This window comes from Sinomicrobium oceani, from assembly GCF_900119185.1.
Lineage (GTDB): Bacteria > Bacteroidota > Bacteroidia > Flavobacteriales > Flavobacteriaceae > Sinomicrobium > Sinomicrobium oceani.
On the sequence record NZ_FPJE01000001.1, the window covers coordinates 1 to 57,671 of the forward strand.

General features: G+C 44.7%; 51 protein-coding genes and 1 tRNA gene (1 of these 52 running past the window's edge). 38 read left to right on the top strand and 14 right to left on the bottom strand.

Annotated features, from left to right (window positions below):
* The 4 genes from BT112_RS00005 to BT112_RS00025 form a co-directional block, all read left to right on the top strand.
* Positions 1-247: ATP-binding protein (locus tag BT112_RS00005; RefSeq protein WP_175545713.1), on the top strand; the 247-nt coding region annotated here is incomplete at its 5' end.
* A 366-nt stretch (positions 248-613) separates the two neighbouring features.
* A complete protein-coding gene (locus BT112_RS00015; RefSeq protein ID WP_072315254.1) occupies positions 614-1,273 on the top strand; it encodes a LexA family transcriptional regulator in 660 nt (219 codons plus the stop codon).
* A gap of 96 nt (positions 1,274-1,369) precedes the next feature.
* Positions 1,370-1,837: a hypothetical protein gene (locus tag BT112_RS00020; RefSeq protein ID WP_072315255.1), complete on the top strand. Its 468-nt coding sequence runs from the start codon at positions 1,370-1,372 to the stop codon at positions 1,835-1,837.
* 19 nt (positions 1,838-1,856) lie between these two features.
* Entirely contained in the window at positions 1,857-2,336 is a 480-nt protein-coding gene (locus BT112_RS00025) for a hypothetical protein (protein ID WP_072315256.1), read from the top strand.
* Here BT112_RS00025 and BT112_RS00030 read toward each other — a convergent pair.
* A complete protein-coding gene (locus tag BT112_RS00030; RefSeq protein ID WP_072315257.1) occupies positions 2,300-3,613 on the bottom strand; it encodes a phage integrase SAM-like domain-containing protein in 1,314 nt (437 codons plus the stop codon). The genes BT112_RS00025 and BT112_RS00030 overlap by 37 nt on opposite strands.
* Positions 3,614-3,743: 130 nt before the next feature.
* Positions 3,744-3,817 (bottom strand) — tRNA-Pro (locus tag BT112_RS00035).
* 161 nt (positions 3,818-3,978) lie between these two features.
* Here BT112_RS00035 and BT112_RS00040 point away from each other — a divergent pair.
* From BT112_RS00040 to BT112_RS00075, 8 genes are all read left to right on the top strand, one after another.
* Positions 3,979-5,100, top strand: coding sequence for a PQQ-dependent sugar dehydrogenase (locus BT112_RS00040; RefSeq protein ID WP_072315258.1), 1,122 nt, complete (start codon positions 3,979-3,981; stop codon positions 5,098-5,100).
* Positions 5,101-5,272: 172 nt separating this feature from the next.
* Positions 5,273-6,664, top strand: a complete 1,392-nt coding sequence (lpdA, locus tag BT112_RS00045) for a dihydrolipoyl dehydrogenase (protein ID WP_072315259.1) — start codon at positions 5,273-5,275, stop codon at positions 6,662-6,664.
* A gap of 74 nt (positions 6,665-6,738) precedes the next feature.
* Entirely contained in the window at positions 6,739-7,026 is a 288-nt protein-coding gene (locus tag BT112_RS00050) for a DUF3817 domain-containing protein (RefSeq protein ID WP_072315260.1), read from the top strand.
* A 129-nt stretch (positions 7,027-7,155) separates the two neighbouring features.
* Complete coding sequence (locus tag BT112_RS00055; RefSeq protein ID WP_175545714.1) at positions 7,156-7,710, top strand: outer membrane beta-barrel protein; 555 nt, start codon at positions 7,156-7,158, stop codon at positions 7,708-7,710.
* 51 nt (positions 7,711-7,761) lie between these two features.
* A complete protein-coding gene (gene purB / locus BT112_RS00060; RefSeq protein WP_072315262.1) occupies positions 7,762-9,105 on the top strand; it encodes an adenylosuccinate lyase in 1,344 nt (447 codons plus the stop codon).
* A 257-nt stretch (positions 9,106-9,362) separates the two neighbouring features.
* The gene (locus BT112_RS00065) at positions 9,363-9,737 is read left to right on the top strand and encodes a T9SS type A sorting domain-containing protein (protein ID WP_072315263.1); all 375 of its coding nucleotides are present in this window, start codon (positions 9,363-9,365) and stop codon (positions 9,735-9,737) included.
* A 256-nt stretch (positions 9,738-9,993) separates the two neighbouring features.
* Positions 9,994-10,479: a DUF6265 family protein gene (locus BT112_RS00070; RefSeq protein WP_072315264.1), complete on the top strand. Its 486-nt coding sequence runs from the start codon at positions 9,994-9,996 to the stop codon at positions 10,477-10,479.
* Entirely contained in the window at positions 10,479-10,826 is a 348-nt protein-coding gene (locus BT112_RS00075; RefSeq protein WP_072315265.1) for a hypothetical protein, read from the top strand. Before BT112_RS00070 ends, BT112_RS00075 begins: the two co-directional genes overlap by 1 nt.
* A gap of 27 nt (positions 10,827-10,853) precedes the next feature.
* On the opposite strand, the gene BT112_RS00080 is transcribed toward BT112_RS00075, so the two are convergent.
* Positions 10,854-11,321, bottom strand: a complete 468-nt coding sequence (locus BT112_RS00080) for a CBS domain-containing protein (protein ID WP_072315266.1) — start codon at positions 11,319-11,321, stop codon at positions 10,854-10,856.
* Between the two features lie 238 nt (positions 11,322-11,559).
* Here BT112_RS00080 and BT112_RS00085 point away from each other — a divergent pair, with 238 nt between their 5' ends.
* The 7 genes from BT112_RS00085 to BT112_RS00115 all read left to right on the top strand — a co-directional run bounded on the left by BT112_RS00085 (position 11,560) and on the right by BT112_RS00115 (position 22,058).
* Complete coding sequence (locus tag BT112_RS00085; protein ID WP_072315267.1) at positions 11,560-13,854, top strand: M28 family peptidase; 2,295 nt, start codon at positions 11,560-11,562, stop codon at positions 13,852-13,854.
* An 11-nt stretch (positions 13,855-13,865) separates the two neighbouring features.
* Complete coding sequence (locus tag BT112_RS00090; RefSeq protein WP_072315523.1) at positions 13,866-14,663, top strand: SDR family oxidoreductase; 798 nt, start codon at positions 13,866-13,868, stop codon at positions 14,661-14,663.
* 223 nt (positions 14,664-14,886) lie between these two features.
* Positions 14,887-15,588 carry a hypothetical protein gene (locus tag BT112_RS00095; RefSeq protein ID WP_072315268.1) on the top strand — a complete coding sequence of 234 codons (702 nt, stop codon included), beginning with the start codon at positions 14,887-14,889 and terminating at the stop codon, positions 15,586-15,588.
* A gap of 114 nt (positions 15,589-15,702) precedes the next feature.
* Positions 15,703-18,117 (top strand): hypothetical protein, encoded by a 2,415-nt coding sequence (locus tag BT112_RS00100; protein WP_072315269.1) that lies wholly within the window; start codon positions 15,703-15,705, stop codon positions 18,115-18,117.
* 86 nt (positions 18,118-18,203) lie between these two features.
* Positions 18,204-18,974 (top strand): alpha/beta fold hydrolase, encoded by a 771-nt coding sequence (locus tag BT112_RS00105; RefSeq protein ID WP_072315270.1) that lies wholly within the window; start codon positions 18,204-18,206, stop codon positions 18,972-18,974.
* A 312-nt stretch (positions 18,975-19,286) separates the two neighbouring features.
* Positions 19,287-20,534, top strand: coding sequence for an OmpP1/FadL family transporter (locus BT112_RS00110; protein ID WP_139275906.1), 1,248 nt, complete (start codon positions 19,287-19,289; stop codon positions 20,532-20,534).
* Positions 20,535-20,570: 36 nt separating this feature from the next.
* A complete protein-coding gene (locus BT112_RS00115; RefSeq protein WP_072315271.1) occupies positions 20,571-22,058 on the top strand; it encodes an SGNH/GDSL hydrolase family protein in 1,488 nt (495 codons plus the stop codon).
* A 76-nt stretch (positions 22,059-22,134) separates the two neighbouring features.
* Here BT112_RS00115 and BT112_RS00120 read toward each other — a convergent pair whose 3' ends face one another.
* Positions 22,135-22,860, bottom strand: coding sequence for a M15 family metallopeptidase (locus BT112_RS00120; RefSeq protein WP_072315272.1), 726 nt, complete (start codon positions 22,858-22,860; stop codon positions 22,135-22,137).
* A 207-nt stretch (positions 22,861-23,067) separates the two neighbouring features.
* On the opposite strand from BT112_RS00120, the gene BT112_RS00125 reads away from it, so the two are divergent.
* The gene (locus tag BT112_RS00125; protein WP_072315273.1) at positions 23,068-23,469 is read left to right on the top strand and encodes a c-type cytochrome; all 402 of its coding nucleotides are present in this window, start codon (positions 23,068-23,070) and stop codon (positions 23,467-23,469) included.
* 16 nt (positions 23,470-23,485) lie between these two features.
* On the opposite strand, the gene BT112_RS00130 is transcribed toward BT112_RS00125, so the two are convergent.
* The gene (locus BT112_RS00130) at positions 23,486-25,384 is read right to left on the bottom strand and encodes an OmpA family protein (protein ID WP_072315274.1); all 1,899 of its coding nucleotides are present in this window, start codon (positions 25,382-25,384) and stop codon (positions 23,486-23,488) included.
* 339 nt (positions 25,385-25,723) lie between these two features.
* On the opposite strand from BT112_RS00130, the gene BT112_RS00140 reads away from it, so the two are divergent.
* Positions 25,724-27,310 (top strand): peptide chain release factor 3, encoded by a 1,587-nt coding sequence (locus tag BT112_RS00140; protein ID WP_072315276.1) that lies wholly within the window; start codon positions 25,724-25,726, stop codon positions 27,308-27,310.
* A gap of 253 nt (positions 27,311-27,563) precedes the next feature.
* Here the strand turns inward: BT112_RS00140 and BT112_RS00145 are convergent, their stop codons facing one another.
* The 4 genes from BT112_RS00145 to BT112_RS00165 form a co-directional block, all read right to left on the bottom strand.
* The gene (locus BT112_RS00145; protein ID WP_072315277.1) at positions 27,564-28,112 is read right to left on the bottom strand and encodes a hypothetical protein; all 549 of its coding nucleotides are present in this window, start codon (positions 28,110-28,112) and stop codon (positions 27,564-27,566) included.
* Between the two features lie 315 nt (positions 28,113-28,427).
* Positions 28,428-29,162: a class I SAM-dependent methyltransferase gene (locus BT112_RS00155; RefSeq protein WP_072315279.1), complete on the bottom strand. Its 735-nt coding sequence runs from the start codon at positions 29,160-29,162 to the stop codon at positions 28,428-28,430.
* Positions 29,163-29,196: 34 nt separating this feature from the next.
* Entirely contained in the window at positions 29,197-30,153 is a 957-nt protein-coding gene (locus BT112_RS00160) for an NAD-dependent epimerase/dehydratase family protein (protein WP_072315280.1), read from the bottom strand.
* A gap of 3 nt (positions 30,154-30,156) precedes the next feature.
* Positions 30,157-30,981 carry a glycosyltransferase family 2 protein gene (locus BT112_RS00165; RefSeq protein WP_072315281.1) on the bottom strand — a complete coding sequence of 275 codons (825 nt, stop codon included), beginning with the start codon at positions 30,979-30,981 and terminating at the stop codon, positions 30,157-30,159.
* Between the two features lie 127 nt (positions 30,982-31,108).
* Here BT112_RS00165 and BT112_RS00170 point away from each other — a divergent pair, with 127 nt between their 5' ends.
* The 7 genes from BT112_RS00170 (at position 31,109) to BT112_RS00200 (ending at position 37,794) form a co-directional block, all read left to right on the top strand.
* Positions 31,109-31,861 carry a glycosyltransferase family 2 protein gene (locus BT112_RS00170; RefSeq protein WP_072315282.1) on the top strand — a complete coding sequence of 251 codons (753 nt, stop codon included), beginning with the start codon at positions 31,109-31,111 and terminating at the stop codon, positions 31,859-31,861.
* Between the two features lie 31 nt (positions 31,862-31,892).
* The gene (locus tag BT112_RS00175; RefSeq protein ID WP_072315283.1) at positions 31,893-32,726 is read left to right on the top strand and encodes a hypothetical protein; all 834 of its coding nucleotides are present in this window, start codon (positions 31,893-31,895) and stop codon (positions 32,724-32,726) included.
* Between the two features lie 17 nt (positions 32,727-32,743).
* Positions 32,744-33,304 carry an L-threonylcarbamoyladenylate synthase gene (locus BT112_RS00180; protein ID WP_072315284.1) on the top strand — a complete coding sequence of 187 codons (561 nt, stop codon included), beginning with the start codon at positions 32,744-32,746 and terminating at the stop codon, positions 33,302-33,304.
* Positions 33,305-33,505: 201 nt separating this feature from the next.
* Positions 33,506-34,936, top strand: a complete 1,431-nt coding sequence (locus BT112_RS00185) for a CCA tRNA nucleotidyltransferase (RefSeq protein WP_072315285.1) — start codon at positions 33,506-33,508, stop codon at positions 34,934-34,936.
* A gap of 84 nt (positions 34,937-35,020) precedes the next feature.
* Positions 35,021-36,052, top strand: a complete 1,032-nt coding sequence (locus tag BT112_RS00190) for a COX15/CtaA family protein (protein ID WP_262507629.1) — start codon at positions 35,021-35,023, stop codon at positions 36,050-36,052.
* Between the two features lie 70 nt (positions 36,053-36,122).
* The gene (locus BT112_RS00195; RefSeq protein ID WP_072315287.1) at positions 36,123-36,632 is read left to right on the top strand and encodes an IS1096 element passenger TnpR family protein; all 510 of its coding nucleotides are present in this window, start codon (positions 36,123-36,125) and stop codon (positions 36,630-36,632) included.
* A 103-nt stretch (positions 36,633-36,735) separates the two neighbouring features.
* Positions 36,736-37,794: a nucleoid-associated protein gene (locus BT112_RS00200; protein WP_072315288.1), complete on the top strand. Its 1,059-nt coding sequence runs from the start codon at positions 36,736-36,738 to the stop codon at positions 37,792-37,794.
* Positions 37,795-37,897: 103 nt separating this feature from the next.
* Here the strand turns inward: BT112_RS00200 and BT112_RS00205 are convergent, their stop codons facing one another.
* On the bottom strand, positions 37,898-38,974 hold the full coding sequence (locus BT112_RS00205) for a hypothetical protein (protein WP_072315525.1): 1,077 nt from the start codon (positions 38,972-38,974) through the stop codon (positions 37,898-37,900).
* 157 nt (positions 38,975-39,131) lie between these two features.
* On the opposite strand from BT112_RS00205, the gene BT112_RS00210 reads away from it, so the two are divergent.
* Positions 39,132-40,025 carry an ABC transporter ATP-binding protein gene (locus tag BT112_RS00210; RefSeq protein WP_072315289.1) on the top strand — a complete coding sequence of 298 codons (894 nt, stop codon included), beginning with the start codon at positions 39,132-39,134 and terminating at the stop codon, positions 40,023-40,025.
* 168 nt (positions 40,026-40,193) lie between these two features.
* Positions 40,194-41,024: an ABC transporter permease gene (locus tag BT112_RS00215; RefSeq protein WP_072315290.1), complete on the top strand. Its 831-nt coding sequence runs from the start codon at positions 40,194-40,196 to the stop codon at positions 41,022-41,024.
* A gap of 153 nt (positions 41,025-41,177) precedes the next feature.
* Here the strand turns inward: BT112_RS00215 and BT112_RS00220 are convergent, their stop codons facing one another.
* The gene (locus BT112_RS00220) at positions 41,178-41,801 is read right to left on the bottom strand and encodes a LysE family translocator (protein WP_072315291.1); all 624 of its coding nucleotides are present in this window, start codon (positions 41,799-41,801) and stop codon (positions 41,178-41,180) included.
* Positions 41,802-41,904: 103 nt separating this feature from the next.
* Here BT112_RS00220 and BT112_RS00225 point away from each other — a divergent pair, with 103 nt between their 5' ends.
* The 4 genes from BT112_RS00225 to BT112_RS00240 all read left to right on the top strand — a co-directional run bounded on the left by BT112_RS00225 (position 41,905) and on the right by BT112_RS00240 (position 46,287).
* On the top strand, positions 41,905-42,825 hold the full coding sequence (locus tag BT112_RS00225; protein ID WP_072315292.1) for a LysR family transcriptional regulator: 921 nt from the start codon (positions 41,905-41,907) through the stop codon (positions 42,823-42,825).
* A gap of 180 nt (positions 42,826-43,005) precedes the next feature.
* A complete protein-coding gene (locus BT112_RS00230; RefSeq protein WP_072315293.1) occupies positions 43,006-45,036 on the top strand; it encodes a GxGYxYP domain-containing protein in 2,031 nt (676 codons plus the stop codon).
* Positions 45,037-45,171: 135 nt separating this feature from the next.
* Entirely contained in the window at positions 45,172-45,726 is a 555-nt protein-coding gene (locus tag BT112_RS00235) for a DUF4251 domain-containing protein (protein WP_072315294.1), read from the top strand.
* An 84-nt stretch (positions 45,727-45,810) separates the two neighbouring features.
* On the top strand, positions 45,811-46,287 hold the full coding sequence (locus BT112_RS00240; protein ID WP_072315295.1) for a nucleoside deaminase: 477 nt from the start codon (positions 45,811-45,813) through the stop codon (positions 46,285-46,287).
* Between the two features lie 243 nt (positions 46,288-46,530).
* On the opposite strand, the gene BT112_RS00245 is transcribed toward BT112_RS00240, so the two are convergent.
* Positions 46,531-48,321: a hypothetical protein gene (locus BT112_RS00245; protein WP_072315296.1), complete on the bottom strand. Its 1,791-nt coding sequence runs from the start codon at positions 48,319-48,321 to the stop codon at positions 46,531-46,533.
* Positions 48,322-48,601: 280 nt separating this feature from the next.
* On the opposite strand from BT112_RS00245, the gene BT112_RS00250 reads away from it, so the two are divergent.
* The 4 genes from BT112_RS00250 (at position 48,602) to BT112_RS00265 (ending at position 56,368) form a co-directional block, all read left to right on the top strand.
* Positions 48,602-51,472, top strand: coding sequence for a TonB-dependent receptor plug domain-containing protein (locus BT112_RS00250; RefSeq protein WP_072315297.1), 2,871 nt, complete (start codon positions 48,602-48,604; stop codon positions 51,470-51,472).
* Positions 51,473-51,821: 349 nt separating this feature from the next.
* On the top strand, positions 51,822-53,828 hold the full coding sequence (gene uvrB / locus BT112_RS00255) for an excinuclease ABC subunit UvrB (RefSeq protein WP_072315298.1): 2,007 nt from the start codon (positions 51,822-51,824) through the stop codon (positions 53,826-53,828).
* A gap of 169 nt (positions 53,829-53,997) precedes the next feature.
* Positions 53,998-55,005 carry a formylglycine-generating enzyme family protein gene (locus tag BT112_RS00260; RefSeq protein WP_072315299.1) on the top strand — a complete coding sequence of 336 codons (1,008 nt, stop codon included), beginning with the start codon at positions 53,998-54,000 and terminating at the stop codon, positions 55,003-55,005.
* 40 nt (positions 55,006-55,045) lie between these two features.
* On the top strand, positions 55,046-56,368 hold the full coding sequence (locus tag BT112_RS00265) for a Gfo/Idh/MocA family protein (RefSeq protein ID WP_072315300.1): 1,323 nt from the start codon (positions 55,046-55,048) through the stop codon (positions 56,366-56,368).
* Here BT112_RS00265 and BT112_RS00270 read toward each other — a convergent pair.
* Positions 56,361-57,524 (bottom strand): serine hydrolase, encoded by a 1,164-nt coding sequence (locus tag BT112_RS00270; RefSeq protein ID WP_072315301.1) that lies wholly within the window; start codon positions 57,522-57,524, stop codon positions 56,361-56,363. The two genes, BT112_RS00265 and BT112_RS00270, sit on opposite strands and share 8 nt — an antisense overlap.
* Positions 57,525-57,658: 134 nt before the next feature.
* A protein-coding gene (locus BT112_RS00275) for a thioredoxin family protein (protein WP_072315302.1) crosses the window boundary here: on the bottom strand, positions 57,659-57,671 show its 3' portion. Its footprint extends 530 nt past the window's final position; the window shows 13 of its 543 coding nt (coding positions 531-543); its start codon lies off the right edge, out of view — the gene reads right to left on this strand; it ends in the stop codon at positions 57,659-57,661.

Here is a 57,671-nt window from a genome sequence, read left to right on the forward strand (position 1 = left end):
GATCCTTGACGATTTTGGATTAAAAGGCTTAGATCATATCAATAGGCAAACGTTGATGGAAATTATCGAAGACAGGCACGGAAAACGCTCCACCATTATGGCTTCCCAGCTTCCTATAGAGGCCTGGCATCAAACCATCGGGGAACAGACTATTGCGGACGCTATTTTAGATCGCCTGGTACATACCGCACACCGGATTAATATTAAGGGAGAATCTATGCGGAAAAAACTAAGAAATAAAAGCTAACTTTACACCAAGAATGAATCGATTTTAAACACTTCATTTACACTGCTCACTTTTATCCGTTTTAGGTGGCTCACTTTGTCCGTTCTTTCCACATTGCTGCCCTCTTGTACAACATTCTGTTCCCCTCGTTGACAACAAAGCCTGATAGATCAAGCCATTTATGAACCAACCCGAAAACCTCATCCCGGGTACGTGCCTTTTCGTAGTCCATTTGGATTATAATACCAGTGGTAGGAGCATCAGCGAGAAAGAATTTTAAGTCTGGTTTGATGAAAGTTGCCATATTGTTGTACATTTGTTTTGATTACAGGACAAATATACATAACTTTTTAGGTAAATACCAAACAAATACATAACTTTTTATTCATGGATATGCAAGAAGTAATACAATTCATTAAAAAACAAGGCATTACAGCATACGAAATAGCCCAAAAAACACCTTTAACAGAGGTTGGAGTTAATAAAATACTCAATGGCCAAACTAAAAAACCACACAAAAGCACCATTGAAGCTTTAACAAATTATGTAAAAACACATAACTTATACATAACAAAAAATAATGAAGTTGGAAAAGTATCATATAACTTAATGGAGGTCCCGCACGTCCCAATTCATGCACAAGCCGGATTTTTATCCGGTTATGGAGACCAGGCGTATATGGATGAATTGCCTAAACAGTTTTGGGAAGTTGATCGGGAATATAAAGGACACTATGTGTGTTTTGAGGTTAAAGGCGACAGCATGGACGACAATTCTTCCGAGGCTATTTTAGAGGGCGACAAGGTTTTATGCCGCGAAATACAACGACATCACTGGCAATACAAACTACACATCAATCAATGGAATTTCGTTATAGTACATAAAGATGAGGGTATAATAATAAAAAGAATTACAGATCATGATGTTGAGAAAGGAGTTGTCACGTGCCACTCCCTAAACCCATACTACGACGATTTCAAATTAAACCTGAACGACGTAATTGCTTTGTTTAACGTCGTTGATTTAAAGAGGTCTTTAAGATTATGAGGCTTCCCGTAAATTAATTATTAATCAACAAATTACCTTTGAGTTATGAGGACCTTTTATTATTTGCTCTTTTTAATAACTTTATCCTCCTGTAACATGTTTGAGGAACACCACGAAGCAAAACAACTTCTAAGGGATTATTTAGCCGAAACTCTCAATGATCCGGATAGTTTTGATGAAATCGACTGGGTTGTTATGGATGTTTATGACTTTAAAACCAATAAAGACGGTTTTATAGAAAAGGATTGGGAAAAAATAGTGGATAAAGAAAACAACGAACGATTTAATAAATTAGTGTCTTTAGACTTCCGGGCTAATAATTCCTTTGGAGCGAAAGTTAAAGAACGAAAGTATGCTCTATATTTATATGACAATGACGGATCGTCAATATTTGTTGATGATTATATTTATTCAAATAAATTGGGGATAAACAAAGGAGAAAATAACAGCACGTCTGTTGAACATATGTTTTTATGGAACTATTATTTTACAATTAATAACGGCACAAAGACGCCAGACGATTTTTACAATAGGTACCCTAAACTAAACAGATCATTCTATTGATATTAAATACTACACTAAAATGAAAAAACTATTACTATTATTCGCTTTAATCGCCTTATCATGTTCGTCCGATGATGATTCCGGGTCAACCGACCTAATAACCAACCTCCCCGGGTATCAGGAGCCTTTTTTCTGGCCGGGAACCACGAAGGATAAAATTGTTGAAGAATTCGGAGACGATTATGACACCGAGGACAATGAGTTTTCGTTAGGATATAAAATGTGTTATGATGATCTTACGAAGCCTGGCGTTGTTGAGATGTGTTTTTCTTTAGATAACGATTTGGGATTGTACGAAACTATTGTGACGTATTACCCGACAAAGGAGAATTTAGAACTCCTAATAAAGGAGATGGAGGAGAAATACGGCACGCCCAACAAAACAGATGCCAAAGGATTGGTAGTTTATAGATACCCGGATACAGATATGTTTTCTGTAGAACTGATGCATTTAAGCGGTGACTACACGGGAATTGTATCGGTTAAAGAAGCCTTCTGATTGTCCTTATACTCAACCTCACAAGTAAACACCTTGTTCAATATTTTTTCATGTTCCCTATCCAATACCGGGTAGGGAATTTTTTGTTGGTACCGATGCGTTACACCCGTGGGCGAATGCCCCTGAAGCTGCATAACAATGATGTCGCTTATAAGAAGTTCCCCAGCAATGGACCGGAACAAATAACGAGGTGTTACGATCTTTAATTTCGGTATCTCTAAGGACTTAGAAACACTTTCCAAGGTTCTGAGGTATCCCCGCCGGAACGTTGCGTATGAAGTCGGTCGTTCGTCAGGGTGCGGGATGAAAGAAAATACCCTTTCATCGCTTGGAGTTCCATGCTTATCAATCACCCACAAAGCGAAACCCGACAACTTGTTATCGACGTACTCACCCCCGCCCCTTTTCGTTCGGTTCTTGTACCGGTGAAATTGCACCCGGCCGTCTTTGATGTCTTCCCATTTTAGTATGGCCAGTTCCGAAAGGTAGTGCCCCCCGATTGCAATTTGAAACAAAAAAAGGTCTATTTTTTTTTGCATTACCGGAACATGCTCCCTCCTGGTAAACTTTGGCCGTTCAAAACTAAACAGTTTTCGAACCTGACCCAGGGAAGGCAGTTTTATATTTCGCCTTCCTGATTTTTCGATAAGCCCCTCAAATGGATTTCCGGAGTTAATTCCTAATGAGGCTCTTCTTTGTGCTTCAAAATATACTGTTCTAAGGTCAGACAGGTACCTGTTTATGCCGGCCGAATTGGTTTTATTATCTTTATTTGCCTGCTTTTTTTTGCTAAGAATAAATCTATGAAGCCATTCGTAATCTATGCTGTTAATAGGCATGTCCTCACCGGGCCCTAAGAACTTTTGTATTTGATTTTTGGTACTTTCGTAGTTATGAACTGACAGCCCCTTATCTTTGTATTCCGAAATAAACGTATCGAAAAACTCCATTATACCAATTCCCGAATCCTTTTTCAGCTCATTGATCCGTTGCTGTAACATGAATATTTCCCGCTCCTTTGCAAGTCCTATGCCGTTCGATATAACTTCTATTGAGGCATCTATACCAAAATTTCTATCGTTGCAGTACTTCACCTCATCCTCCAGGTTCCGGCCCCGGGTTAAAAGGAATGGATCTACTTTTAACTTTTTCCGATTTTGGTAAACATTAAGAAGGACATATCTATGAGGCTTGCCGGTCTCGTGAACTCGTATTTTTACCGGATATCCCCTTTTTGTTTTGTATCTTGTGTCCAGTATGATTTCTGCGCTTATCATTTTTTTGCAATGGATTTGCAACCAAAAGTAATAAAAGAAGTGAAAACAAGTGAAAAAAGACTATAAAAAAAGCGGTAAATACAGTGAAATACCGCTTTAACTAAAACTTAAACTATTGATTTTCAATAAGTCGGGGTGACAGGATTCGAACCTACGACCTCGTCGTCCCGAACGACGCGCGCTACCGGGCTGCGCTACACCCCGAGAAGTAAACCGATGTGTTTACAAGCGCGCAAATATATGATTTTTTTGTTAAATACATAAAGATCGTATTTTTTAGAAACAAAACTTTGTAAATTGCTCTGATCAAGTCCCGTAGAACGATTGTTTTATCTTTTTAACCACACCATTTTTAGCAAAACCCCATGAGAAACACACATGTACTTCCATTACTACTCCTGATTTCCCTGATAGCCTGCGGACAACAAAAAGACACCACCATTCACGAACCCGAAACTGCCAGTTACACCGTCGAGACCGTTCTGGACGGTCTGAGTGTACCCTGGAGTATGGCGTTTCTTCCCGACGGCGGGATGCTCATCACCGAACGTTCCGGCGAACTGATCCGGTTCAGGGACGGTAAAAAAACAGCTATTACCAATGTTCCCGAAGTATATGCCCGCGGTCAGGGCGGATTGCTCGATATTATCCTGCACCCCGATTTTGAAAACAACCGGCAGGTGTACCTCTCCTATTCCACTACAGAAGGCAAGGAAAACGGGGCACATACCGCTATCATGAGGGCCACTCTCGAGGGGAACAGCCTCACGGACAAGAAAGTACTATACAAAGGCACTCCCAATACCCGAAAATCACACCATTTCGGATCGAGAATGGTTTTTGACCGGGACGGATACCTCTATTTCTCTATCGGCGAACGTGGTGATCACGATATCAATCCGCAGGATATCACGCGCGACGGTGGAAAAATATACCGCATCTACGATGACGGCAGAATTCCGGAAGACAACCCTTTTCGGAACATCCCGGAAGCAAAATCTGCGATATACAGTTACGGACACCGCAATCCCCAGGGCATGGTCATCCATCCCCAAACCGGGCGGGTATGGGTACACGAACACGGTCCGCGGGGCGGGGATGAGATCAATATCATAAAGAAGGGTGCCAATTACGGCTGGCCTGAGATCACCTATGGTATCGATTATGACGGCACGGTCATCTCAGACGAAACCGCCAGGGAGGGCATGGAACAGCCCCTTTATTACTGGGTTCCTTCCATTGCCCCGAGTGGTATGGCCTTTATCACTTCCGATATTTACCCCGACTGGAAAGGAAATCTGCTTGCCGGTTCCCTGGCTTTCCAGTACCTCGAAAGGCTGGTTATCGAGGATAATAAGGTCACGTATCGCGAAAAACTACTTCCGGGAACAGGGCGGGTACGAGACGTCAGGCAGGGGCCCGACGGTTATATCTATGCGGCTATCGAGGGCAAGGGAATCGTAAAGATCGTTCCGAGCCGGTCCTGAAAACCGCATAACATGCCGGCAGAAAATCTGCGTTTTCGGAACATACATAACATTTGTCATTGTTTACGGTCAAAATGTTATACAGACCATAATATGGAACACCGATCCCGGAATTTTAAAACTAATTGCGTACCTTCGTAACCGAATTTTTTGGTCATAAAAAACGATTAAAATGAGTAAATACGATATCATAGTTGTGGGCAGTGGCCCCGGAGGATATGTTACTGCCATCAGAGCCTCACAATTGGGCTTTAAAACTGCTATTGTAGAAAAAGAAAACCTTGGAGGCGTATGTCTGAACTGGGGATGTATACCTACCAAGGCCTTACTCAAAAGCGCACAGGTATTCGAATACCTGAAACACGCCGAAGACTACGGACTTAGTGTAAAAGAATATGACAAGGATTTCGGAGCCGTGGTTAAACGAAGCAGAGGTGTTGCCGAAGGCATGAGCAAAGGGGTACAGTTCCTGATGAAAAAAAATAAAATTGATGTCATCAATGGTTTCGGTAAAATCAAATCCGGTAAAAAAGTAGAAGTTACAGGAAGTGATGATAAAAAGACCGAATATCAGGCCGATCACATCATTATTGCTACCGGTGCACGCTCCAGGGAATTACCGAGCCTGCCACAGGACGGTAAGAAAGTAATCGGTTACCGCGAAGCCATGAACCTTCCGGAACAACCCAAAAAGCTTATCGTTGTCGGTTCCGGGGCCATAGGTATCGAATTCGCTTACTTCTACAATGCCATGGGTACCGAAGTAACCGTAGTGGAATATCTGCCCAATATTGTTCCCGTAGAAGATGAAGACGTTTCCAAACAGCTGGAAAGAAGCTTTAAAAAAGCGGGAGTAAAAGTTATGACCTCTGCCGAAGTCACCAAAGTAGATACTTCCGGTAAAGGCGTAAAAGCAACGATAAAAACCAAAAAAGGCGAAGAGGTTCTCGAAGCGGATATCGTCCTCTCTGCCGTAGGTATAAAAACCAATATCGAAAACATAGGACTGGAAGACGTAGGTATAGCTACCGACAGGGACAAAATCCTTGTTAACGATTACTACCAGACCAATATCCCCGGATATTATGCCATTGGTGATGTTACTCCGGGCCAGGCCCTTGCACATGTCGCTTCTGCCGAGGGAATACTGTGTGTAGAAAAGATAGCAGGTATGCATGTAGAAGCCCTGGACTATGGTAATATTCCCGGATGTACGTATTGTATGCCGGAAGTAGCCTCGGTAGGACTAACTGAAAAGCAGGCCAGAGAAAAAGGATACGAGATCAAAGTAGGTAAATTCCCGTTCTCTGCATCCGGTAAGGCAAAAGCCAGCGGAACTCCTGACGGTTTCGTCAAGGTTATATTCGACGCCAAATACGGAGAATGGCTGGGTTGCCACATGATAGGTGCCGGTGTTACGGATATGATCGCAGAAGCTGTCGTGGCCCGTAAACTCGAAACTACCGGACATGAGGTTCTCAAAGCTGTCCATCCTCACCCGACCATGAGTGAGGCCGTAATGGAAGCCGTAGCCGATGCCTACGACGAAGTTATACACCTGTAACAGCAAACCGTATAATACTACTGTAAAGCTTCCGTGGACTACCATAACACGGAAGCTTTCTAATATAGACTGACATGCTAAAAAGTTTTCGTATCACAGCTATTCTCGAAGGGATCTCGTACCTGCTCCTGTTTTTTGTAGGAATGCCGTTAAAGTACCTCCTGGACCATACTCAGACTAATATGGCCGTAGGCTATGCACACGGACTGTTGTTTATCCTCTATGTAATCCTTGCGGTAGCAGTATGCTATGACAGGGCATGGGGATTGAAACGCTTTACAATCCTGTTCGTAGCAGCCCTTTTACCATTCGGAACATTTTATGCGGAAAAAAAATACCTCCGGGGACAAGAAGAACACTAAAAAAAACGCTGCTTTTTATCGGCAAAATCCGTCACAACACCCGTATTTTAATACTTTTTAACGGAAAAGATATTACCCGGAAGGGTGATAAATCTTATTTTTGCCCCATAACATTTAATTATGATAAAAATGAAAAAGTTAGTTTTATTTGCTGCCGCTGTACTGTTCAGTACCGCAGGATTATTTGCTCAGGAAGATCAGGAACCCCTTAAAGGGAAATGGCTGGTAGGAGGATCTTTTGGTTTTTCCAAGGACAAAACTTCCGGAACAGAGACCACTGATTTTTCATTACTCCCCTCTGTTGGTATTTTTCTCGAAAACGATATTGCCGTAGGTCTTCGTGCAGGATATGAGCAAACCAAGATCGAAAGTGCGGGAGTTACGTCCAAAAAAGAATTTTACGGTGTTATTCCCTACGCGAGAAAATACTGGTTCCCGGCTTCCAAGCTGATGCCTTTTGCACAGGGAGATGTAAGGCTCGGATGGGCCAAAGACAGCGTGGATGATACTTTTGCATGGGGTATCAATGTGCGTCCGGGTCTTACCTACAGACTCAACGAAAGTATTGCTTTCGATGCTACGGTAGGCCGTTTCGGATATGATAACCAGGGAAAAGACTCCGACAATTACGGTGTAGGTCTTAACCTCGATGACGTATCGCTCGGGATCATCATATTCCTGTAGTATCAGGGAATTACTAAAAAAACCAATTTATCCCTTTTATAGATTAGAATAATGCAACTAACTGAATTGAATGCCATATCACCCATAGACGGGAGATACAGAAGCAAAACCCACGAACTGGCTCCTTTTTTCTCGGAAGAAGCACTCATCAGGTACAGGGTAAGAGTAGAGATCGAATATTTTATCGCATTGTGTAACGTACCATTACCACAACTAAGTACATTCGACAAGAGTACTTTCGGAGATCTCAGAACTATTTATGAAGCATTCTCTTCAGAAGATGCACTGGCTATAAAAGAGATAGAAAAAACCACCAATCACGATGTGAAAGCGGTGGAATATTTTATAAAACAGAAATTCGACACCCTCGGGCTATCGGATTATAAGGAGTTTATACATTTCGGACTCACTTCCCAGGACATCAACAATACTTCCATTCCGTTGTCCCTCAAGGAAGCGGTGTCCGAAGTGTATATTCCTTATCTCACACAACTCATAGAAAAACTTGCCGAACTCGCCTCGGAATGGACCGATATCCCCATGCTGGCAAGAACACACGGCCAGCCTGCATCACCTACCCGCCTCGGGAAGGAAATACAGGTATTCATTACGCGGGTCGAAGAACAGCTCGCCGTATTGAAAACCATCCCTTATGCCGCCAAGTTCGGTGGCGCAACAGGTAATTACAACGCACATCACGTAGCGTATCCCGAAACGGACTGGAAAGCCTTCGGGACTCATTTTGTAGAAGAAATGCTCGGGTTGAGCCACTCCTTCCCCACAACACAAATAGAGCACTACGATCACATGGCAGCGCTGTTCGATGCACTCAAACGCATCAACACCATCCTGATTGACCTGGACAGGGATATCTGGACTTACATTTCCATGGATTATTTCAAACAAAAGATCAAAGAAGGAGAAGTAGGTTCTTCGGCCATGCCTCATAAAGTAAACCCGATAGACTTCGAAAACTCCGAAGGAAACCTCGGCATTGCCAATGCCATATTCGAGCACCTGTCCGCCAAACTCCCCTTATCCCGCCTGCAACGCGACCTTACGGACAGTACGGTACTGCGGAATATAGGAGTTCCGTTCGGACATACGATAATAGGTTTTTTATCGACTTTAAAAGGACTCCATAAGCTGCTGCTCAACAAAGATAAATTTGCCGAAGACCTGGAAAACAACTGGGCCGTGGTTGCAGAAGCCATTCAGACCATACTCCGCCGTGAAGCCTATCCGAACCCTTATGAAGCACTGAAGGGACTCACCAGGACCAATGAAAAAATAAACCGGCAGTCCATTGCAAAATTCATTGACACTCTGGAGGTTTCCGATGCCATAAAAAGCGAACTGAAAAATATTACCCCTTCGAATTATACAGGCCTGTAAAATTGTCAGCATTTTCTACAGCCTGTTTTTAAAGAGACTTAACAATTTTTATTTCTGTCAAACCGTTATTACTCCCCGTAATAGCGGTTTTTGCCTTTTAATACTATAATTGGAATGAAAATTGTACATAAACTTCAAAAGGGGTATATACGATAACAACATATACAGACTAATAAAATATCGTCCCGAGTTAACAAAATATTAGCAGCAAAGAACTTTTTTTTTAATAAATTTGTATATCCCTAATAATGTGGCCAATGAAAAAAATTTACCTCCTTATTCTCGCTTTCGGTTTTTTATCTTTGGGACATTCCCAGGAAAAGCAAACAAAAAAAACATATCGTACCAACTACAGGGCTCTCGTATCCAGGCCTAAACAGGATACCATTCCGAAGCAGGATGTGGAAGAATTGCGTTTGTTCCCTAACCCCGTAACCAACGGTACGGTGGCCATACATACCAGGAAAAACCTACCTAAAAATGTATCGATATACGATGTACTTGGCAAAGAGGTTCTCCGGACTAAAATCAACGGAAAAACCCTGAACGTATCATCTCTGAACGCCGGAGTCTACATTATAAAAGTAACTGAAACCAACAGCATTTCCACCAGAAAGCTGGTTATTAAATAAGCTGCGGACAAGGCTTAAGCCCCACACTACGTAAAAATTATACAGCCTTGAAAATCTTGTGTAACTTTTACACATACTCTTCTATTCCCAATGGTCAATGATTCTATTATATCTTTCATAATGCTTCTCGGACCGCTCTACATCGCTTTTTAACGGTCGTGACAGCCACCTCATTTTTTCCGGATACCCGGAAACCAATATTTTTATTATATTTAACCTACTCATACGTAGTTATATACACCCAAAATTTCACCTTATGAAAATATTCATACTATTATGCTTGTTTTCGTTTGTCGCTACCCATGCACAACACACCTTATCACTTCAGGAAAACGACAGCACTCCCATAGCATCCATAACCGATATTTCCTGGATTTCAGGTTCCTGGAAAGGAAAATTGCCGGAAGGTACCATAGAGGAATTATGGAGCATTCCCTCTGCAGGTTCCATGATGGGATCTTTCAAACTTATAGTAGACGGCAAGATAAAGTTTTACGAATTCTGCACTATTACCCAGGAAGACGAAAGCCTGCTCCTTCGCATCAAACATTTTGGCAATACACTCCATGGGTGGGAAGAGAAAGAAGAATCCGAAACATTCAGGTTGGTAAACCTCACGGAAGACAAAGTCTACTTTGACGGGCTTACCTTCGAGCGGATCAATGAAAGTGAAATGAACATTCACGTCCTTTTTAAAGAATCGGGTAAAGAAATGACATTTCCTTATAAACGCATGCAATAATGGAAAGAAATTGCCTGGAATGCGGAGTACAGATCTCGGGGCGCACCGACAAGAAATTCTGCTGCGATCACTGTAGAAATACCTATAATAACCGCCTTAATAAAGACAGTAAAAACCTTATTCGAAATATCAACAACAAACTCCGGAAAAATTATCGCATACTTTCTGAACTGGATCCAGGAGGGAAAACAAAAATCTCAAAAATGAAACTTATGCAAAAGGGATTCGACTTTGAGTACTTCACGAATATATATACCACGAGAAGTGGCAGCACCTATTACTTCATCTATGACCTGGGCTATCTCCCACTCGACAATGATTATTACATGCTTGTCGTAAAACACTAAATGATGTACAGTACAGGATAGGTGCAATTACCCTCTCCAGTTGTGTCCGCTGAGTTTCAGCGTAGCCAGCATGACATCCTTACGGCTTATCTGACCGATGAGAAACCCGTTTTCCACCACGGGAAATCTTCTGTGCCTCGTCCGGTGAAATCGGGTCGCCGCATCAAAAATAGTCGTGTCTCCCTGAATCGTCATAACCTCCGTAGACATATACCTGGCGACGGTCATATCTCCTATAGGCATATTAAAATAACGACCTTCTGATATTTGCTTCATACAATCGCTATCCGAAATTATCCCGATGAGCTTTCCGTTTTCGTCAACCACAGGTGCCCCCGTAATTCTATAACGCATAAAAGTCTCCATAACCTCCAATAAGGTCTGCTCTGGTGTAAAAGTCACCAATTTCCTGCTCATATAATCTGCAACGGCTATGGGGCGGTGATACGTCCTCGTAATCTCCACTCTCGCCCCCTGAAAACTTTTTATTCCCATGGCTTATCATTTTTTAAGTTCCTTTACAATTTAATGATTTAAAAATTAAAATCATAATTTTTATGAGTTAAAATTAACATATACCCAAAATGAAAACTTAAAAACAAACAATTCCAGTATTAAATTAACGTTTTGGACAAGGAATTCACAGAAACCATCACATGAATTATATTTTTCCCGCATATCTGAAGATATTTGTATTTTGTAGTGGAATTTTGTTCCGTTAAACCTTTGAAATATGAAACGTTTCGCCGCAACACTATCCCTGCTGCTCATTGCAGGAACCGTTTACTGGTCTTTCTATGCCATTATGCCGCATACCTTTACCAAGGAAAATGCTCCCGAAAATACATTTTCAACGGAAAGAGCCCTGATACAGGTACGTGCCATATCGCAGCAGCCCCATTATGTCGGTGCACCTGCGCATGAAGAAGTCCGGAAATACCTGATTACCGGATTGCGCAAAATGGGTTTAACACCGGAAATACAGGAAGGTTATACTTCCGGAAACTGGGGGAATGTAAGCAAAGCACGTAATATATTGGCCCGTATCGAAGGCAGTGGTAACGGCAACGCCCTGATGCTGCTCTCTCATTACGACAGTAGTCCGCACTCCTCTTACGGTGCAAGCGATGCCGGAAGTGGGGTAGCCACTATACTGGAAGGCATAAGAGCTTTTCTCTCCGAAAACAAAACTCCCGAAAACGATATTATCATTCTGTTCTCGGACGGGGAAGAACTCGGGCTTAACGGGGCCAGGCTCTTCGTTAAAGAACACCCCTGGGCAAAAAATGTCCGGCTTGTCCTCAATTTTGAAGCCCGCGGAAGCGGTGGACCGAGTTTTATGCTTGTAGAAACCAACGGGGGAAACTCCCGTATGATCCGCGAATTCACCAAAGCCCACCCCCAATATCCCGTCAGCAATTCATTTATGTATAGTGTGTACAAAATGCTTCCGAACGACACGGACCTGACGGTATTCCGGGAAGATGCGGATATCGACGGATTCAACTTCGCTTTTATCGACGACCATTTCGATTACCATACCGCACTCGACACCGAAAAAAGACTCGACCGCAATACCCTGGAGCACCAGGGCAGTTACCTTATGCCCCTGCTCCATTACTTCAGCAATACTGATATCTCCAACCTCAAAAGCCATGAGGATTATGTATTCTTCAATGCCCCGTTTTCCACACTTATCTCCTACCCTTTCTCGCTGATATCCGCCATGAATCTCCTGGCTGTCGTATTGTTTATCGTGCTCCTGACCCTGGGAATATGGAAAAAAAAGTTCCGGATCCGGGAAATACTCCTCGGGATCGTTCCGTTCCTGATCAGTCTGATCGTATGCGGACTTGCCGGCTATTACAGCTGGCCGCTGCTGTTAAAGATATATCCGCAGTACGGTGACATACTCCAGGGGTTCACCTATAACGGCTACTATTACATCGCTGCATTTGCCCTGTTCAGTCTCACCATTTGTTTTATCACCTATCATATGTTCCGCCATGTACGGCCTGTAAACCTTTTTGTGTTTCCGCTCCTTTTATGGATCGTATTATGCATAGCTCTCGGTATATACCTCAAGGGAGCAGCCTTTTTTATTATTCCGGTATACGCCGGGCTCCTTTCCCTGGCCCTGCTGTTGCTCATGGAAAAGCCAGGTCTTGTCCTGATGGCTGTACTGACCATACCTGCCATCTGGATATTTACACCATTCATACAGATGTTTCCCGTCGGACTCGGATTAAAAATGATGGTAGCCTCCACACTTTTTGTCGTATTGATGTTCGGCCTATTACTCCCCGTTTTCGGGTTTTACAGGCAACAGGACAAGCTGGCACTGTTTACCGGGGTCGTAACCCTTGTGCTGCTGTTTTCCGCTCATCTGCAATCCGGTTTTGCCGAAGACCGTCCGAAACCCGATAGCCTGCTGTATGTGCTGGATGCCGATACCGGCCAGGCCGAATGGGCAACCTATGACAAAGTCGCTGATATATGGACTTCAGCTTACCTTGGTGAAAACAAAACAGCTCCGGATACAAGCCGGGAAAAAAACATTGCAAGCAAGTATAACACCAGCTTCTCCTATACCGCCAAAGCTCCCGTCAAGGATATCCCCGCTCCCTTGGTACAGGTATTACAAGATACCACAACCGGTACCGACAGGGTATTAGAGCTCTGTATCATGCCGCAGCGCGATGTGACGCGACTGGATATCTTTACGACATTACAACACGTTATTTCCTGTACGATCAACGGCACCTCCCTGCCTGAGAATTATCTCCGGGAACCGAAACGCGGAAACCGACTGCTTTCCCATTTCATCAGTGAAAACGATTATACCGAGATCACCATTCGTTTTCCCACGGATGAGATTCCCGAATTCATCTTGTACGAAGCCTCTAACGATCTGCTGGACAATCCGCTCTTTACTGTACCACCCAGACCCAAAGATCATATCCCCATGCCTTTTGTACTCAACGATGCGGTAGTGGTTAAAAAAACCGTTACTTTTAGCCCTAATTAAAGTTGATCTGTATGCAAATCGCTCTTCTGGGCTGCGGATGGCTTGGCCTTCCGCTTGCCGAAGCATGTATCGCCGAAGGATATAAGGTTTATGGCACCACTACTTCACCCGAAAAAGAAAACATATTGGAAAAAGCGGGTATCCGTCCCTTTCGTATCGAAATTTTGGAAAATGGAATCCAAGGTTCCATAAACAAACTACTGAAAGGTACGGACGTCCTCATCGTAAATATTCCCCCGAGGCTACGTCGTTCGAATGCCGGAAATTTCGTAGAAAAAACCAGGCACATTGCAGATGCAGCCGAAAAAAACGGTATTGAAAAAATACTGTTCGTAAGCAGTACATCCGTCTTCGGAGACAAGCAGTCCGAAGTCACTGAAAATACGGTACCTCATCCGGAAACAGAAAGCGGAAAACAGTTACTGGCTTCAGAACAACTACTGTACAATTCCCGGAAATTCCGGACTACCATACTTCGGTTTGCCGGACTTATCGGTGAAGACCGGCACCCCGTACATCACCTTGCCGGAAAAAAAGAGCTAAAAAATCCCGATGCCCCCGTAAATCTGATCCACCGGGACGATTGTATCGGTATCATAACAACGATCCTGAAGCAGGAAAAATGGGGAGAAACCTATAATGCCGCCTATCCCGATCACCCTGCCCGGAAAGATTATTACCCCCGTAAAGCAAAGGCATGCGGACTTCCCCTGCCAGAGTTCGACGAGTCACCTTCAGGCGGAAAGATCATTACCTCCGGAAAACTGGTCCGTGATCTGGGGTATACATTCCGTTTCCCCATCGCCTAAGAATGCTGTACGTATCTGACCTATCCATAGCGCGGGCATCGCATTTTACAGGCTGTCTGACAAAACCGGCTTTACACCTTCCGGAGGTTTTCCGTAAGAAGAACCTTATTTTCCCGAAGTACACGGTGATTTCTTTGTACTCCCCCCTTAATTAAAGTTAATTATTCCGCTTTAAAAACTATTTTTTTTTAGTTTTGAAAACCTTAAAACACATTCTGATAAAATGAAGAAAATTGTTATCCTGGCTTTCTTTGCATCATTCTTTACGATGCATGGCCAAACCGACCTTAAAAAACACTACGAAGCCTTCTATAAGCAAATGAGAACCCAGGGAGATATCAGGGGCGCTATTAATGCCCTGACCCATCTGTATGTCATAGAACCATCCGATGCCAGGAAAGATACCCTGGCTTTTCTCTATGCCAATTCGGGACAATATGTGCAGGCCATTAACCTGCTCGGTACCGATAAGGACGTATCTGCTTCTGATATGGCTGTAGATATCAAGGCTATATCGCTGAAATCACTCGACCAGCCTCAGCTCGCCGTGCAACAGTACGAGATCCTGTTTGACCGTAAGCCCGACGCGTTTCTGGCTTATGAACTTGCCGACCTCAATTTACAGATCGGAAAAATCGAAGAGGCCAAAAAACACATTGCATACGGACTGGCCAATGCCAAAGACGACATGAAGGTTCCGTTCTACGAAAGCAAACCGGCTTATGAAGTTCCGCTGAAAGCCGCCCTGACCTACGAAAAAGGGCTGCTCACCTATAACGAAGACAAAGGTAAAATAGATGAAGCATTACAGCTTATTGACGAAGCGATAACCCTGGCTCCGCATTTCAACCTGGCCAAACAAATACGACAGGCACTGGACAACCAGAAGACCAAAGCTACCGCAACAAAAGAAGAAGAAAAATAGCCTTTCGAGGGCTATTTTCTTTTTAAACGGGATATGCTGTTGTCTCCGGGCAATAGTAAGCCCCTGCCATACGTTATATATATAGAATCCCGAGCTAAAATGGAATGTATCCTAATGAGAAAAATTACGTTTTTTTTAGTACTTTCCCTCTTTCTGGCAAGTTGCACGACCCCTAAGAAAACCGATCAGGATCTCATATCACATATTCCGGAAAACACATCGGTCATTGTCAAGATATCCAACCCGAGAGCTTTTTTCAATGCGGTCAGGAACAACGATTTTCTGAAGACCTCCACGATAATCCCTTCCGGACTTTCGGGTAAACTGGAAGCACTTCAGGTACTGGACAAGAAAAGTGAGGCTTTGTTGTGTATCGTACAACACTCCGACAGTCTCTACGATTTTGCCTATATTTCCGGAGATACGGAAAACTATGTAAAACTGGATTCCCTGAAAGACTGGAAAACAGAAACTTCAACCCGTGACGGACTCTCTGTCAAACAGGTTTCTTCAAAAAACACTAAACTCCTCAGCACCGTTAAAGACAGCATATTCGTAGCTTCCTCCTCCGGAACGGTTCTGGAACAAAGCATTCTCGGCGGGGGCACCGCATACCGTGCAGCTTTTCGCAAAGTATATGCCCTGGCCGACACGGATAAACAGGCTTCCCTGTTTCTGAGAGACCATCCCTTCGATCCGGGAAACCTGGCACTGGCCGACAGCATGACCAAAACAACTTCCGGCTGGGCCATGTTTGATATTTCCCTGTCACCGGCCGAACTCCTGCTAACGGGGATTGTCCCGGAGAACGATTCGGTCACAGCCTATGATACTGCCCCTGTAACTCTGAGAAAGGTTACCGCGATCACACCGGCCGATGTCCGCGGAATGATCTCCCTGGCACCGGCCGATTTCAGCCTTTCAAAAGATACACTAAGCGACTCTCCCGTAAAAGATCTGCTCACCGCCACCGATGAGATCGGGGTCATATATGGCAAGGATCACGATATTATAGCCTTTCATACTTTCGATGCGAGTGTCGCGGAAAAGGCATTTTCCAATTCCGCCGTATTGCACAGTACATTCCGGGAACATCCTATCTACGAGATCGATAGTCTGAGTCCTTTTACCGAAACCTCGCCTCCCTTTGGCCGTGGGAAAAATATCCGGTTCTACACTGCACTCGAAGATTATATCCTCCTCGGAAGTACGCCCGACGCACTTTCGGAGATTATCACCAATTACCAGAACCAATCTACACTATCTAAAAAGTCTTCTTTTACAGCAGTGATGAAAAGTCTACCCGATGCCTCTTCCATGCTTGCTGTCGGACAGGCTGCAGCATACAAAAAGGGCTTTCTCCGAAAATTATTATCCGCATATCACCAGGACATGCGGCTTCAGGCCCCGGATGATTTTCCTTATCTCATTGTTCAGGGGATAGCTGACAAGCATTTTACCCATACCAACATCCTTCTTCAAAAACCTGGTAAAATCAGTGCCTCCGGTGAAATTTCGGAAAAATTCAACATTGCACTCGACGCCGATATTGCTACCGCACCACAACTGGTTACCAATCACCTTACCAAAGAAAAGGAAATCATCGTTCAGGATGTAGAACACAATCTATACCTGATCTCCGGAGACGGTAAAGTATTGTGGAAACGAAAACTCGATGCACAAATTCTCGGAAAAACAGAACAACTGGATATTTTCCGCAACGGCAAACTGCAACTTGCCTTTACCCTTCCGGACGGCATCTACGTAATAGATCGTAACGGTAAAGACGTTAAACCCTTTCCGGTAAAAGTACAGCATCCCATAACACAGGGACTTGCATTATTTGATTATGACAATAACAAAAAATACAGGTTGTTCATCACCCAGGACAAGGTTATCATTCCTTTTAATACCGACGGAAAAAGTGTGAAGGGATTCAATTTCAAAGGAACACAAAGCCCCATTATACATCCGCCCCGGCATCTGCGAACAGGGACACGGGATTATATTGCTGTTCAGGAGGCCAACGGGACACTTCACCTGCTGCATCGCACAGGAAAGACCAGGGTCAATGTCAGAGGAAAAATCGATTTCTCGGGAAACAACATCTATCTGTACGAAAATAAGTTCACAACCACCAACAAAGAAGGCGACATGATCCAGGTTGACGAACGCGGCGGATTCAATAAGATTGCGCTCGGCCTGGCCAAAGACCACCGCATAGCTACGACCTCCAGGACACTGGCTACACTATCGGATAACAAGTTTACGGTAAAGCAGAACGAGTATGAGCTGGATTATGGAATCTATACCGGTCCCGATATTTTTTATATCAATAATAAGATCTATGTTGCCCTGACCGATATCCAGGCCAAAAAAGTATATATCTTTGACAGCAATGCCCTTTTACTTGGCAATTTCCCCGTTTACGGCACTTCGCCCATTGATCTGGGGGATATGGACGGAGACGGCAGGCTGGAATTTGTGGTCCAGGGAGAAAAAGACAAGATCATCGTTTATCAGATGTAATCCCCCATACTTGTTGCTTTCAGAATATTTCATTTCCGGATATTGCTGACACATAGAAAACCCGGTAATTACAAAAGAACAAACACATGCAGAAATTATACTCGAAAATAACAGGAGAAGGAAAACCACTTCTTATACTACACGGTTTCCTCGGGATGTCCGACAACTGGAATACCCTCGGAAATCAATATGCGGAAAACGGATTTGAAGTACACCTGATCGATCAGAGAAATCACGGGAGAAGTTTTCATTCCGACAACTTTTCCTATGAACTTCTCGCCGAAGACCTTTACCGATATTGCCAAAACCACAGGCTGGAAAAAATCAGTATCATAGGGCATTCCATGGGAGGAAAAACTGCGATGCTCTTTGCAGTAACGTATCCCGAAATGGTGGACAAACTCATCGTGGCCGATATTGCACCGAAATACTACCCGGTACATCACCAAACCATCCTCAACGGTTTGCTGTCGGTAGATTTTAACGTAACCAAAAGCCGTAAAGAAGCCGATGAACAACTGGAACGCTATATCCCGGAACCAGGCGTAAGACAGTTTTTATTGAAGAATATTTACCGGAAAGAAAAAGATCAGCTGGCTTTCCGCTTTAACCTTACCGCACTTAACGATCATATTGAAGAAATCGGTAAAGCACTTCCCGACGATTCCGTATTTGACGGAGAAACACTATTTGTAAAAGGAGGAAGGTCCGAATACATTACCCCTGCCGACGAACCGGCGATCAGAAAACACTTCCCTAAAGCTTCGATATCCGAGATCCCGAAAGCAGGACATTGGCTCCAGGCCGAAAATCCTAAAATGTTTTTTGAGATCACTTCCGGATTCTTAAAATGTTAAATTTTAAGTCAAAATTACTATGCACGCATAATTTAATGTCGTAAAAATTGCATATTTCATATTTTATCACAAAATTTGCTTAAAGTCCTGTAAAACGGAAAGCAGGTGTTCCTCTTTTACCGCTGTCGGGTAACAAAGACCCGGAATGTAATTGAAATAGAAATTCCTGTGGCTCTTCCCAAAAAGAGCCGGTATCCGCCGGTAAAGCAGACACTCCCATTATTGCAATTCGGTGAGAAAGTCCGCTTCAAAATTATTTAACAAGTAATATCTGATATTTTGACATTAAAAACACAAAAACCAAAGTAGACAATGATAAGAAAAACCTACATTTCAGCAATTGTGGTACTGATGACTACCTTTGCCTATGCGGGAGGTTACCGCGTGGCCTTGCAGGGACAGAAACAGCTTGGTATGGGACATACGGGAGTCGCCGTGATCAACAGTGCGGAGGCCGTCTTTTTCAACCCCGGAGGTTTATCCTTTATGGACAAGAAAGTCACGCTGAGCGCAGGGGTCAGCCCCACCTTTTCGCACATTCACTTTCAGAATTCCGAATACGGGTGGAGTACCAAATCGGATAATCCGGTGGCTACTCCGTTTAACGTATATGCCGCAGTAAAATTAAATGACTGGATGAGCGCAGGGATAGGGGTTTATACCCCTTATGGTAGCGGTGTAGAGTATCCGGACAACTGGGAGGGTTCTCACCTGGTGAACAATATCGAATTGTCCGCCATATACATCAAACCGGTAGTATCCTTTAAAATTACGGATAAACTTAGCATAGGAGGTGGTCCGATCCTCGCCATCGGTAGTGTGAATTTCAACAGGAATATAGACCGCTCCACTACAAATGCTTCGGGAGAACGGGCAAACGTTACTATCGATGACAGCGGCGTCGTGGCCTGGGGATATTCCTTGGGTCTGGCATTCCGGCCGATCGAAGACCTCACCCTTGGATTTACCTACAAATCGGAAATGAAAATGAAAGCCGAAGACGGTAAAGCCGATTTTCGTAATGTTCCCTCTACAGCGCCCGGCGTCTACGATGGTGTTACTTTCGATGCCACACTGCCTCTGCCTGCAGAGCTCGCTGTAGGAGCTTCCTATACCATCAATGAAAAATGGCTCGTGGCATTCGATTACAACCGCGTGTACTGGGATGCATACGAATCGCTCAACGTATATTTCAGCAACGGGACCGAATCGCACAACCCGAGAAACTATAAAAACTCTTCTGTATACCGTTTCGGTTTGCAATATATGGCCAGTGAACGGTTCACCATTCGAGGTGGATATTATTTTGATGAGTCTCCGGTACAAGCCGGTTACTTTGCACCGGAAACACCGCGAAACGACTCCAACAACTTTACAGGAGGACTTACATTCCAGGTTTCCGAAAGATTCGCCATTGACGCTGCATTTCTCTTCGTCCATTTTGACGAAGTCGATGCCAGTTACGATCACTATCAGGAAAACGGGCAAAATGTACCTTTTGGGGGAACTTATAAAAACAATGCCTTTATTCCGAGTATCGGGGTTTCCTATGGCTTTTAATCTTATTTCCTAATCTTCACTAAAGAACCGATAGCAATGAAAAAAAATATAAAACTATTAGCACTCATAGCATTAGGATTAGCTGCCTGCGAACCCGAGTTCGACAGAGAAGTAAGCGATTCCGGGTTTTACTCCGCAGGAGATGCGGATTTCTCCAACTACGTGGCCGTAGGCAACTCGCTTACCGCAGGATACGCGGATAATGCACTCTACGTACAGGGACAGCGAAACTCCTACCCGAACATGATGGCAGAACAGTTTGCTCATGCAGGAGGAGGCACTTTTACGCAGCCGCTCGTCGATGACAATTTCGGCGGACTTCTACTGAACGGTACACAAATCGCAGATACCCGGATGATCCTTGAATTCGATGCCGACGGAAACCCTTCTCCCGTAAATCTCGATGAAACCCCCACTACGGAAATAACAAATACTCTGGAAGGACCGTTTAACAACATGGGGGTTCCCGGAGCCAAGATATTTCATCTGGCCGCCGAGGGTTACGGTAATGTTGCGGGGGTAGGAAGTACGGCCAATCCGTATTTCGTCAGGTTTGCCTCTTCTGCCGGTACATCGGTCATCGCCGATGCCGCGGCACAGAATCCGACTTTCTTTACATTATGGATAGGTAATAATGATATCCTGGCTTTTGCCACGTCCGGAGGCGTCGGTGAAGACCAGGCGGGAAATATCAATCCGGCTACCTATGGCAGTAATGATATTACCGATCCCAACGTATTTGCATCCGTGTACAACAGCCTGCTTACCGCCCTTACTGCAAATGGAGCCAAAGGGGCTGTAGCTAATATTCCGGACGTCACTTCTATCCCGTATTTTACTACCGTGCCCTATGCCCCGATCCCTATGGATCAGGCTACAGCCGACCAGGTAAACCAGGGCTATGCCGAATACAATCAGGCTTTATCCCTGTTTGTCTTCCTCGGAGCCATAGACCAGGAAGAAGCACAGAGGAGAACAATCAATTTCCAGGCGAGCACCAATAACCCCGCAGTGATCGAAGATGAAGATCTTACGCCATTGCAAAACCCTTTAACCGGGGAAGACATTCCGAACCTGAGACAAACCACAGCAGAAGACCTGATCGTGCTGACTGCCTCTTCCTTTATCGGTACAACCGTAGGAGGTGACCCGACAAAAGTAAACGGCGTTTCCGTTCCCCTGGGAGATCAATGGGTACTCACCCCGGAAGAACAGGAACTCGTTGCCAACGCACAGACACAATTCAACGCTACCATAAAAGGACTTGCCGACCAGTACGGACTCGCTTTTGTCGATGCCAGGGCCATGCTGACACAGGTTGCAGAAACCGGTATTCCGTATGACGGGGGGATGCTTACCTCCACCTACGCCACGGGAAAAGCATTTTCTCTGGACGGGGTGCACCCGACAGCCAAAGGATATGCCATGATAGCTAATGCTTTTATAGAAGCTATCAACCAAACTTATAATTCCACAATTCCGATCGTGAATCCGGGAACCTATCCGGATGTATTCGTCAAATAATCGTGTGATACAGTGCAAAACAAAATGCCCGTTCCGGCCGGAACGGGCATTTTGTTTTGCAGATCGGACTGTTTCTCTATTCACAATCCCACCGGAAATTTGCCACTTTGCCATTGGAAGCGCTACTCAGATTGTAATGCCACCATTCGGTTCGAATCCCCCAGAAACCGTGCTTTTCCATAGTTTCTTTCAATAGTTTTCTGTTGTTCAGTATATCTTCGGAATGCCCGGTATAATCGTGATGTGCTTCTTTTCCGAAAAAATCAAAACCGGTTCCCATGTCGAGTTCATTGCCATTGTTATCCACCAGGGTGATATCCACAGCACCTCCCTTATTGTGAATGGACCCCCTGGCCGGGTTGGCCACATACTGCGGATTAGGGACTATTTTCCACATTCTTTTCTGCACATCATGAGGACGGTAACAGTCGAAAAACTTAATCCGGTATCCCTGTTTCCTGAATTCCGCATTTGCAGCTACTAATGCCCTGGCCGTTACGGCACGCACATAGCACTCCGCACAATCGTACACTACGGTTTTCAGGAAATTATCATCCGTTGCATACTTCAGATCGTATACAAAATCTGTGCTGTAGTCCCGCAAACGAACAAAAGTCGTATCTGCCACACCATCCAGTGATAACATCCGCCGTTCCGGTTCTTTTTTCTCCTCCGGTTCTGGAACCGTATCTTCAGGGACCTCCTGTACTTCAACCGGCTTTTCGGGCATGCGTTGTTTCTCCTGTTTCTCTTTACAGGCGGCAAAAAAGATGATCAGTATGGGTATAATAATTTTCTTCATCCCACAAACTTACACTGAAATTTTATCAGGAACAAGAGCCAGACCGGTATGCAAGAACGAATTTCATTAAAAATAATAACCGCTTTCACCCGTTTCTTCATCTAATTTAGTATCTTGAATACAATTAAAACACGGCAATCTCACAACAGGCCCAAGCCATAACCAGGTAACGGCACCCCAGCAGCGAAGCACTAAAAACTCTATCCTATGAAACTACTCTTTTCTCTGTATGGTATCGGCATCATTTCCGCCTTTATTTTCCTGAAACAGGAAAAAACCCTTGAAGAAAGCATAGCAAGCGGTAAAGAACTGTATGCGGATTTTTGTACCAACTGTCATCTGCCTGACGGTAAAGGGGTCGAAGGGGTTTATCCTCCGCTGGCCGGTTCGGACTATCTTTTGCAAAACCGGAAGGCTGCAATCCATGCCGTGAAGTACGGACAAAGCGGGGAGATCACCGTAAACGGCACCACGTATAACAACTTTATGGCCCCTCTCGGCCTTACCGATGAAGAAGTTGCAGACGTTATGAACTATATTCTCAATTCCTGGGGCAACACAGCCGAAGAACAGGTTACCCTGTCCGAAGTTTCACAGATAAAGAACTAAAGACCGTTTGAAACAACTATCTTTTTACAATGATAAATGAAGATCTTCGATTCAGCTGATGCTCTTCTTCGGTGCAATCGACTCCGTTTGCACAATGGTTCAGCAGTCTTTTTTCTCCGTAACCGATGGCACTTTCTATACGGTCTTCGGCAATTCCCCTGGAATAAATATAATCACGGGTAGCCTTGGCCCTGTTATCCGAAAGTTTTTCATTGTACATATCATTTCCGCGGGAGTCGGTATGGGCTTCGATCTTAATGACCATCTCCGGATGGGCATTCATAACGTTTACGATATGTTCCAGCTCATACCCGGCATCAGGACGTATTGCCCATTGGTTATAATCAAAGTATATGGGATTGATCACTATTTCATCGGCTATAATAAGGGGGGTCAGCGCAATATCGGCTTTTGTTTCTTCTTTACCGTTAACATCAACTTCCTTTTGCCCGGAACGGTAATCTTCCTGTTCTGCGATCACGGTATAGGAGCCTTCCAGACAGTCTCCCTTCAGCACATACCTCCCGTCCACATCAGTCAGGGTCCTGCCCACTACACCGCCTCCGGGCTCTATAAGACGAACAGCAGCATCGATGAGGGGTTCTTCCGTACGACTGTCGGTAATGCTACCGCTTATGCGCACCATACATTCCCTGGCCGTAAAATGGTAGATATCATCATCGCCTTTCCCACCCAGCCTGTTGGAGGAAAGGTAGCCTTCGGTCTTATCATTGTTCATGACAAAAGCAAAGTCGTCAAGAGCACTGTTTATGGGTACTCCGGGGTTCTCCACGCTGCCAAATCCGCCCTCGAGGGGTTCACTCTTCAGAATATCGAGCCCTCCCAGTCCCGGGTGACCGTTGGAAGCAAAATAAAGTGTCCCGTCTTTATCAATAAAAGGAAACATTTCTCTGCCCCTGGTATTAATCGTCTTCCCCAGGTTTTCAGGTTCTCCATAACTGCCGTCATCCCGTATGTCCACTACATAAATATCCGTAACACCATAGCCGCCGGGCATATCGGAAACAAAATACAGTTTTTTTTCATCCGGGCTCAGTGCCGGATGCCCTACGGAATAGCTAACGTCATTAAAAGGTAATTCTGTTATGTTTCCCCACTCCCCGTCTTCGTTACGTGAAGCTTTATATAATTGCAGGTGCACGGTACCCTCCTCATCTTTCTTCGATTTCTTCCCGTTGTCCGAATTATCCCTGGTGAAATACATCGTCTGCCCATCTGAAGTAATGGCTATCGTTGCTTCATGATACTGTGTATTGATCTCTCCTTCCAGTTTACGGACTTCATCCACCTCATTACCGATCCGGTTACCGATGTATATATTTAGAAAAGGTTGTTTATTCCAGTCATAGAGTTTGGTCCGTCCTTTTGAAGGCCGTGTCGAAGCAAAATAGAACGTATTTCCCTGGATAAAACCTCCGAAATCCGAATACTCCGTATTCAGACTGAGATTGTGCAGATTTCCGAAAAGCCTTGCTTTGGGATTATTCAGGCGGGTGTAGTAATCCCCCTCTTCCAGCAACCTCAGCATTTCCGGATCACTCCCTCCTCTTTCGGCAGAAGCCCGCATCCATCGTAAAGCTTCATCATATTTTTCATTACCCTTCAGGGCCTGGGCGTAACGAAAGAGATAATCGGGTTTTACTTCATTACCGTATTTTGCAAGTAATATGTCATACCACTTCGCTGCTTCTTTCATGTTGGTATTATAGTAATACGAGTCTCCCAACCGGCTTAACACATGCATGGAAGAATCTCCCTTCTTGACCAGATTTCCATAAAGTTCTGCTGATTTCACATAAGCCAGTTTCTCAAAATAACGATCAGCAACTGTATATTGCTGTCCGTAAGACCAGCTTACCCCAAAAAGCAGTAACAGTAGTATTTTTTTATGCATAATATCACATTTTATCCCAAAAAATATATCTTATCGGTTTTATATTCTCCAAAAGACACTTTTAAAAGCACTAATATACCTATAAAGTTTCAAAATGCGATTTTACCGAAATATTTTTTAGGCTCCCCATGCGAAAGTACAGATACAGTAAGACCGGCGGTGGAGTATTTATCCTGTAGCAACCGGACAAAAGAATATACTTGGCTTGAAATTTCAGGCATAAAACTTTAAAATGGTATGATCGCGGAATACTTTAGGCAATATTGTACAAAAACATCTTCCCTTCACTTTTACCTATATGCATTATAATGTTATTTTTGCAACCGCAATACGAGATTTATGAGTTTAGTTAAAGAGATCAATAAGAGGAGAACCTTCGGAATCATTTCACACCCCGATGCGGGAAAAACCACATTAACAGAAAAGTTACTGCTTTTCGGGGGAGCGATACAGGAAGCCGGTGCCGTAAAAAGTAACAAGATCAAGAAGGGAGCGACGAGTGACTTTATGGAAATAGAAAGGCAGAGAGGTATCTCCGTAGCCACCTCCGTACTGGCCTTTAACTACAGGGATAAAAAAATAAATATTCTCGATACGCCCGGGCACAAGGATTTCGCTGAAGATACGTTCCGTACCCTCACTGCTGTAGACAGTGTGATCGTGGTGATCGATGTGGCAAAAGGGGTCGAGGAACAAACCGAAAAACTGGTCCAGGTGTGCCGTATGCGAAATATTCCCATGATCGTATTTATCAACAAGCTTGACCGGGAAGGAAAAGACGCCTTTGACCTCCTCGACGAGGTCGAACAGAAACTCGGATTACAGGTTACCCCACTCAGCTTCCCCATAGGTATGGGCTATGATTTCAAAGGGATTTACAATATCTGGGAAAAGAATATCAACCTCTTTAGCGGGGACAGTAAAAAGAATATCGAAGAGACCATCGCTTTTGACCATGTAGAAGACCCGGAACTCGATCAGATTATCGGGGCACATGCTGCCGGGGCACTCCGCGAAAACCTGGAACTCGTACATGGTGTATATCCGGAATTCGATCGCGAAGCTTATCTTAAAGGAGAATTACAACCTGTGTTTTTCGGATCTGCTCTGAACAATTTCGGAGTGCGGGAACTGCTGGACTGCTTTATCGAAATAGCGCCTTTTCCAAGGCCAAAACAAAGTGAAGAACGTCTGGTAAAACCGGAAGAAGAAACTTTTTCAGGATTCGTTTTTAAAATTCACGCGAACATGGATCCCAAACACAGGGACCGGCTTGCTTTTATCAAAATCGTTTCCGGAACCTTCGAAAGGAATACCCCTTATCTACATGTAAGACACAACAAAAAACTCAAGTTTTCCAGTCCGAATGCTTTTTTTGCGGAAAAAAAGGAAATCGTGGATATCTCCTACGCCGGGGATATCGTGGGATTGCACGACACGGGAAACTTCAAGATCGGGGACACACTTACCGAAGGTGAAATCCTTAATTTCAAGGGTATCCCGAGTTTTTCCCCGGAACACTTCCGCTACATCAACAATGCCGACCCGATGAAAGCCAAACAACTGGCCAAAGGAATAGATCAGCTTATGGACGAAGGAGTCGCCCAGTTATTCACACTCCAACTCAACGGCCGTAAAGTGATAGGTACTGTAGGCGCACTGCAATACGAGGTTATACAATACCGGCTGGAGCACGAATACGGTGCAAAATGTACGTATGAAAACTTTCCCGTCCACAAGGCATGCTGGATAGAACCGGATGATCCCAAAAGCGAGGAATACACGGAATTCAAAAGAGTAAAACAAAAATTCCTTGCTACGGATAAACAGGGACAACTGGTATTTCTGGCCGATTCCTCCTTTTCCATACAGATGACACAACAGAAATACCCGTCCGTAAAACTGCATTTTTCATCGGAATATTAACGGGTAGAATAAACGAGTGACACATTTCCGAGTTGTGAAAATCGATTCGGGATATAAGAGTTAAGCAGCTTTCGGGACTATGCCGGGATTCCGGTATAGCTCTGAAATTTCAGTGCGAATTCGCTATAATATTTTCAGGGGACCATCGCGCTCAAGACTCAATCTTCTTATAATTCCTCTCTTTTTCATATGTCAAAACCTGTTTTTATTCCTTAAATATCTGGGCAGTTCCGTTTAACTTCAAATGAAAATATTATAAGTTCAATAAATCTGGATAGGTTTCAATAATCATTTCAGTAATATTATTTTCATGAACCTTTAAATCCCCACCAATATTCCGGTTCAGTAAAAGATAGGAACTTGTATCCACAAACGATTTATGCATAAAAGTCTTGTTACCAATTAATTGTGGAATATGATATCGATATAACCTATATCGTTGATTATTTCTATAACTTTCAACTTTTTGAGCCCTTACATCTATTGTCCTAGATCCGATAAAACCGAATGAAGCATATGGAAAATCCTTCAGGAGTATAGGAATTACCTTGGCGCATGTCACTAATATATTATTCACATCTCCTTTATTGACAACATTTGAGAACTTCCCTTCACTTCTTCTATCTTTTTTCGCATAGAATTTTACTGCAAAAAAATCATACTTATGATAATCGGCATTGATTATATAATGCAATTGGGTTCTCGGAGAATGAAATTTATAAACATATCTTTTGCAGTGATATGTATTTTCAGGGTGAGTTTGGATAAATTTAATAGAATAACCGGATACAGTTAATTTCATTACGGAAGTAAAAGAGGAGTATTCTTACTGTCACAATTTTCTTCTTGTCCCTCTTTTAAATGATCCTTTAGGTTTATTTTCATTCTCATTACAGCCTTTAAAGATCGCCATCGAAGTCTTTCTCCTTTGGATTTTGAGAAATCAAAAGATGTTTTTTTCGATCTTATGGAGGTGTTCTTAGCCATTTTCAGGTATTTTACATCAACAAAAATATAAAAGATTATATTCCTGGTGTCCTTACATCTATACTTTTAAATTATAAAAATCTACTAATCAATAGACTACAACTATTAACAAGATAACATTTCCCAAAAATCAAAGCCTTCCTACGCGCAACATAATAGGGAAAGTCACCGTCTTGGTATCAAAGCCTTCCCAACTTTGTTTGAGTGTCTCGCTGATCAGGGTTATCGGGTTCTCTCCCCGGTCACGCATATAATGTTTTACGGCAGACCAGGTTTCCAGATACCCCATGAGTTGCTCCAGGGTCCATTGATATTCATCGTGGAATACGGGTGTCTTTTCTTCATGAAAAGGAAAGGGAATGGTTTTATAAAGGTCTTCGATATATTTTCTTTCCGGGTCCCAGTACGGGCCTACAATATCCGAATACAGTTTTTGTATCACTTTATCCGTGCTTTCATCCACCTGTAAAAGTGCATATCCCACTATGGCCAGCACCCCATCTTCACGAAGCGTACGTCTGACTTCGGCATAAAACGCGTCAAAATCGAACCAGTGTATAGCCTGTGCCACAGTGATCAGATCGAACTGCGAGGCATCGAAAGAAGTTTTCTCGGCCTGCTCCGTTCTATACTGTATATTGTTTTTGGGCGTGGCATTTCTGAGCTGGTTCTCACTGAGATCCGTAGCATAGACTTCATCGAAATATGCGGCCAGTTTCACAGCAAGCTGTCCGTTGCCTGTACCGCAATCCCAGGCACATTGCTGTCTTTTCGTCAGAGATACGAGATAGGATATCAGTTCCGAGCGGTATCCAGGGCGGAATTTCGAATAACTATCGGAATGTCCGGAAAAATTATCTTTCATAACACTTTCCAAAATTTCGTTATACTTTCTTTGTTCAAAGATTCAAAAAATTATCCCTGTACCAGCTCACTTGCTTTGCCAGGCCTTCTTCAAAAGACGTAGAAGGGTTATATTCCAGCAATTTACGGGCCTTATCGATCAGGGCTGTTGTTCGCAACTGGTCGCCAGGACGCGGAGGAGTTTTTTCGATCTTTGCCTTTTTCCCGGTGATCCGCTCGATCAGGGCAATTCCTTCTCCTGTGGTGTATTCCTTATCCGAGCCAATATTTATAATTTCGCCCGACACCTGCGCTTCCCTGCCGATAACGGCAGCAATTCCATCGATAATATCCCCGACATAGGTAAAACTTCTGGAGTGTTTTTCACTCCCTTCGAAAAGCGGAAAATATTTTTCTTCATAAATCGATTTAATAAGCTTGGTGTACAACTTTTCCGGCCGTTCTCTCGGGCCGTATACGGAGTATAAACGAAGGGAACAAGCCCTGAGTTTACCGACACGCTGTTCTCCCAAAACCAATTGTTCCGCTGCAAGTTTGGTGGTCCCGTAAAAAGATATGGGTTCGGGTACGGCAGATTCGGGCAGTGTAGCTTCCTTTCCGTAAACAGAAGACGTCGCTATATTGACAAACAACTCTATATCCCTGTTTTCCGAAATCACCCAATTCAACAGGTTCTGGGTTGCAAAAATATTATTCCTCACATATTCTTGGAGGGAAACATCAGGAGATATTCCCGGTTGTGCTGCAAAATGAAATACATAATCCATCCCTCCTTTCAGTGTTCCCGTAAGCGAACCGGTAAGATCGGCTTCCGTAAAATGTACTCCTGCAGCAGTTATAGCTTCCACATTTCTCTTTTTGAGCGTAACATCGTAATAATCCGAAAAATTATCTACTCCGTAAACTTCATGACCTTCGGCAGACAAACGCTCCGAAAGATGCGAACCTATAAATCCGGCAGCACCGGTTACCAAAATATTCTTTTTTACCATCTGTTATGCTTCTTTCCTGATACCAAAATTTGTCCATATACACTTACTCTCCCTGGTATGTTTCCGGATAGCCTGATTTTTTGCTATGGATTCCGGGGTTTTATATCCCCGGGCATGATCCAGGTGTACACATATGGCACTGTAACGTATCTGTTTCCCCCTGATCCCGTAATTCATCAATCGCTCTCCCAACTCGCGATCCTGTCCGCCATACTGCATACGTTCGTCAAAACCGTTCACAGCCACAATATCCTTTTTCCATCCGGAAGCATTATGTCCGTTCCAGGTAGCTCCCGTCGGAGTAACCTTATTCAGTAACCTGGCCTTGAAGCCCGCCGAGGTCAGCTTGTTATTCTTAAAAGAAGATTTCAATCCGTTTGCTTTGAGCCATTGCACATCAAAACAACGTCCGGCTTCGATGTCTTCCCGGGAGATCGCTTCGGATATCGGCATCGGTAACATAAAATATCCGCCCGAAAGAAAATATCCTTCCTCCATATATTCCGCATGAACTTCCAGGAAATCTTTCCTCGGAACACAATCCCCGTCACTCATAACGATATATTCCGCAGCACATCGTTCTACAGCTTTATTGAGTATTCTCGACTTCTGAAAACCTTCATCTTCCTGCCATACATGGATTATCGGGTAAAAAACCTCCGCCTGCATACGATCGAGCAGCGCTTTGGTGGAAGGCCGTGACCCGTCATCGGCAATGACCATTTCAAAATCTCTGAATGTCTGTGCATTATATCCCCACAAGACTTTTTCGAGCCAGGCTTCTGCATTGTAGGTACTTATGATTACCGAAATCTTCTTGTCGCGCATCCTTTGGAATTATCTAAATAATGGCAAAAGTATGAATACAGATATATATCTTTGCCCCGGAAACTGTTTTAAATTTATTTTTTTATCGTTTCCGAACATCAAAATACGTATTTTATTTTAATATGTCATGGCCGGACTTACCATAATCATACCTACATTAAATGAAGAGGAGTTTATTGAACAAGCCATCATGTCCGCTTCTTTTGCCGATGAAATATTGATTATCGATTCGTTCAGCCGGGACCGTACACTCGACATCGCAAAAAAACATCGGGTTACGGTCTGTCAGAGAGCATTTGATAATTTTTCCAGCCAGAAAAACTATGCCATAGACCGTGCTTCACACGAGTGGATATTCATTCTCGATGCCGATGAGGTTATTATTCCCGAGCTACAGAAAGAGATTGCTTCCGAAATCCGGAAAGCGGAACCCCATAAAGCGTACGAGGTAAAAACCGTTCGTATGTTCATGGGAAGGCAAATGAAATACGGAACGGCAAAGAATGACACCAAAACCTTATTATTTCAAAAACAACATGCCCGATTCGGTGCCAAACTGGTTCATGAAAACCTGGTTGTCGAGGGTTCCAGAGGGGCTTTAAAGCATTATATCCTGCATTATACCTACAGGGGATTCGATCATTTCGTCAGCAAAAAGAACCATTATGCCTGGTTGCAGGCCAGGGAAATGTTTGACAAAGGAAAAAAAGCCAATATCTTTCACATCCTGGTAAAACCTCCTTTTCGCTTTTTCAGCGAATACATTCTTAAAAGAGGTTTTATGGATGGTTTCCCCGGTTTTGTCAATGCTTATATTAATTCTTACGGTGTGATGACCCGTTACATAAAACTATGGCTGTTGCAACATCAACAAAAATAAAATGACGTTTTTCAACCTGTAAACCACATTTATGAAAGCCAAAGAATATCCTGTTTCAGTTTTTCACGCCTTGAGGCTGTCCATGCTTCCGGCACGAAAACTGAGGGAAGTCTCCGACAATAACCTCCCGGTTATCGTCTCGCTTACATCAATTCCTTCCAGAATTCATAAAATACACCTTACCATCAGGAGTATTCTGGCCCAGGCAAGACAGCCCGAAAAGATCATTTTATGGTTGCACGAAGCCATGAAAGGTACGCTACCCGATTCGCTGACCCGGCTGGAAGGCGATGTCTTTCACATCCGGTTTTCTCCGTTGACCTGTTCTCATAAAAAACTGATACATACCCTTCAGGAATATCCCGATAAAATCGTAATCACCTGCGATGACGACTTTATATATGCGCCCGACTGGGTGTATCAGCTCTACCGGGAACACCTCAAATATCCGGAAAGTATTATCGGTAACCAGACCAGGTACATCAGATATGATGAACATGGTGTGCTGTTGCCATACAAGTCGTGGACATACCCCGATAAAGAGGCTGTTGTCCAGGAGAAAGTCCTTCCGATAGGCGCAGAAGGAGTTTTGTATCCTCCCCATTGTTTATCTGAAGAAGTTACCGATATCGATCTCTTCCTGAAATTATCGCCAAAAGCCGATGACCTTTGGTTCAAATGCATGTCATTACTCCACGGTACGGTCTCCCGGCAGGCTTCAAGTCCGCCACGAAAAGCTATTCCCGTGATCGGAACCCAGACCGTTTCTTTGAAAAAGGAAAATGTACATAGGGATAAAAACCGGGAACAATGGCAGACGTTAACCGACTATTTCAACCTGAAATTAGACCGTACTACTGTTTAATATATGCTCTCCATAACATGCAAGACGAAATCAATACAGCTGTAGCTACGCTGAAACAGGGAGGACTCCTCCTCTACCCCACGGATACCGTCTGGGGCATCGGTTGTGATGCTACCGACGAAGAAGCCGTAGCCAGAGTCTACGAACTGAAGAAACGGCCAGATGCCAAAGCCCTGATATGCCTGGTTTCCGACGTTCCCATGCTGGAAAAATACATCCCCAAGATTGCCGATGTCACCTACGATGTCATAGACCTTGCAACACGTCCCACAACGATCATATACGATAATCCCAAGGGAATTGCTGCTAATCTTGTTGCTCCCGATAATACCCTGGCTATTCGTGTAGCCTCCGATGTCTTCTGCCAGAGACTCATCCGGAAATTCGGCAAGCCATTAGTTTCCACTTCGGCCAATATAAGTGGTGCGCCCACCCCGCAATCTTATACCGAAATCAGCAATGAAATTTTAAAAGGTGTGGACTATGTAGTAAATTTACACCGGGAAACAGGCGGAGGCCAACCGTCCTCTATTATTAAGATCAGCAAAGACGGTGTCGTAAAGATTATCCGCAAATAATATATGTACCACAAATATACCTACCCGTTGATAAGGCAACCGCGATATACCGCCGGTATGGTATGCTCCGGAAAATAAACCAAGGAATACAGTACGGTGAGCGATTTTACACAAACGGGCATAATAAAGCAGAATAGTTCCGCAGCAGATCGGTGATCAGCAATACAAAATCTGTAGCGGTGATAAAAATTCAGAATAAAAGTGACTGTAACAAACTACAGAGAAGCATTACAACAAGATATATTCAGCATCATAGCGCAAGCTGCGGCAGAGCTCAATGTAGACAGCTACGTTATCGGCGGTTTTGTCCGTGACTACCTGTTGCAACGCGACATCCCCAAGGACATCGATGTGGTAGCCGTGGGCAGTGGTATAGAACTCGCCCGCAAAGTGTCTGAAAAATTACCGCGGAAACCTAAAGTTCAGGTCTTTAAAAACTATGGAACCGCCATGCTCCGGTGGAACGACCTTGAAGTAGAGTTTGTAGGAGCACGTAAAGAGAGTTACCGTTCGGACAGCCGCAATCCCGTCGTAGAAAACGGGACCCTGCAGGACGATCAGAACCGGCGGGATTTTACGATCAACGCCCTTGCCTTATCGTTACGAAAAGAAACTTTCGGCGATTTGCTCGATCCTTTCGGCGGAGTGGATGACCTGAAACAAAAACTGATCCGTACCCCACTCGATCCCGATATTACCTATTCCGATGATCCGCTTCGCATGCTCAGAGCCATTCGCTTTGCATCGCAATTACATTTTAAGATCTTTCCGGAATCGCTCGAAGCCATATCGCGGAACAAAGAACGCATAAAGATCATTTCCGGCGAACGTATCGTAGACGAACTCCACAAGATACTGAAAAGCGACAAACCTTCCGTGGGGTTGAGCCTGTTGTTCAAAACGGGACTTTTGCACCTCATCCTGCCGGAACTTACCAGATTGCAAGGTATCGAAGAGAAAGAAGGGCAGCGCCATAAAGATAACTTCTGGCATACCCTCGAAGTGGTGGATAATATCTCCGAAAATACAGACGATGTTTGGTTGCGATGGGCTGCGCTGTTGCATGATATCGGGAAAGCCCCGACCAAAAGGTTCGATAAAAAAATAGGGTGGACGTTTCACGGACATGAATTCGTAGGTTCGAAAATGGTATTCAAACTGTTCAAGCGTCTGCGCATGCCTCTCAATGAAAAGATGAAATTCGTCCAGAAAATGGTACTGATGAGCTCACGCCCTATTGTACTGGCACAGGATACCGTTACCGATTCTGCGGTAAGGCGGCTTGTTTTTGATGCCGGCGAACATGTAGAAGACCTCATGACTTTATGTGAAGCCGATATTACCACCAAAAATCCGAAAAAATTCAAACGGTATCACCAGAATTTCCATATCGTACGACAAAAGATCGTGGAAGTGGAAGAACGCGATCATATCCGTAATTTTCAGCCCCCGGTCAGTGGCGAAGAGATCATGAAAACTTTTGACCTGAAGCCTTCCAGAGAAATAGGCCTTATTAAAGACGCAATCAAAGAAGCCATCCTGGAAGGAGAGATCCCGAATGAATATGAAGCGGCATACGATTTTATGATAAAAAAAGGGAAAGACCTGGGGCTGACGCCCGCTGAGCGGTAATAAAACCGATAAACGAACAAAAAACCCAACCCTAAGAATACCGTTTTAAATACATGGTTAACACCTAAAAACAACAACATGCACGTGTGGTTTAAAAAAAATTTCAGGACCATAACCAAAACAACACTGATTCTCGTGTATATGGTTATTGTTGCCGGTGCGCTTGTCCGTATGACAGGTAGTGGCATGGGCTGTCCGGACTGGCCCAAATGTTTCGGATATTATATTCCTCCTACAGAAGAATCGCAACTGCTATGGCATCCTCAAAAAACTTTTAAAAAAGGACAGGTCATCATTCATGAGGAAGCTCTGATGGTGGCCAAAACCGACTTCACTACTTCAAATGCCTATAACACCGATAACTGGGCCGCATACACCAAACACGATTATGCCATATTCAATCCGAAGCATACCTGGATAGAATACATCAACAGACTGGTGGGAGCCCTGGCCGGTATGGCGACATTTTTTATGGCCATAGCGTCTTTTACATACCGGAAGGAAAAACGGGCCGTAGTCCTGCTCTCCTGGCTTGCCGTGTTCGGCATGGGATTCCAGGCATGGCTGGGAGCTACCGTGGTATATTCGGTGCTGGCACCCGTAAAGATTACGGTACATATGGTCATGGCGCTGGTAATAGTAGCGCTGATCCTCTATATTCTACATCTTACACGAACCCGCAAAGCCTCTTTTAAAGCAGACAGGCTTTTTACCAACCTTATCCGCCTGACGCTTATCCTTACCCTCGTACAGGTGGTTTTAGGCACCCAGGTCAGGCAATTCGTAGACGAACAGGTGAAAGTGGTCGGAGATACCGCAAAGGCATTATGGCTCTATAATCCGGGACTCGATTTTTATTTGCACCGGTCCTTTTCCATCCTCGTTCTGGCAGTCAACCTGTTTATATATATTCTCAATCGCAACAGACAATTGCATTTTACCCGTGTCAACTGGGTGATACTACTCATCGGCCTGGAAATCGTCAGTGGAATTGCTATGGCATACCTCGATTTCCCTTTCGGCACCCAGGCATTGCACCTGGTCCTTGCATCGGTACTGTTCGGGGTACAGTATTATCTTTTACTCGATACGCGGCATGCCGCGAAAACTTTGTAACTTTACAGGCTCAAAAGTTTCCACTACAGTCGGAAACGAATATAACGTACAGTAAAACAATCCATAGCACATGATTTATAAGTTCAGGATAATATTAGATGCGGAAGAAGACGTTTTCAGGGATATTGAAATAGAATCCGAAGATTCCATGGAAGAATTTCACAATACCATCACTCAGGCTTTTGGTTTCGAAGGTTCCGAAATGGCTTCTTTTTATCTCAGTAATGAAGAGTGGCATCAAGGCGATGAAATTGCCCTTTTCGATATGGGCGACGGGCAGGAAGACGTACGCCTTATGAACGAAACCACACTTGCCGATGTGATAGACGAAGAGAACAACAGGCTTATCTATGTCTATGACTTTCTGAATATGTGGACCTTCTTCATCGAACTTGCCGATATTGCCGAAAAAGAAGACGGCAGGTCATACCCGAATCTCCTGTTTGCACACGGACAGCTTCCGGAATTTCCCCCGGAAAAACAATTTGAGTCCGAAGAAGGAATGACCGAAGATTTTAATGATTTCGGAATGGATATCGACGATTACGACAATCTCGACTTCGACGAAAACTGGAACTGAAAAAGCCGGAAAAACCGGAACACGTACACTGATTAACACAAAATATCAATTCGCATTGACTCCAGGATATCATTGCGGATTTTTGATTACATAACAGAATTATATGCTAAACCTGTATCCATCTCAGATCGAAAGCCTTTCCGTACACCGGGTAGGTAATAAAAGCCGTAATGAAGGCGTATTCCTCTCTAATGAGCCCTATCTCCTGAACGATGAGATTACCGGGATCCTCAAAGAATATTTCCTGAAACCTTTCCGGGAAAAGGAGGAAAACTATTTCCGGTTTGCCAACGAAGTCGATGTGGAATTTCACCCGCTCTTCGACCTTATTTCCGATATGTTTGTCAATCCGGCAAGTGCACATGAAAATTCAAAGAAAATAGCGGCGCACCTGTTCGATCAGTCCAACCACCCCCATATTAAGAGCGGAGAGGTTTATATCGTTCATTTCAGCGATATGGTACTGGACAACCAGAAAGTCGATGCTATCGGGATCTTCAAAAGTGAGTTGAAACACGATTTCCTGCAGTTCAGCGAAGGTGAAAACAACCTGGACATTATCATTCAGCAAGGTGTAAATATCAATAAACTGGATAAAGGGGCCATCATCTTCAATACCAATCGCGAAGAAGGGTATAAAATCCTTTCTGTAGACAGCAACCGTTATGATACCAAGTACTGGCTGGAAAACTTTTTGAGTGTGGATGCCCTGACGGACGAAAACTTCATCACTAAAAAATACCTCAAATTTTGCCAGGATTTTGCCAAGGATGTCGTACTTCCCGCAGAAGACAAAAAACAGGAAGTGATGTTTATGAACCGTGCGGTAAACCACTTTGCCAAAAATGATGATTTCGAAGAGACCAACTTCCTCAACGAAGTGATGGACAATCCGGAGCTTATCCCCGAATTCAAGCATTACAAAACCGAAAAGGGGCCCAAATATCATATCGAGGACGTGTCGAGCTTTCCCATTGCCAATAAGGCCGTCACCGAAGCCCGGAAAAAGATCAAGAATGTGATCAACCTCGACACCAACATACAGATTAAAATGGATTTCGTAAACCCGGAATCTGCCGAAAAATTCGTAGAAAAAGGCTGGGACGAAGAAAAGCAGATGTACTATTATCTGGTGTATTTCAACAAGGAAGAAAAAAGTTAACCTTACCCGGAATTACAACATACATTGCACACGAAAAGCGGGCCCGGAAGGCTCGCTTTTTTTATAGTAGTTACCTGGAAGAGCGACATAGACCACAGGCGCTTTAAAGTCCTTTCCGGAATAATCCGCGGGTATTGATATCTTCGTAATTCCGCTTCACAAAATCGAGTGCAGCTTCGAGGATTTCTCCCATACTGGTCGCTTTTTTAAACTCGACATCCTGCACAAAATGCAGGATCTCCATTTTCAGCCTGTCTACATTTTCCGGTACGGAAATCGTATCGTTTTTGGCACAGTCCAGCAATTCTTCCATGCGCTCGTTGTAACTGATAAGCCTTTTAGCCATAATAGAACGCTCCTCCACCTTATACTGGTCCACAGAACTGCGCTGTAACTTTTCGCGAACCATATTAACCATGATATTGTTTTCTTTAAAAAACTGCGGTCTGTAGACTTTAAACTTCCCCTCAAAACTCTGCTGGTCAAAATCTATAGCGCGGATGCGATAGACGACATGGTCAAAATCATGGGTAGAGACGATAACATAGTTATACGAACGCATATCTCCCAAAAGGCGTATCATACAGCGTTCGTTGAACTTCACAAACTCTTTGGCGATCTGCGCCTTTTCCATTTCCGTACAGTGCGGCAGGAAATCCTTGATGAAAACATCGCCCGGAATACCTGCGATATGCTCTTCGATCAGGGTATCTTTATACACCAGGAAATTGAGATTATAGGGAGAAAGCATATGTTCCAGTTCCAATCCGTAAATACGGGAGGCATCCGCTTTCTTTACATAAAAATAGGTGTAGTTGTCGTTAAGCACATTCCGGACTTTAATACGAAACGGTTTCGAATTTCCGAACGTACAGTAATCTATGGCATCTACATTGAGAAATTCCAGGATAGAATCACTACCGTCCGAATGCAATATGGAATATACCCTTTTCAGACTCAGATCTATTTCCTGCCGGTCGAATTCGTTGTAAAAAACCCGGACCCACAACGTATCTTCATCGTTTTTATCATATACCACCACAGAACCGGAAAACCGCAGCAGGTCTTCGTAGAAAATAGGAATTTTTATATTCCGGTTATATTCTTTCAGATAGCCACGCAATTGTTCCGTCACCGGGTAGGCGGGCTTCTTCTTCGACATGAGTTTTTCTTCGGACATCAGCGGTACAATAAGAATTCTGTTTTCAAACTTACACATTTTTTCGGGTAGGACAGGACAGCCGTAAAGTAAAAAATCTTTCAAAATACCACATCATCTTGTAACAAAATCGTACTTTATCCGTCAAGTTTATTAAATAGATCAAAAACCATTTACTTTGGAAACTATTCTAAGCATTCAAAACCTCACCAAGAAGTTCGGTTATCTTACTGCCGTACAGGATCTTTCCTTTACCATAGAAAAAGGGAATGTGTATGGTATTCTCGGGCCGAACGGCAGCGGAAAATCCACCACCCTGGGTATCGTACTCAATGTGGTCAATAAAACCTCGGGAGATTTTCATTGGTTCGACGGCACGGTATCTACCCACGATGCCCTGAAAAAGGTAGGAGCCATTATAGAGCGTCCCAATTTCTATCCGTACATGTCCGCCGAAAAAAACCTCGAACTGGTCTGCCGGATCAAGGGTGTACCTTATCATAAAATACAGGAAAAACTGGAAGTCGTAGGCCTTGCAGACCGTAAAGACAGTAAGTTCCGCAGCTATTCCCTCGGTATGAAACAACGGCTCGCCATAGCCTCTGCCCTGCTCAACGATCCGGAAATACTCATCCTCGATGAGCCTACGAACGGGCTCGATCCCCAGGGAATACATCAGATAAGACAACTCATCAAACAGATTGCTGCCGATGGCACTACTATACTGCTGGCTTCTCACCTGCTGGACGAAGTAGAAAAAGTATGCTCCCATGTCGTCGTACTGCGTAAAGGCAAAAAACTGTATTCGGGCCGCGTCGATGAAATGATTGCCAGTCACGGTTTTTTTGAATTGAAATGTTCTACCAATGAAAAGGCACTGGCACTGTTGCAGAACAACAGGGCTTTCCGGGAGATTAAGGAAGAAAACGGTCTCCTCACGGCCTTTCTCGACGAACCCATGGAAGCAGAGGTATTCAACCGCTTTATGTTCGATAATGGTATCGTACTATCCCATCTCGTAAAACGGAAGGAAAGCCTCGAAGAACAATTCCTGGCCCTCACGGGAAGTTAGACGATTCCGGGTATAAGGCGAACGGCGCGGAGAATAGGATATGTCCCGCAGTACAACAAATAAAAACGGCCTGTACCGGAAAGGATCACCCGTTGAAATCTCCGGGAATTACATAACATTTTAACAGGGAGGCTCAGACTCCCGGCTAACAAACTAAAAATTTCAAGAATGCTTCGTCTACTACAGATAGAATACATAAAACTCTGGAACAACCGGTCGAGCCGGGTGTTGATTGTCGCCTATTTTGCGCTGCTGTTGTGCATTGCACTCATAGCTACCATAAAGTTTGATATCGGACAAGTACACTTCCAGGTAGCCGAACAGGGAATATTCAACTTTCCCTACATCTGGCATTTCAATACTTTTGTGGCCAGCTGGCTCAAATTATTTCTGGCCATCATCATCGTATCCATGATGGCCAATGAATACAGTAACAAAACCATCAAACAGAACCTGATAGACGGGTTGAGCAAGTGGGAGTTTATTTATTCTAAATTCCTCACCGTACTGAGCTTTGCAGCCATATCAACGGTATTTGTCTTTATCGTATCACTGCTGCTGGGCCTTTTATATTCCGATTATAACGAGATCTCCATAATTTTCTCCGACCTGGAATACCTCCTGGCCTATTTCGTCAAACTGGTCGGCTTTTTCTCTTTCTGTCTCTTTCTGGGAATGCTTGTTAAACGCTCGGCTTTTGCCCTGGGTTTCCTGGTACTCTGGCAGGCTTTCGAAGGAATATTATACGCTGTCATCCGGTGGCAGTCCGATGGTAATATGGCTTCGGCTATTGCCGATTTCTTTCCGTTAAATGCCATGGGCAATCTTATCAAGGAACCTTTCACCAGACTTAATGCTGCCCGTACGGTGGCCAGCCAGATCGGCGAAACCATTACCAAAGATTACAGTGTCCACTGGTTTGAAATTGCGATCGTACTTGTATGGACCGCACTCTTTATCTATTGGTCCTATGCCTTGCTCAAACGAAGAGATCTTTAATAATAAATCTATCCCGATTATACATTCAAAGGCGTGAAACAACTTCTAAATAAATGGTTTCACGCCTTTGTGATTTACAGGATCCGAAAGCCTATTTTCCGGTCTATTACAAAACCCGCATCGGAGACATACCGCATGCCTTTACTGCTATGGCTAAGTACATCCTATAGTGATTCCCATTAGAATAAAAACCAGGCCACTTCCCGTATGCAATGCTATCCGCGCCCGGGGATTAGCTATGAACTTCCGGGAAAAAGTACCCGCACATACCGTCAGGATCAGTAACCAGCTCACCCCCATTACAGCATAGGTGAGACCTAACAGCATAAAAGGAACCGGGTTATCCATCTGGTCCGGGGCTATAAAACGCGGAAAAAAAGCCAGGAAAAACAACGCTACTTTCGGATTGAGTACATTATTCAAAAAACCGGACCAGAAATCACTTTTTGACCTGCCTCCTTTTATATCCTGAGTTATTTCCGTAGAAAACTCCTTCCTCTTTTTAAGACTTACAAGACCCAAATACATGATATACAAAGCCCCCGCATACTTAATAAAAGTAAAAACAAATTCGGATTTAGCAATTAACACCGATAATCCGAGCGCTGCAAAAAGCGTGTGCATCAAAATACCGGAATTCACGCCAAAGGTCGCGTACATTCCGGATCTCTTACCTTTCCCTATGGATTTATTCAATACAAATATCGTATCCATTCCAGGTGTCACAACAAACAAGAGGGTTGCAACGACAAAAGTGATATAATTTTCAACACCCATAACCTCATCTTTTAAACTGAGTTATTTCCATGCAAAAGAATGATTTTGACACTGCCTAAAAAATACATATTTTTGATTGACTTATGCAAAAAATGCATTAATCATGACTGTTCAGCAAATAAAATATTTTCTCGTGCTGGCTTCGGAACTGCATTTCTGGAAGACAGCCGAAAAGGTTTTTATCTCCCAGTCTTCGTTGAGCCGTCAAATTCGTGCTCTTGAGGACGAATTGGGCATTCCTTTGTTCGAAAGGGATAAAAGAAATGTAAAACTGACCGATGCCGGTAAATTTCTCCGGGAACACTGGACCACGACCATCAATGAGCTCGACCGGCTTCACAGGCAGGCCAGAAAAATCGATGAAGGTACCACCGGCCTTATTTCCATATCCTATCCCGGCTCTATTGCATTTAAATTTCTTCCGGATTTTCTGGAAAAGCTGAATACCAATATGCCGGAACTCCAGGTGGAACTCACCGAACCCACCGATGAAAACCACGAAAAATTCCTGCTCAACTATCAGACAGATATTGCCTTCAGCCGGGACCGGATAAACCATCCCGGGATCGATTCCCTGAAATTGTATTCCGAAGCGATCTACCTCGTTGTTCCCGACGACCACTGGCTGAACAAAAATGTCCTGAAAGACCTCACCCCGTTACGGGATGAAAAATTTATCATTTCAGGTCTGCATCGAAGTACCTTTTTTGCTTCACTGCTGAGGAGCTTATTTGACAAACACGGTTTTGAACCGAAAACCACTATGGAATCGGACTTCGGAGGTATGATCTTAAACCTCGTTTCCAAAGGACTGGGAATTTCTATTCTCCCTTCGTCCTTCCGTTTTGCCCGGACCGAGCATATACGATTTATAAGGCTTGAGGAAGAAATAGACCTGTATGTGAACTGGAGGAAGAAAGAATTCAATAAAGCTGTCAAAAAAATAGTGGAATATGCTTCGGCCATCGGCCGGTCCATCACCACTACGCATTGGGATATCCCCGATGCCGACCCCTTAAAATGATATGGATCCCCCCGGATCCGTAATGTCGTAGGGCTCCCGGACCATTAAGTTACGTAAAACCTGTTTTTCAGACTCCATAGCTGTTAAACCAGGGATTAATAAGCAGATCATTTATTTCTATTTTAATCCGTATATTTACGAAAAACCTTACATAAAAACCCAATCTTAACTCTTCTACCCATGAACCTACCAATCCAACCGCACCCGTGCAGGCTCCTCTTCCTCTTAGCTTTTGTATTCGCATTACCGGCAACAGCCCAGGTAACGTGGCCTTCCGGTCAGCTTCTGCCTTCTTTTCCGGCTTCGGCCCAGACCCAGGACCTCATCATCCTTCGGGAGACTTCCTCCCGGTGGCAGGGAGAAGGACCCGAGCTGAGTCATAATACCGGACGTCCCGAAACGGACGGATGGCTGTGCCAGACCGGAATCGACGAAGCAAACCGGCATATGATCTTCGGCCCTTATGACACTTCACTGCCTGCAGGTCCGAATGTGGCAGAATTCCGAATGAAAGTGGATAATAATACTGCCAATGATGACCCCATAGTGGAGATCGATGTGAGAAATGCAACGACCGGACAAGTTCTTGCCTCACAGGTAATCACGCGAACACAGTTTCCAGTAGCCGGGAACTATACCAATTTCACGCTGCCTTTTACCATTCCGGCAGACAACCAGTCCGTAGAACTTCGGGTGTACTGGTACGGCACCTCCTATACCAAAGTAGACTGGGTAGGCGTACAGCAAAACAGTTCCTCGGCAGAAATGTATCTCTTTGCTTCACTCAAAGGAATAATCAACACTACCCAGCCCCGGATTTTTTCGTATGAAGGCGATGCTTTTGCCGAGGGGCAATATACCTGGCTGCAATCGCTCGGGCTCAGCTGGAATGAGCCTGCGGATAAGTGGGACCTCATCACCAAATACCGCAACGAGATATCGGGCCTGATCGTTTATGATCCGGAACAGATACATACGGTTAACCTGGCTACCATGATGGCCGGAGACCAGGCAGCCCTTATTACCTCTCCGCTACTGTTGTCCCGCCTTACCTCCGCTCCGTACAATTTTCCCGTACTACAGGATCTGCGCGGGTCCTACAGCAGCAAACTACAGGTGTATCAGGACATATTTGACAACTACTGGCCCGGTCTGGATAAACGTCTGCTGATAGGTCTGAACCCGGATATTCATAAGGCGGCTCTGCGCGAATATGCCACGGCACTCGGAACAGCTGTGATATGGCTCGATCCGGAAATCGCAGGAGAAAGCGAACTGCTGAACAGTTTCCTGTCGTCCATGCCTGACGGGGCTAACTATATGGGATGGTGGCCCGAGGAAGCTCCAGGAGTGGAAAGAGCTTCGACCTATGGTATTGCCACTATTGCCAGCGACTGGGCAACCAACCTCACCGTACACAGCGGCACATCGCGAACCGTAAATATCAAACCCGCACCCCCGAAACCCACATTGCAAAACAAACTTTATGTAGCATTTATCATCAGCGATGGTGATAACCTGCAATATGTAGAGCACCTGATGCGCAAAATATGGGGCAATTCCGACCGGGGTTCCGTTCCGATAGGATGGACACTCTCTCCGGCCATGCTCGATGCTATGCCGGGTGCACTCAATTATTATTACAGTAGTGCTACCGATAATGACAACCTTATTTCCGGTCCGTCCGGTTATGGGTACACCTATCCGAACAGCTGGCCCAGCCAGAATCTGCTCAACCAGTTTGTGATCAAGACCGAAGATTACAACCAGCGGGCCGGTTTCCGGGTCATTACCATATGGAACACCATTACCGGGGGTATCGACCAGAACGTCGGGCAGACTTTTGCCTCCCTGGCCCCTTCCCTCCTGGGATTAACAGCACAAAATACCGGGGGAGGCCTCACTGTATATGACAATGACCTGCCCGGAATGGCGCTTTCGTGTAATTATTGCACGAATGAACAAGCCATGAAAGATCACATCGCCAGTGCAGCATCCGGATGGGGCGGTAACGAGCCCCGTTTTATTATCATTCAGGCACAACCGTGGAATAACGTGACCCCGACAAGCTTCAAAAATGTAGCCGAATCGCTGAATGAAGATTATATCATCGTACGTCCCGATCATATCTTTCAGCTTATCCGGGAAGCCAACAACCTTCCGGCAAGTCAGAACAAAGACGGGCATACCCATCGGAACAAGCGGTTGTAATAGCGTAGCCCTATTTCCTCATTTTTCATATCCATCCGGCGAGCTGTAAAAACAGGTTTCCGGACGGATAAAAATATTCGTATGGTATTCTCAAATAATTTCTTAACTTGTATAGTAGTTTTAAATAGCTGAAAGATGAAACACCTTCACTATTTCGCAAGCGTTATATTCGTCCTGCTTATCTTGGGAAGCTGTGGTACAGGTAAAAATACGGTTCCTGATGCGGGCAAAGTAGCCGCACTCGACTCTCTGGTTCGTCAAAAAAATTTCAGGGTCGAAAATCAGTGGGCTTATCCCATGGTTACCAATGCTATGATGCAGGTAGGAGCATTGCTCGGCCCCATGAATAATGCACAGCGGATCAATCTTATGGGTAACCCGAATTATCTCGAAATCAAAGGAGACTCCGTTAAAGCCGAATTACCGTATTTCGGAGAGCGTCAGATGGGCGGCGGTTATAACCCGGACGGACAAGGTATAAAACTCGATGGCAAAATCTCCGGTTGGGACTTGAGTTATATCGAAAAGAAAAACCTTTACCGGGTAAAATTCAGAGCGGGACAAAACAGTGAATCTTTGAATATCATTCTCGAATTATATCCCAATAACAGAACCATGCTTATGATAAACAGCACACAGCGGAACCCCATCAGCTATGAAGGCACCGTAAAAGCATCGGACAAAGACTGATCCCCCTTTTATTGCGGATATTCTACCACTGCAACAGAAATTTATACATTGGAGCGTTTTACATACTGACACAAGCATATACACATGACAAAAGAAGACAGAAAATTCATGCGCAGGGCTATCGCACTTGCCCTTGAAGGTATTGATGCCAATGCCGGAGGACCTTTCGGTGCCGTCATCGTAAAAAACGGAAAAATTATAGCGGAAGGTTACAACCAGGTGACCTCTCAAAACGATCCTACCGCTCATGCAGAAGTTACAGCCATACGCAAGGCCTGTGAAAAACTCGGATCATTTCAGCTGGAAGGCTGTATTATATATACCTCCTGTGAGCCATGCCCTATGTGTCTCGGTGCCATTTACTGGGCACGACCGCAAAAAGTATTCTATGCGCTTCACAGGGAAGATGCCGCTAAAATTGGTTTTGATGATCAGTATATTTATGACGAACTGGGCAAAACCATGGACATGCGCCAAATCAACTTCGAAAATATCAGTCGCGACGAAGCACTTCCCGTATTCGAAGCCTGGAGCCAAAAAGAGGGAAAGACCGACTATTAAAAAACTATCTGACCGCAAAGTCCCGTTTCCCGTCAGGCAGACTTTCCACCCGGTAGCTCGGAACTACTCCCAAACCCGGATGATATAAAAAACAACCCGTTGTGCGGTTAAAACCTAAAAAAGATGAAGATGAGAAAATCAATCTTGCACAACGGGTTGTAAAATAAATAGATTATAAGTTCAATGAGCTATCAGATTATTCAGACCACCGGTAATTTAGTAACTTAACAACCCAGTAACCGATTAACCTGATACCTCAACAACCAACCTCTCCCCGGCCTTAGCCAGTGTTTCATTGATGATATCTTTTTCGGTTGTCGAAAGCGGCATTTCCGCAAACAGCTTTTGGTAATAGGTGATCCCTTGCAGGAGATTGTCCCGAAAGCGCTTTACTTTCTTATCGGTTTGTACGGACGGATGTTCACGGGCTTCTTCCGCTACCTTTTTATAAGCATCGAGATATAGCTCAAGCTCTTTGATAAACATATTCGGACGGTCTGATACGGATACTACCTCTTCCCTTCCATAGATATGCCCGATCATTTCACCTAAGGTCATTTGCCTGTCAAAATAAGCAATATTCGGTCCCGGACAGATCGCAACGCCCTGGGCTTCTCCTTTGACCGGAAGATCATGCTCCATATAGGCTGCATTAGCCAGGCCTACGCAAAGACATGATTTGTCGGTAATATGTTGTTTTTTTAACTTATAATCGGTCGGAGAAAGTTTTTCTTCATGCAGTGCTCTCAACTGGGCTTCCTGATATTTCCGGGATGCCGTACACACCTGTTTCTCTCCATCAAGCGTATGCAGTGCCAGGTACTTTTTCGGACAGGAACTACCAGGCCTGTTCTTAGCTATACGGGTATCCCTAAGTTGCTGATTGGTCGTATTACGGACCGTATTAAAAGAAACTCCTAAAGGAGAGATATCACTGAGATAAAGATCTTTTTCCTTTGCCCCGGCCAGTAATTCCCTGGTCTCCTTATCTACTGCCGTCGCTTCTTCAACCAGCAGAAAAGGAGAGCCCCAGCCTACGCTGTCTACGCCGTAATGCTCAAGCAAAAAACGGTGTTCCGCTGCTGTTCCGACACCGCCCTGAACGGTTATTCTGAGCTTCGGTTGTGATTCCGGAATTGTTTTCCCTTTATTTTCAAGAACTTTACACACCGCTTCGAAAGCCGTGGAAGCCAACAGGCTTTTCTTTTCCCGGAACTCTTCCAGTATAGGCCCGAGCAGATAACCGTCACTGGCAAAAGCATGACCTCCGCAATTGAGTCCCGATTCGATACGAAACTCCGACACCCACAATCCCTTTTGTGCCAGAAACCTGCTCTGTATCTGGGCCGAACGAAAGTCACTCACTTTAAGGACGATCTTTTTTTTCAGTTGTCCATCGGCATCCGGAAAAAAGTCTTCAAAATCTTCCAGATAAGAATACAGCCTGGGGTTCATCCCCGCAGAGAGTACGAGTGCAGAACTCAGCCTGCTCCGGGCAAAACCACGTAATGCGGCATGTGCATCGTTATAGGATACGGGCAGGGGTTCACCATCCTTAAAATTCTCTTTGTCTACCTTGGTCATGATGTTTACATCAATAGCACCGGGGTGTAATGTCTTGTCCAGATAATCCAGCACCGTATCCCTCAAAGCGATACCACCTTCCGCAAATTCCTGTATTTTCTTCCTGATGCCGCTGCTCTCCGGCAATATGCTGCAAAAATACTCCTGTACCGAAGTGCTCTCCGCCAGCTCCTGCTTGAACATCCTGAATTTTTGCTGCACGATATCCTCCATCAGGTTCAGGTAATTCGTGATTCTTTTTGCCCGGTAATCCAGAGCCTTTTTAGTGGTTTCCTGGTATGGAAAATGAAATTTCCTGCTGTAAAATGCATTCATTCGCTCTATGAGTTCATCATCCACGATCGATACTACCGAGTCTATCCCGTACTGGGCCACCCGGATTGGCGTATCGATGGTAAACGCAAGCCCCATCACCGGAATATGAAAAGTATGTAATGCCTGGGTATTCATTCTTATGTACTTGTTTTAATAAAAAATTAGTGCTAAAGGTGCGACAATACTTCTGTACGGAACATGACATTTATCATACTCCCTGCATAGCATTAAAAAACAAGGATATCCCGGCATAACCACATCATAAAAAAAGGAGATTACAACAACTAATTCAGGCATTTTTCCCCCACAAAAAATAAAATAAATTAATTTGTGAGTAAGAATTTACTTTTTAAAAAGCATTTTATTACATATATTTAACATACCTTTAATAAGGCTAACCTCAAATTATTTACCTATGAAGAAGATATTACCTGTTTTAAGTTTTTTAATAATTTTCACCTCCGGATTTTCACAGGAAATGACAGTGACCGGAACGGTCACCGATGATACCGGGGAACCCCTTATCGGTGTTTCTGTAGCAGTTAAGGGAACGACCCGCGGTACAACCACGGATTTTGATGGTAAATATGCCATAGATGCTTCTTCCGGAGACATCCTCATATTTTCTTACGTGGGCTTCGAAAGCAAAAGACTTACTGTAAATACGGCCAGCCTCGATGTACAGATGGACCCCGGAGTAGCTTTGGAGAATGTCGTTGTCGTAGGTTCCAGAAACCCTTCACGGACGGCTACGGAAACAGCGGTTCCGGTCGATGTTATCGATGTCAGCGAACTCACCTCCCAGGGTCCTCAGATCAATCTCAACCAGATCCTCAATTACGTAGCCCCTTCTTTTTCCTCAAACACACAGACCATTTCGGATGGTACGGATCATGTCGACCCCGCATCACTACGTGGGCTCGGCCCGGATCAGGTACTGGTACTGATCAATGGTAAAAGAAGGCATACCTCTTCCCTGATCAATATCAACGGTACGTTCGGACGGGGAAATGTAGGGACCGATCTCAATGCGATCCCCGCTGCGGCCATCGAACGTATCGAAGTACTCCGGGACGGTGCGGCGGCACAATACGGTTCCGATGCTATAGCAGGGGTAATAAACATCATCCTGAAAAAAAGCGTCAACGAACTTACGGTTATTGCCACTACCGGTGCTAATTTTTCCAAAAATGCCGAAGAACAGACCGGCGGCGTTGATGGGGCAACTACCAATATCAGTGCGAATTACGGACTGCCTCTGGGGGAAGACGGTGGATTCATCAATTTCACCGGTGATTTCGACTACCGTGACGATTACAACAGGATGAAAGAATGGGAAGGCACCGTCTTTAATGCCTATAATGCCATAGAAAATGTAGCCAGCGCCAATGGTTATGATATCAGCGACCTGTTTACCGATATCGATGCTATAAAGCAGTACGGAGCACAGGTTCCTTATTTTTCCTCCGAATTGCAAGGCGATATTGCTGCGGCCGGTACTATTCAGGATTTACAGGGTATTCTCGATACGGATGTAACCGACCAGGAATTAGCCGCCCGGGGACTACAGCGAACCGATTTCAACATGCGTGTCGGACAATCTGCACTTCGCGGCGGACGGTTTATGGCGAACTTTTCCCTTCCGCTCGACGATAACGGCACCGAACTCTATTCTTTCGCAGGGATCAGCTCCAGGGCGGGAAATGCCGCCGGGTTCTATCGTATGCCCAATGAAGCCAGGACATATACCCCGGCATATATCAACGGGTTCTTACCGGAAATCAATTCCAAGATCAAGGACCGCTCCCTCTCTGCCGGGATCAAGGGTAAAATAGGGGAATGGAACGTAGATTTCAGCAACACCTATGGAAAGAATGCGTTCGATTATGAAATATCCAACACCTCTAATGCCTCCATGCTCAATGCCTCTCCCACCCGTTTCGACGCCGGAGGATTCGCATTCACACAAAATACGACCAATCTCGATATCAACCGCTTCTTCGAAACTGTTTTTTCAGGGCTCAATATAGCATTCGGAGCGGAGCATCGGTTTGAAAATTATGAAATTACGGCCGGTGAACTGGCATCCTATGCACAATATGATGTAAATGGTATTCCGATTACCAATGATTCCCAGGTAGCCCGTACCGATTTTTTCGGAGCACCGAGGCCCGGTGGCGCACAGGTCTTTCCCGGTTTTGCAGAAGCCAATGCGCTGTCGCGTGACCGGACCAGTATCGCCGGATATTTCGATGCGGAAGCAGATTTTACCGAGCGTTTCCTCGTGAGCTTTGCCACCCGGTTCGAGAACTATTCCGATTTCGGGTCTACCATAAACTTTAAAGTAGCCACCCGTTTGAAAGTGACGGATAATCTCAATCTGCGCGCCGCGGCAAATACCGGGTTCAGGGCGCCTTCCCTGCACCAGCTGTATTTTAATTCTACCTCTACCATATTCGACAACCAGGGAAATCCACAGGAGGTAGGTACGTTTTCCAATGACAGCCGTGTGGCCAAACTACTCGGTATCCCCAAACTGAAAGAAGAGACTTCCAGGAGTATCAGTGTCGGGTTTACAGCCAAAATTCCCGATGCCGGTATCAGCATTACCGTAGACGGATATTTCGTCGCTATCGATGACCGCATCGTGTACACCGGACAATTTCAACCCGGGGACAATGAAGAATTGCAATTGCTTTTCAGCCAGGCCAATGCATCCCGGGCCGCTTTTTTTGCCAATGCGATCGATACGGAATCCAAAGGACTCGACATGGTCATCACCCATAAAACTTTACTGGGTAACAACCTGCAGCTCAAAAATGACCTTTCCGCCACCCTGTCACAAACCAGGAGAGTCGGGGATATCAAAGCTTCTTCCGTACTCGAACAGGCCAGGCAGGTAGACACCTATTTCTCCGAAGAAAGCCGTATCTACCTCGAAGAAGCCGTGCCGAGAACCAAGATTAACCTGACCAATAATCTTTCCGGTGAAAGGTTTAATATTTTTCTCAGGAATGTCTTTTTCGGTAAAGTGACGGAAGCGACCAATATTATTGAAAATCAACAGGAATTCGGCACCAAACTGGTCACTGACCTTTCACTGGGGTACAAGTTTACCCCTGAAATTACCTTTACCGTAGGTGCCAATAACCTTTTCGACATCTATCCGGACCGGGCTATCGAAGCTAACCGAAGTAGCGGCAGGTTCGATTGGTCACGAAGGGCACAGCAATTCGGTATAGGCGGGCGTTTCCTGTTTGCCAGGATCAGCCTGAAACTCAAATAAACAAACGGTCCGCGGCAAGGTTCACACCGAAATCATAAGAAGTAGACCAGCTCCGGTATTCGAAAAATTATTTTTTATGGACCTTAATAAAATATACCGGAAAAAAGGGCGTTAACCTCTTATAATACGACAAGTCTCGTTGTATACAGACAGACAAATGACGTATTTTACTTTAACACATTCTCATTTTTCGAGATTATGTTTGATTTAGCCCCAAACTTCCACCCCGGTGGAAGTTTTTTTATTTCCGTCAGGTTCGGGAAGCACACGTGATACGCTGCCGCTATGCCTTCCGGGCTGCAAGTTTCTCCTTTCTTTATACTTCGGACTTTGTTTGTATCTTTACCGTATGAAATTCCAGGTAAAATCAGATTTTAAACCGACAGGAGATCAGCCGGAAGCCATACGGCAACTGGTTTCGGGTATCGAACATGAAGACAGGTATCAAACTTTACTGGGTGTTACCGGATCGGGAAAAACCTTTACGGTAGCCAATGTCATACAGGAAGTACAGCGTCCTACCCTGGTGCTGGCACACAATAAAACCCTGGCAGCACAGCTTTATTCGGAATTCAAGCAGTTTTTTCCGGACAATGCCGTGGAATATTTTGTCTCCTATTATGATTACTATCAACCGGAAGCCTACATTCCTGTTTCGGGAACGTATATTGAAAAAGACCTCTCGATAAACGATGAGATCGAAAAACTCCGATTAAGTACAACCTCCTCCCTGCTTTCCGGAAGAAGGGATGTACTGGTTGTCGCTTCCGTATCGTGCCTGTACGGTATCGGTAACCCCCAGGAATTTCAGAAAAATGTTATCCCGATCGAGCGGGACCAGGTGATCTCCAGGACCAAATTTCTCCACCTTCTCGTACAAAGCCTCTATTCGCGGACTACGGCCGATTTCCTTCGCGGAAACTTCCGCATAAAAGGAGATACGGTCGATGTATTTCCCGGGTATGCTGATAATGCTTTCCGTATTCATTTCTTCGGAGATGAGATCGAGGATATCGAAGCTTTCGATCCGCAAACTAACGAGATCCTGGAAAAATATGAAAAACTGAATATCTACCCGGCCAATATCTTTGTCACTTCTCCCGATGTGCTGCAAAACGCCATCAAACAAATACAGGACGACCTGGTAAAACAGGTAGATTATTTTAAGGAAATCGGGAAACATCTCGAAGCAAAACGCCTGGACGAGCGGACCAATTTTGATCTGGAAATGATCCGTGAACTCGGCTATTGCTCCGGTATCGAAAACTATTCGCGTTACCTTGACGGGCGGGAAGCCGGAACAAGGCCTTTCTGCCTTCTCGACTATTTCCCGGACGATTACCTGATGGTAGTCGATGAAAGTCACGTGACCATTCCACAGGTACACGCCATGTACGGAGGCGACCGGTCACGAAAGGAAAACCTCGTGGAATACGGGTTCAGGCTTCCTGCAGCCATGGACAACCGACCGTTGAAATTCGAAGAATTCGAAGCGTTGCAGAATCAGGTGATCTATGTCAGTGCCACTCCTGCAGATTATGAACTTCAAAAATCTGACGGCATTTACGTGGAACAGGTTATTCGCCCTACCGGGCTTCTTGACCCGGTGATCGAAGTACGCCCGAGCCAGAACCAGATCGACGATCTTGTCGAAGAGATACAACTCCGTACGGAAAAAGATGAGCGCGTACTGGTGACAACCCTGACCAAACGTATGGCCGAAGAACTCACCAAGTACCTCACCAGGATACAGGTACGGTGTCGCTACATACACAGTGATGTGGATACGCTGGAACGCGTGGAGATCATGCAGGACCTGCGTAAAGGCCTGTTCGATGTGCTGATCGGGGTGAACCTGCTCCGGGAGGGACTCGATCTGCCCGAAGTTTCCCTCGTCGCTATTCTCGATGCCGATAAGGAAGGATTCCTGAGAAGCGCCCGCTCTCTGACCCAGACCGTCGGACGGGCAGCCCGGAACCTGAACGGAAAGGCCATTATGTATGCCGACAAAATAACGGATAGTATGCAAAAGACAATCGATGAGACCAATTATCGAAGGGAAAAACAAATGGCTTTCAATACAGCAAACAATATTACGCCCAAAGCCCTCAATAAAAAGATCGATTCCGGTATCCGAAGAGTTTCAGCTACAGAAGCCTATCACGAAAATTTCCGGAAAGGACCGACAGCTGCCGCTGAACCGGATATGACCTATGCAACCAAAGAACAGGTAGAAAAAAATATCCGGGAAAAACGTAAGGCCATGGAAAAAGCTGCCAAGGACCTGGATTTCATGCAGGCTGCAAAACTGAGGGATGAGATAAAAGCCCTACAGGAAAAAGTAAAATCCATGTAACACAGCGAAAAACCGGCATGGTCCGTCATTTTAGACTGTACCAATATATGCCTTTTCTAACAGAACTATATTCTTTTTGTTAAATAATGTTAATTCCTTATTTAAACAAGAATAATTATATAATATTCGGAAAGTTTAAGAATACTAATCGTCAATCTATATACCGGAAATGCCTCGAAACCGAATACATATTCTCCTGTCTTCCGCTGCAGGTCTTGTCTTAATGTTTACGATCACATCCTGGAAGATTTTCAAAGAAAAAGAGAACTCCGATCCTTATACCCAGAAGATTCCCGGAACCGAAATCTCCTTTGATATGGTACCTCTTAAAGGCGGTACTTTTGAAATGGGAAGTACCGGGAAAGAAGCCGGGCACCGTGATGACGAATCTCCCGTACATAAGGTAAAAATAAGTCCTTTCTGGATGGGTACACACGAAATCACATGGGATATCTACGAGCTGTTTCTCAATAAAGGATACGAACAAACCATGAGCAGCGATCCCATTGGAGAAGAGGTAGATGCTGTATCCCGCCCTACGACACCATATCTGGACATGACTTTCGGAATGGGGAAAGAGCATATGCCTGCAGTAGGAATGACCCAATACAATGCGATCCAGTTCTGCAAATGGCTCTATATCAAAACGGGAGTTTTTTACCGGTTACCTACCGAAGCGGAATGGGAGTATGCCTGCCGGGCAGGGACAACATCCGCATATTTTTTCGGGGATTCCGCAGATAAGCTGGCGGACTATGCGTGGTTTGCGGAGAACAGCGAAGAAAAAACACATCCCGTGGGTACCAAAAAACCAAATCCATGGGGACTTTACGATATTATCGGGAACGTTATGGAATGGACATCAGACCAATATGTGTCCGATAGCTATGAAAACTTCTCGGGAAAAACAGCAGAAAATCCTGTGGTGGATGCAACAGAATTATACCCGCGTGCGATCCGGGGAGGCAGCTTTAAAAACGCTGCAGAAGATCTCCGGTCTGCCCGGCGTTTTGCATCCGACCCCTCCTGGAAACAGATCGATCCCCAGATGCCCAAAAGCAACTGGTGGTTTCCGGAAGCCTCTTTTCTCGGTATTCGTGTAGTACGGCCGGTTGATCCGCCCTCCGAAGCGGAGATCCTGAGCTACTACGACAGGGAGCCCATTGAAGATTATTGATATATCAACCTTAACCGTTAATTATAAATTCCTTTTTCTTATGAAACCATCCAACGCAAATAGCCGTAGAGATTTTATGAAAACCGCGGCTTTGGCCACTGCCGGAGCCACCATGTTAAACCCGATCAGTATCCCCGGGGCTTATGCTGCCGGAAGCGATGTGATAAAGATTGCTCTTATAGGATGCGGAGGCCGGGGTACCGGAGCTGCATTTCAGGCCTTTGAAACCGGGCATAACCTGAAGCTTGTGGCTATGGCCGATGCCTTTGAGGATCAACTGGAAGACAGCTATTCCAAACTCCTTAAAAAATTCGGAAAAGAAAAGGTAGATGTTCCGCAAGAAAGGAAATTTACAGGTTTCGATGCCTATAAAAATGCCATCAAAGAAGCCGATGTGGTCCTGATTGCCACTCCGCCGGGGTTTCGGCCCACCCACTTTGAGGAAGCCATCAACCAGAATAAACAGGTATTTATGGAAAAACCCGTAGCGACAGATGCCACGGGGATACGCAAGGTCCTGGAAGTTGCTGAAAAAGCAAAAGCCAAGAAACTCAATGTTGTGGTCGGACTCCAGCGAAGATATCAGGATAATTATATAGAAACCATAAAGAGAATACACGATGGTGCCATAGGCGATATCGTCGGCGGACAGGTTTTCTGGAACGGTGGAGGTGTATGGGTGCGCGAAAGACAACCCGGACAAACGGAAATGGAATACCAGATGCGGAACTGGTATTATTTTAACTGGCTGTGCGGTGACCATATCGTAGAACAGCATGTACACAATATCGATGTGGCCAACTGGGTAAAGGGAAGCTATCCCGTTAAAGCCGAAGGAACCGGCGGACGACTCATACGTACGGGAAAAGATAACGGTGAGATCTTTGACCATCACGTCGTGCTTTTTACCTACGATGACGGAACGGTGATACACAGCGAATGCCGCCATTTTCCCGGAGTACACAATCGTGTGGACGAAAGCTTCCAGGGAACGAAGGGACGTACTTTTATGCACGCCGGAAATCATGGGGTACTATGGGATGCCAAAGGTAACGAACTCTATAAACACAACGGAGAGCACAATGCAAATCCGTATCAGACCGAACACAACGAACTCTTCGGTGCAATAGTCAAAGGAGAATACAAATTTGCCGATGCAGAAAATGCGGCCAAAAGTACCATGACAGCTATTATGGGACGATATGCGACCTACTCCGGGAAAATTATCAACTGGGATGAAGCATTGAACTCCGAAGTAGAACTAATGCCGGATACGCTGGACTGGAATGCCATGCCTAAAGTGGTACCCGGAGAAGACGGATACTATCCGCATGCCATCCCGGGAAAAACCAAAGTTATTTAAGGTGATTACGATTCGCTGATATGGCGAGTAATTCATTATGATAAATCTGCCTGCCCAATTCCGCAAGGAAGGGCAGGCCTTTTTCTTTGTAAGCGTATACCCCGTCATTCAATATCCCGTTGTCATTCACTGTTACAGTCGCCGTAAGTATAAATTCCACCCCGCTTTCCTTATCCTTTATATAAGCACAATCCGTTAGCGTACCGTAAGCATAGCCTACCTTGTTATAGATCTCCAGGTTTTCCGGAATGGTAGCCACGGTATCACCGAAAAGAAAAAAACGATCGTAACTCTCCGGGTATTTCAAGGCATCATAACCGGCCTCTTCCGGGGTTGCTTTCATGGCATAAAGCAGGAACTTCCGGTCTTCCGCCCTCAGATCGAACTGGTGTTTTTCCGGATATAGCTGCGGGAAGATCAACCGCTTCATCGTATTGTGAAGTGTCTTAACCGGATAGTAATTTTTCAGGGAGAAATCCATAGGCCCTTCTACCAGTACACTGTCTTTGATATAGCCCTTCCCCTTCGAAACTTCCCGGAGATCCAGTGTATCCGGAGCGCTGTTATAACTGGAAAACAATTGTACCAGGGTAGTGTCATTTTTATAGGCAACTATGGGTTTTGTCGCAATATCAGCAGCATGCTCTACAGACAACCGATGAGAAAGCCGAAACGGTTGCAGGCCTTTATCTTTCATTTTCTGATTGACGTAATCCGTACCCAGGAACTCGTACAACCGGTTAAAAGCCCTGTTATCGCTCACCGCAAAAATTTGCCTTACGGCTTCTGCCACCGTAGTCTCTTCCTTCTCTTCTTCCAGAAAGAAACGGGTATTACGGTTCATCCATTTTTTCTCTTTGATCCTTTCCATAGCAAGTATGGCCATGGGGAACTTGACGGTACTTGCAGGATAAAAATACAAACTGTCTTTTGCCCGGTAGAAGAAATCGTCGAATACCGGTTTCCCGGAAGGATCGTACGTAATACGCGAGAAAACCACCTGTACCCCATGGCTCTCTGGATCGTCCATGATCCTTTGAATTTCCGGAAGTTCGGCAGCCAGTGCTGTACGTATCGGCGTAGTAACATCTGTCTTTGATGTTTTTTTACAAGCCACAAGACTTAAAAGAAGAACACAGTATAGAAGTCGAAACATAATCACTAACATCCTGATTTTGAAATAAATTTAAAAAAAATATTTCAAAATTCCCGCATATCACTGGATGATCATGAAAGATTTTACCCCGGATGGTAAAAGGAAATTCACTTTAAGACAGGGCGAAATATAAACTACCGGGAACCT

What these genes read in the sequence shown, in the direction of transcription:
- BT112_RS00015 (WP_072315254.1), top strand. Translation starts at nt 614, where the DNA reads ATGGATATGCAAGAAGTAATACAATTCATTAAAAAACAAGGCATTACA.
- BT112_RS00020 (WP_072315255.1), top strand. Translation starts at nt 1,370, where the DNA reads ATGTTTGAGGAACACCACGAAGCAAAACAACTTCTAAGGGATTATTTA.
- BT112_RS00025 (WP_072315256.1), top strand. Translation starts at nt 1,857, where the DNA reads ATGAAAAAACTATTACTATTATTCGCTTTAATCGCCTTATCATGTTCG.
- BT112_RS00030 (WP_072315257.1), bottom strand. Translation starts at nt 3,613, where the DNA reads ATGATAAGCGCAGAAATCATACTGGACACAAGATACAAAACAAAAAGG.
- BT112_RS00040 (WP_072315258.1), top strand. Translation starts at nt 3,979, where the DNA reads ATGAGAAACACACATGTACTTCCATTACTACTCCTGATTTCCCTGATA.
- lpdA (WP_072315259.1), top strand. Translation starts at nt 5,273, where the DNA reads ATGAGTAAATACGATATCATAGTTGTGGGCAGTGGCCCCGGAGGATAT.
- BT112_RS00050 (WP_072315260.1), top strand. Translation starts at nt 6,739, where the DNA reads ATGCTAAAAAGTTTTCGTATCACAGCTATTCTCGAAGGGATCTCGTAC.
- BT112_RS00055 (WP_175545714.1), top strand. Translation starts at nt 7,156, where the DNA reads ATGAAAAAGTTAGTTTTATTTGCTGCCGCTGTACTGTTCAGTACCGCA.
- purB (WP_072315262.1), top strand. Translation starts at nt 7,762, where the DNA reads ATGCAACTAACTGAATTGAATGCCATATCACCCATAGACGGGAGATAC.
- BT112_RS00065 (WP_072315263.1), top strand. Translation starts at nt 9,363, where the DNA reads ATGAAAAAAATTTACCTCCTTATTCTCGCTTTCGGTTTTTTATCTTTG.
- BT112_RS00070 (WP_072315264.1), top strand. Translation starts at nt 9,994, where the DNA reads ATGAAAATATTCATACTATTATGCTTGTTTTCGTTTGTCGCTACCCAT.
- BT112_RS00075 (WP_072315265.1), top strand. Translation starts at nt 10,479, where the DNA reads ATGGAAAGAAATTGCCTGGAATGCGGAGTACAGATCTCGGGGCGCACC.
- BT112_RS00080 (WP_072315266.1), bottom strand. Translation starts at nt 11,321, where the DNA reads ATGGGAATAAAAAGTTTTCAGGGGGCGAGAGTGGAGATTACGAGGACG.
- BT112_RS00085 (WP_072315267.1), top strand. Translation starts at nt 11,560, where the DNA reads ATGAAACGTTTCGCCGCAACACTATCCCTGCTGCTCATTGCAGGAACC.
- BT112_RS00090 (WP_072315523.1), top strand. Translation starts at nt 13,866, where the DNA reads ATGCAAATCGCTCTTCTGGGCTGCGGATGGCTTGGCCTTCCGCTTGCC.
- BT112_RS00095 (WP_072315268.1), top strand. Translation starts at nt 14,887, where the DNA reads ATGAAGAAAATTGTTATCCTGGCTTTCTTTGCATCATTCTTTACGATG.
- BT112_RS00100 (WP_072315269.1), top strand. Translation starts at nt 15,703, where the DNA reads ATGAGAAAAATTACGTTTTTTTTAGTACTTTCCCTCTTTCTGGCAAGT.
- BT112_RS00105 (WP_072315270.1), top strand. Translation starts at nt 18,204, where the DNA reads ATGCAGAAATTATACTCGAAAATAACAGGAGAAGGAAAACCACTTCTT.
- BT112_RS00110 (WP_139275906.1), top strand. Translation starts at nt 19,287, where the DNA reads ATGATAAGAAAAACCTACATTTCAGCAATTGTGGTACTGATGACTACC.
- BT112_RS00115 (WP_072315271.1), top strand. Translation starts at nt 20,571, where the DNA reads ATGAAAAAAAATATAAAACTATTAGCACTCATAGCATTAGGATTAGCT.
- BT112_RS00120 (WP_072315272.1), bottom strand. Translation starts at nt 22,860, where the DNA reads ATGAAGAAAATTATTATACCCATACTGATCATCTTTTTTGCCGCCTGT.
- BT112_RS00125 (WP_072315273.1), top strand. Translation starts at nt 23,068, where the DNA reads ATGAAACTACTCTTTTCTCTGTATGGTATCGGCATCATTTCCGCCTTT.
- BT112_RS00130 (WP_072315274.1), bottom strand. Translation starts at nt 25,384, where the DNA reads ATGCATAAAAAAATACTACTGTTACTGCTTTTTGGGGTAAGCTGGTCT.
- BT112_RS00140 (WP_072315276.1), top strand. Translation starts at nt 25,724, where the DNA reads ATGAGTTTAGTTAAAGAGATCAATAAGAGGAGAACCTTCGGAATCATT.
- BT112_RS00145 (WP_072315277.1), bottom strand. Translation starts at nt 28,112, where the DNA reads ATGAAATTAACTGTATCCGGTTATTCTATTAAATTTATCCAAACTCAC.
- BT112_RS00155 (WP_072315279.1), bottom strand. Translation starts at nt 29,162, where the DNA reads ATGAAAGATAATTTTTCCGGACATTCCGATAGTTATTCGAAATTCCGC.
- BT112_RS00160 (WP_072315280.1), bottom strand. Translation starts at nt 30,153, where the DNA reads ATGGTAAAAAAGAATATTTTGGTAACCGGTGCTGCCGGATTTATAGGT.
- BT112_RS00165 (WP_072315281.1), bottom strand. Translation starts at nt 30,981, where the DNA reads ATGCGCGACAAGAAGATTTCGGTAATCATAAGTACCTACAATGCAGAA.
- BT112_RS00170 (WP_072315282.1), top strand. Translation starts at nt 31,109, where the DNA reads ATGGCCGGACTTACCATAATCATACCTACATTAAATGAAGAGGAGTTT.
- BT112_RS00175 (WP_072315283.1), top strand. Translation starts at nt 31,893, where the DNA reads ATGAAAGCCAAAGAATATCCTGTTTCAGTTTTTCACGCCTTGAGGCTG.
- BT112_RS00180 (WP_072315284.1), top strand. Translation starts at nt 32,744, where the DNA reads ATGCAAGACGAAATCAATACAGCTGTAGCTACGCTGAAACAGGGAGGA.
- BT112_RS00195 (WP_072315287.1), top strand. Translation starts at nt 36,123, where the DNA reads ATGATTTATAAGTTCAGGATAATATTAGATGCGGAAGAAGACGTTTTC.
- BT112_RS00200 (WP_072315288.1), top strand. Translation starts at nt 36,736, where the DNA reads ATGCTAAACCTGTATCCATCTCAGATCGAAAGCCTTTCCGTACACCGG.
- BT112_RS00205 (WP_072315525.1), bottom strand. Translation starts at nt 38,974, where the DNA reads ATGTCCGAAGAAAAACTCATGTCGAAGAAGAAGCCCGCCTACCCGGTG.
- BT112_RS00215 (WP_072315290.1), top strand. Translation starts at nt 40,194, where the DNA reads ATGCTTCGTCTACTACAGATAGAATACATAAAACTCTGGAACAACCGG.
- BT112_RS00220 (WP_072315291.1), bottom strand. Translation starts at nt 41,801, where the DNA reads ATGGGTGTTGAAAATTATATCACTTTTGTCGTTGCAACCCTCTTGTTT.
- BT112_RS00225 (WP_072315292.1), top strand. Translation starts at nt 41,905, where the DNA reads ATGACTGTTCAGCAAATAAAATATTTTCTCGTGCTGGCTTCGGAACTG.
- BT112_RS00230 (WP_072315293.1), top strand. Translation starts at nt 43,006, where the DNA reads ATGAACCTACCAATCCAACCGCACCCGTGCAGGCTCCTCTTCCTCTTA.
- BT112_RS00235 (WP_072315294.1), top strand. Translation starts at nt 45,172, where the DNA reads ATGAAACACCTTCACTATTTCGCAAGCGTTATATTCGTCCTGCTTATC.
- BT112_RS00240 (WP_072315295.1), top strand. Translation starts at nt 45,811, where the DNA reads ATGACAAAAGAAGACAGAAAATTCATGCGCAGGGCTATCGCACTTGCC.
- BT112_RS00245 (WP_072315296.1), bottom strand. Translation starts at nt 48,321, where the DNA reads ATGAATACCCAGGCATTACATACTTTTCATATTCCGGTGATGGGGCTT.
- BT112_RS00250 (WP_072315297.1), top strand. Translation starts at nt 48,602, where the DNA reads ATGAAGAAGATATTACCTGTTTTAAGTTTTTTAATAATTTTCACCTCC.
- uvrB (WP_072315298.1), top strand. Translation starts at nt 51,822, where the DNA reads ATGAAATTCCAGGTAAAATCAGATTTTAAACCGACAGGAGATCAGCCG.
- BT112_RS00260 (WP_072315299.1), top strand. Translation starts at nt 53,998, where the DNA reads ATGCCTCGAAACCGAATACATATTCTCCTGTCTTCCGCTGCAGGTCTT.
- BT112_RS00265 (WP_072315300.1), top strand. Translation starts at nt 55,046, where the DNA reads ATGAAACCATCCAACGCAAATAGCCGTAGAGATTTTATGAAAACCGCG.
- BT112_RS00270 (WP_072315301.1), bottom strand. Translation starts at nt 57,524, where the DNA reads ATGTTTCGACTTCTATACTGTGTTCTTCTTTTAAGTCTTGTGGCTTGT.